Source organism: Vibrio sp. 2-2(8) (genome assembly GCF_963888495.1).
GTDB classification, from domain to species: Bacteria; Pseudomonadota; Gammaproteobacteria; order Enterobacterales; family Vibrionaceae; genus Vibrio; species Vibrio anguillarum.
Genome location: NZ_CAWPJM010000044.1, coordinates 173,015 through 230,685, shown reverse-complemented (window position 1 = coordinate 230,685; position 57,671 = coordinate 173,015). Strand labels below are relative to the sequence as shown.

Here is a 57,671-nt window from a genome sequence, read left to right as displayed (position 1 = left end):
GCACATTTCTAAATCGAAGCAGACAACTCGGTTATAGTTCATTGTTCAGGCGTATCCTTTAAATATAAGTAGTCAAAGAACGTTATCTTACTCGACTCCTCTCAAAAACTCGACTCTCGCCCTTTCGTTCGGACAGTTATTGGGCGATTGAAACTCGGTTGCGACCATTTTCTTTACTTTCGTATAACTTACTGTCTGCCAAATGTAATAAAGACTCTTGATCATAAGTATGATTGATCGCCGCCCCAATACTGAGCGTGCAATACAGCACCTCATCCATGAACTCATATCCGGTTGATTCAACAGCCGCTCGTAACGTTTCTAGATAACACTGCAAAGGTTGAAGTTCTGACAATTCACAAATAATGCAAAATTCGTCCCCACCTAACCGAGCTAAAACATCATTATTTCCCATATGACGTGAAATAACCGTTGCGATATGTATTAGCATCTCATCGCCTGCAATGTGGCTATGGTTGTCATTAATCAGTTTAAAATCATCGACATCAAACATTACCAACGAAAAAGCTTTTTTCTGTAAGACGTTCTCTTGCAGTAAACGTCCGAATGCACGTCGGTTATACAACCCAGTCAAACTATCGTGGTCCGCTAAAAAGCGCAGTTCTTCAGTACGTTCTTCTAGCATCTCGCTAAGATGAAGTTTTTCTCTCATCAACAAATAGACAACATAACCTAACAAGATCGAAATAATTAAACCACCGACGCTGAGCGCCACTAAAATCCACTGTATGTTGCTCGCTATTGGTTCTGAGAACTTAAAATCAATTTTCCAATCACGGTTAGGCAGAGATAAGCGTTTCTCTATTTCTATGCCTTTGATTGAATCCCAATCTGGGCTTTGGAATAGAATCGGATCATCTTCGGCATCAAATCCGAGATCGGTTACTTTCATATACAATCGATGATCGGATGCCGTGCGGCTCACCAATCCATCAAAATAAGTAGAGAGTCGAATAACACCCACTACCACACCAATCATTTCCTGTTTGTTGTAGTTGAAAACGGGATGATATACCAATAGTCCATCCTTTTTGTGGTGTGCTTCTATGCCATCTTGCAATAGGCGGACCTTATCGGATATAGCAGGTAGCCCCGTACTCTCAATATGTGCAGCAATTCTTTGAAAGCGAGGGCGTAGCGAATAGAAACCGAGCAATTCAAGGTTACTTTTGGTTTGAGGATAAATATCACTCAGAACATAAACGGGTTGTTCATTATCTTCAGAAAATCCAATCACCTTTTGAGCCGCTTTAGGTACTGTAAATAACTCAAATTGAGGCAAACGATCCCTCATTAATGTTACAAATTCGTCAGCATCATCTTTTGTTACTTTCGCTAACCATTGCAAACCGATAAGGCTGTAGGATGTTGACATAACCCCATGGGCAAAAACGTCAAATCCTTGCACACTCCCCCCCTCGGTAGCATGCAAAAAATTGGCAGCCGAACCAATAAAACTGACATCATTTGCAACCAACGTGTCTAATATGCTTGCTTGATGCTCGGCGTGGCTATCAAACAACATGACAATATGATTCTTTTGATTAATGTAGAGTAATGAGATGACTGACGCTGTCATCATTAAGGTAATAATTGAAATACATAAAGGATAGATCACCTTTTTGTCGCTCTCGAACATAACAGCCTCTCCGTGGCTCAGGACTCAGGACTCAGGACTCAGGACTCAGGACTCAGGACTCAAATTACTCTTATAAAAGTAGGTAAATCAATAGCCAGTCACCAATTTATTAACCAATTAATCTTAAAGTTGAACCAGAATAGAGAATTAATGATTGATACTGCTCAAAACGCAAGCAATCACTTTAGCTTAAACGTGATGATGCGGACTTTCTATCCTGTATTCGCCTTGAATATGGTAAGCTGCGCCCCTATTTTTAAGTCTATTCACCGTAGGCTCACGAGAATTCCCACGCCTACTTCATTGTGTAAAGAGAATTGTGATGAACTTCGATTTAAATATGATCCCTACCACCTTTGATATGCTGCATGCTGGGCTCAGTGCATCAAGCCTTTTGCTACTTCTCATTGTGGTATCACGCAAATCAAAAGTCGTTGAGAAAGTTGTTGAAAAACCTGTCGAGAAAATTGTCGAAGTCGAAAAGCCGGTTGAAACGATTGTTGAAGTCGAAAAAATCGTAGAAGTAGAAAAAGTGATTGAGCGCGTAGTTGAAGTCGAATCTAAATTAGCGACAGCGCCAACCGATTCCGCCCTACAACTTTTGTCGTTAATGCAGCAAGAAGCTCGTCTGATTGACTTCTTAAATGAAGATGTCACCGCCTTTTCAGATGAGGAAGTTGGAGCCGCGGCGCGCGTGATCCACGCCGGTGGTAAAAAAGTTCTACAAGATTACATTCAGCTCACGCCCATTCGCGGCGAAGATGAAGAGAGTCGAATTACCATTGAAGCTGGTTTCAACCCGCAAGAAGTTCGCTTAACGGGTAATGTGACAGGTTCAGCACCCTTTAATGGCACCTTAGTCCATAAAGGCTGGAAAGCAACAGCTATCACTTTGCCTAAATTGGCTGAACAGTATGATGCTTCAATCATCGCCCCTGCCGAGGTTGAATTGTAATGGAACAGACAGCGCCAAAATTTAGTATTGGTATTGACTTAGGCACAACACATTGCGTGCTCTCTTATGTTGATACACAGGATGAAAACGCTCGCGTTTCAGTAATGAGCATCCCTCAACTTACCGCGCCCGGTACGGTTGAAAGCCGTCATCAATTAGGCTCGTTTTTATACCAGCCTCATGAACATGAGATGAGCCCTGCCGCACGCGTTTTGCCTTGGTCGGCCGAGCCAAAAGCCTTAGTCGGAGCCATTGCGCGCAACCTTGGCAGTAAGACACCGATTCGTTTAGTCGCCAGTGCCAAATCATGGCTATGTCATGGTGGCGTCAATCGACGTGATGCATTTTTACCCGTGGGTAGCAGCGATGAAGTGGAAAAGATCTCGCCATTAAAAGCCACTGAGTGCTATCTAGAGCATTTAAAAAGCGCTTGGGATCACGCTCACCCTGACTTCCCCTTAGCTACACAAGATGTCACGTTAACAGTACCCGCTTCATTTGATCCAGCCGCCCGAGATTTAACCGCTGAAGCAGCACGCAACGTTGGTTTTGAGCAATTAACGCTGCTTGAAGAGCCACAAGCGGCTTTATACAGTTGGATAGATAATAGCCACGATGCGTGGCGCGATGAAGTCAAGGTGGGTGACATTGTTCTCGTGGTTGATATTGGTGGGGGAACCACTGATTTATCCTTAGTGGAAGTGACTGAAGACGCTGGTAACTTAACGCTCAATCGGATTGCGGTTGGTGAGCACATCTTACTTGGCGGCGACAACATGGACCTTGCCCTTGCTTACCGTTTAAAAATGAAATTGGCGCAAGAAGGTAAAGAATTAGCCCCTTGGCAAGTACAAGCGATGACGCACGCTTGCCGAGATGCCAAAGAGGCGCTTCTGAATGACAGTGCCCTACATTCCGTACCGATTGTGGTACCAAGTCGCGGTTCAAAACTACTCGGTACAACGCTTAAAACCGAATTGACTCAACAAGAAGTGCAACAAACCTTGGTCGATGGTTTTTTCCCACAAGTGAATATCACTGATCATCCCGTACAAAAAGCACGTGGCGCATTAACGCAAATGGGCCTTCCCTACGCTCAAGACGCTGGAATTACCCGCCATATCGCCGCGTTCTTGGCAAAACAAGCCCATGCAATGGGTGGCGACATATCCGCTCTAGAAACATCCGCTCTGAATGATAACCCATTTGCTGGCATGCCCGGTATGGGCGAAGCTCCGGAAATGGATTTTATCAAACCGACCGCCATCTTACTAAACGGTGGCGTGTTAAAATCCGATTTATTAGCAAACCGTCTTCTCAGCACTATTAATGCTTGGTTGAGCACTGTGGGAGCACCACAGATGAAGCGCTTAACAGGCTTAGACCTTGATTTAGCCGTCGCATGTGGCGCAGCGTATTACGGCGCAGTTCGTCGTGGACAAGGTGTGCGTATTCGCGGTGGTATTGCCTCGAGTTATTACGTCGGTATTGAAAGTGCTATGCCTGCCATTCCGGGGATCACACCGCCGATGGAAGCCTTGTGCGTCGCTCCATTTGGCATGGAAGAAGGAAGCAGTGTCCGCGTACCAAGCCAAGAGTTTGGATTGGTCATTGGTGAGCCTGTACATTTTCAATTCTTTGGTTCAACAATACGCCGCGATGACGAAGCTGGCATGCACTTAGATTATTGGGCTCCAGAAGAACTTGTAGAGCTGCCCGAGATCCACGTCACCTTGCCTGTTTCTGAAGGACGTCGACAAGGCGAAGTCGTTCCGGTTCACTTAGCCTCAACGATCACAGAGCTCGGGACACTTCACTTAGAAGCCATTGCGACAGACAACGGCCAAACATGGCACGTTGAGTTCGATGTGCGTGAAGATCCTCAAGTCACTCAATAATCCCCACACGGCATCTTCGGATGCCGTTTTTGAAATTCAGGAGCCTCCATGTCTTCTCCTCGCTTTCTCGTCGGTATCGATTTAGGCACCACCAATACTGTGGTGGCATTTTGTGAAATCACCGAATCGTTAGAAGACTCACCCGTGCATCTTTTTGAGGTCGACCAATTGATTGGCCCCGGTGAAGTGGTTCGAAAACCACTCCTTCCGTCATTTCGTTATCACCCAGCCGACGGGCAGATCGCACCTGATGCCCTATCGCTCCCTTGGCAAATTGAACCGGTTATGGGCGATAGCAAAGAAGTAATTATTGGCCAATGGGCAAGAGATTTAGGTGCAAAAGTAGAAGGGCGACAAGTATCCAGCGCGAAAAGTTGGCTCTCCCATCAAGGGGTTGATCGCAAGCAAGCCATCTTACCGTGGGCAGGCGCTCACGATGTGGCGAAAGTTTCCCCTGTCATTGCCAGCGCCAGTTATCTCAATCACATCCGGCAAGCATGGAACTACCGTCATCCAAGTCATCGACTTGAAGATCAAAATGTCATTATCACCGTACCGGCATCATTTGATGAAACGGCTCGTAAGCTCACCATCGAAGCTGCAACGCTGGCGGGGTTAAGCTCAATTGTACTACTTGAAGAGCCACAAGCCGTTTGCTATGACTGGTACGCACGTCACCGCCATTGTGCCTCACAGCAACTGCAATCACTCCCTTTGATCTTGGTTTGTGATGTGGGCGGAGGTACGACAGACCTCAGTTTAATTGAAGCAAAACACAGCGCAGACAACCAACTTTCTCTTGACCGAATTGGCGTGGGCGAGCACTTAATGCTCGGAGGTGACAACCTTGATTTAGCATTAGCTCATCTAGCTGAGCAACGCTTTGACGGTTCGAAAAAATTAACCGCCGCCAGTTTGAGCAAACTAATTCAGCAAACTCGCCAAGTCAAAGAGCAACTCTTATCAAACCAAGCCCCAGAGCAGCTAAAAATTACGCTCCTTGGCAGTGGTTCAAAGCTATTAGGCGCAGCAAAAAGCATTTCCCTGACGAAACAAGAGGTGCATGAGATTGCACTGGAAGGCTTTTTCCCACTTTGCTCGGTACAAGAACGTCCAAATAAACGCCGCAGTGCAGTGGTGGAATTCGGTTTGCCCTACGCAGCCGACCCTGCCGTGAGTAAACATATCGCTGAATTTTTAGCTGAACACCAAGCCGTTTCTCGCCTTGCGCTCAAGCAAGAGTCAAACGCAACGGCCATTCCAGTTGGATTACTACTTAATGGCGGCGTATTTAATAGTGAGCTTATCACAAAGCGCATCACTCAATTATTGACCGATTGGCGAGGTTCGCCGATCACCCTGCTTGATAATCCTCACCCTGATTGGGCAGTCGCACTCGGTGCTGTTGCCTATGGTAAAGCTCGCCAAGGTGCACAGCTTAAAATTGGCGGCGGATCGGCACGCTCTTATTTTTTACACCTGCCTGAAAAAAACAGTGCGGGACATGCTCTGTGTGTCTTGGCTAAAGGCACCGAAGAAGGACAAGAGATACGCTTAACCAGCCGTCGATTTTCACTGACGTTAGGTGAACCAGTACGCTTCAACATCCTGACCTCGACTCACGATATGTTTGCTGATCGCCGCGTTCAAAATGGTCTGTTATTGGCTGTTGAACATGAGCTTTTTACACCACTGCCTCCTTATATAACGGCGTTAAAAGGAAATGATGATGCTCTATTGCATGCTAACCAAAAGCAACGGGTGGAAGTTCAACTGGCTTGTCAATTAACTGAAGTCGGCACGCTCAAGATTGAATGTGTCAGTGTTGAGGACGAAAAAAACCGATGGCAACTTGAGTTTGAAGTTCGCAAGCACAGTGAGTCAGACAGTGAAATCCAACGTCATCCTCGCTTGTCAGAGGCGATTTCGCTCATCACACACCTTTATAGTGGCAATAAAAAAGCCTCTGATAACCAAGCCATAAAAACGCTTGGCAAAGATTTAGATAAGCTTTTAGGGCCACGTGATGAATGGGATTTCACCACGCTACGACCGCTCTTTGATGCATTTTCTCAAGGCCGTAAACGTCGACGTCGCTCAGAGCAACACGAGAAAAACTGGTTGCGTCTGGCTGGGTTTGCCCTGCGACCAGGATTTGGCGACCCAACTGATCCTTGGCGTATGGAACAGATGTGGAATCTGTATCAACAAGGTATTCAATTCCAAAATCATCAAGGCTGGAGCGATTGGTGGGTATTTTGGCGGCGTGTGGCTGGCGGACTGAGTCAAGAGCAACAAGAAACGATTCTAGCGGATATCGCTAAGTATCTTCACCCTAGCGCAATCAAAAATCCAAAATCAGCTCAAGAAGCGCACGACAAAGGGTACGAAGCCATGGTACGGCTTGCCGCTTCGCTGGAACATCTAGAAGTGGAAGATAAAGTATTACTTGCAACGTGGTTTTTGAACAAAGCGATTAATCAAACTCAATGTGAACAAGCACACTGGTGGGCCGTTGGGCGGTTAACCTCTCGGACGCTACTGTATGGTAGTCAACATTCAGTCATCCCAAGAGCGCAAGTGGAACAATGGTTACCGAAGTTGCTTGATCAAAACTGGCAAAAAGAACCGATGATTGCCTTTGCCGCGGTAATGATGTGCCGCAAGACAGGAGATCGTCTTTTTGATATTAGCAATGATGTTCGTCAGCTCGTTTTAGCCAAGATAAAGCAAAGTAAGGTTCCAGAAACTTGGTTTACTTTGGTGAATGAAGTGCATGACCTGTCTGACACAGAATCCAAACGTGTCTTCGGTGATACTCTGCCAAGTGGGTTGATACTGCTTAAAAAATGAATCGACCTAATTTGACCACTCTCGTTGCTATGATGACGAGAGCGGTCAAAGATAACGCTGAATGTAGATTACAATTTCCTAAAAATCGCTTCGCAATCCGTTTGCTGCATGTATTTTGGCGCAGGATAATTCCAAAACGCTTCACGAAAAGCTTGTTTGGCCAATTCTGGAATATGCTCTGGCATGAGCCCCTGTAACTGTGTAGGTATATGCAGTGTGTGATTGAGCTCTTTCACATACCCAATGAAGGCGTCCGCTTTCATTGAATCGGTCAAATGTGGATCGGTTATTTTGAGTACGTCGGCCAGTTTAGCCAGCTTATCTTTCGCCGCCTCTTTGGAGTATTCCAATACATGTGGCAACACAACCGCATTCGCTAAGCCATGCGGGAAATGGTATTTCGCCCCAACCGCATGGGCGATGGCATGTGTATACCCTAAACTGGCTTTGGTAAAAGCAAGTCCAGCGTAATAAGAGGCCAGTGCCATGTTTTGTCTCGCCGTCAAATTTTGGCCAAAGAACGCCGCTTTTTCCAAGTTATCGTGGATCAGTTTAACCGCAGCGATAGCATAGCGATCAGTCTCTGGCGTGGCATTACGTGATATAAAGGCTTCCACTGCATGCGTGAGTGCATCCAACCCCGTTTGCGCAGTAATATGAGTAGGCAGGGCCATCATCAGCATCGGATCTAACGCTGCAATAAGTGGCACAAGTTTCGGGTCAGTAATCGGTGTTTTTTGCTGAGTTTGAGGGTCAGAAACCACCGCAATGACGGTCACTTCAGAGCCCGTACCTGCCGTGGTTGGGATCACAAACAGCGGCGCAGGTGTTTTCCATACTTTTAACAACCCCACTAAACGTTTGATCGACTTGCGGTTAGTAGCACAAGCGGCGATCACTTTTGCACAATCGATTGAAGAGCCGCCACCAATAGCGACAACGCCTTGGCACTTCTCCAATCGATACTGATGGAGGCCGGCTTCAACTTGATCATAAGTAGGATCAGGCAATACATGGTTAAACACCACACAACTGACACCAACGCGCTCAAATTCAAAGGTCAGTTTTTTTACATAACCAAGCTTTTCAATGCCTTGGTCTGTTACGACAAGCACGCGTTCAATACCCATCAAAGAAACCGAATAACAGAGTTGCTTGAGCGATTCTTTACCAATAAACAAGGTTGGCTTGGAGATGGGCAGAATCGCTGCGGCCAATTTGAGCACTTTCATGTATAGCTTATGCTGCCACTGCTGGTACTTGATCTCCATGATTGGTCTCGAGTTGTGAAGTTCTATTAACTAGACTAGGCAATACAACGAGTTATCTCTACCTAGAAAGTCAAATTTTGTAAGATAAGGCAAATAATCGCTGTTCATTATTAGATTTAACGCCAACTTAAGCTCGCATTTTAATGCAAACCTTGTAAAATCCACCTCGCTCACTTTTTATACTTATAATTGAAATCATTAGCTGAGTACTCTGCACATAATTTTATGTGTCATAAAATAATCGACACGTCGTTTGGCTTTCGTCTTTGAGGTACATTCCCTGCACTCAAATGGCATTCAAAAATTGTATTTTATTCAACCAATTACTGTAGAAGTCATGAACGAAGATAAGTTTACCAATGTCTATCGCTTGCCTGGTTCATTGCAAATTCGCATAGCCACATGGCAGCAAACCTTTAAAGGCACTTCTGATTTAGTGCTTCATCAAGTATTAACCGCTAGAAATAATCAGTATAAACAGGCTGACTTTTGGCCTAAGGGCTGGTGTGTGAATCTGTTTGATGAGAGCGATATTTCCATTACGCAGCACGGTACCTACATTCAAACCAGTATGCGAACGATGATTGATCGCAAAATCTCGTATAAGCGCGTTTATCTCTCTCGACTACCTTTAGAAAAAGCCGAGCCCGCCTTGCTTCGCTTTAAGAAAGAGTGGATCCGGAACTACAATAATGTCGCCCAAGAGTATAACAAGAGGAAAAAGAAAGAGTTTATGGCCTTTGCCAGAGAAGAGGTCGAAACACTTTATCCTGCCATTCCTAAAGAACCTTTTGATAAAGCGCTATGGAACCGTTTAGTGGTTTCGATTGTTGGTCACGCTAATAAATTCAACAATCCTTACTTTGTTAAACATGCTGATTTTTAACGTAATAAAATTTAGCGTAATAAAAAAGCCTGAGTGGTTTCACTCAGGCTTTTTTGTCAGACATCGCAAATGCAAAGCACTGGCTGAATAACGTAGAATAGAAGAGCAATTAAGCGTAATTGGCATCCACTAATTCACCAGCAACAACTTTGCTTACTTCAGCACGATTTTCTAACCATTTTACAACCAACGCTTTATCTTCTTCTGTTGCTGAACGGTAGCGATCGGCTGCGCATACAAAGCCGTCAAAGATCTCTAATCCACCACCACCGAAACAAAGGCCGATGCTATCAACGTAATCAATAAACTCATCAACGAAGAGATCGTATTGTTCAAAGTCTTTGATAGACGTTGTACAGCTAACTTCAAAACCGAGGATCGCAAATTCACCTAAAAACAGTTTCTTACGGATACGGCGGTTTTTATTTTCTAGCTTGTCGATTTTCATCATATTTTCTCTCTCTGTTTGAATGCGGCATTTATACACCTTTCAGCACCATTTCCAAAATGATTCTTTATATAAACCGCCACAAGCGGACACTTTCACAACAAATTGTTTCAAGATGTGCCAATGCAAAACAGGTTAAAAAAAGCCGCTCGTCAAGCTTAGTGACGTCAAATTAAAGTCAAGAAAATCATAATTATTGACTGCTTCGCAACTTAATCTAAAAACTTCGCACAACTTTTGAGCCTGCCACCCATGCACATTTTTATTTCATAGTGCATGGTTAAATCAGCTCATTTAGCCCTTGTAAATCGTATTTTTTGAGGTGGATTTATGTTTGATTTAAACGGTGAATGGCGATTGAGCTCACCCGAGTATCCCGATATCCAAATCGCGATGACACTGCCCGGTGACCAGTATCATGCATTACTGCAAGCGGGTTTGATCCCTCATCCCTATTATGCATCCAATGAGTCTCAGGTTCAGTGGGCTGGTTTATGTCATTGGGTATTAACAAAAGCGATCACTTTAAATGCGGCAGACCTTCAGTGCCCAAACCACTTACTGGAGCTGAATAAGGTCGATACGTTTGCTGATCTATGGATCAACGGACAGAAGGTTTTACAGTGCCATAATGCTTTTCAAACCTATACTGTTAATATTCGCCCTTATCTGCAAATTGGTGTAAATCATTTTGAATGGCGATTTGAACCTGCCGCTTCGGTAGCCAAGCAAAGAGCCGATGAGCTGCCCTTTCCCATTCCGTGGGCGCAAGGGAATAATCAACTTCCTCACATGAACACAGTGCGAAAACCTCAATGCCACAGTGGTTGGGATTGGGGTATATGCCTTGCTGTTTGTGGTATTTTTGCACCAATGCAATTAAAAACGGTACAAGAATATTCACTGCTGGGTGTAGATATTGAACAAGTTTGGCATGCTTTAACACACGTTACGCTGCACGTGAGAATACGGCATAGCGAATCGCTCTCCACACCCATCACACTTACTTTTGGCGATCAAACTATTACGATCGATAGTGAGGCATTTTGCAACCAAAGCAGTGTGGATATTGATGTTCACCATCCGCATCTCTGGTGGCCAAACGGTTACGGTGACCCTTATTTATACACACTGTCTATTGCCATGGCACAGCAGCAGATCAATCGCCAAGTTGGCTTAAGACGTCTCACGTTGCGCACTGAGCAAGATTCCATCGGCAGTGAAATGACCTTTATCGTGAATGAGGTCTCGATATCAGTGAAGGGCGCGAATTGGATACCAATGGACGCCATGCCAAGCAAAGTCAATTTTTCCCGTTATCAACAGCTGTTACGAGCCGCACAAGAAGCTCACATGAATATGATTCGTGTGTGGGGAGGGGGTGATTATGAACACGATCATTTCTATCAACTTTGCGACCAACTCGGATTATTAGTCTGGCAAGATCTGATGTTTTCCTGTGCACAATACCCTTCAACACCGAGTTTCTTAGAAGAGGTAAAGCAAGAAGTCACACAACAAATACAACGTTTGAAGCACCATGCTTGTGTTGCCATTTGGTGTGGTGATAATGAGGTGATTGGTTCATTAACTTGGTATCCAGAATCTCGAGAAAACCGTGAAAAATACCTAGTCAATTACGACCGACTCAATCGTTTTTTAGAAATCCTCGTCAATGAACAAGATCCAAGTCGCCGTTTTTGGGCAAGCTCACCTTGCAATGGTGAATTAGATTTTGGTGACGCTTGGCATGATGATAATAAAGGTGACATGCATTTTTGGGATGTGTGGCATTCAGGTAAATCTTTTGACGCTTACCATTCAATATCCCCACGATTTTGTTCAGAATTCGGTTATCAGTCTTGGCCTTCATTTAGTGAAGTGAAGCAGATTATCCCAGAAAGCGACTGGAATATCAGTGCGCCTCATTTTGAACATCACCAAAAGAATGCTCGTGGTAATAGCATCATCACCGAAATGTTTACTCGCTATTTCCGTTTCCCGAATGGCTTCCAGCAGATGCTTTATTTGAGCCAAGTTCAGCAAGCCATGGCGATTAAAACGGCTGTCGAAGCGTGGCGGGCAACCTCACCGATTTGTCGTGGCATATTATATTGGCAACTCAATGACAACTGGCCCGTCGCGTCTTGGTCAAGCATTGAGTATTCTGGACGCTGGAAGCAATTACATTATCACGCCAAACGGTTTTATAACCCGCTTTTGGCCTGTTTTTCTGAAGATGAGAAACACCTATCACTGAGAGCCATTAATGATGCGCCCGGTGAGCAATACCTTGTAGGTGACATATATTGGTTTGGATGGGAAGGAGAATTGCGAAAGCATTGGTCAATCAATGAACGACTGCCCCAAGAGAGTAACCAAATCGTGTGGCAACACACAATAAAAGATTTCACACCAGAAAAAGGCGCGATCTACTTTGTCAGTACAGATGGCCAGCGGGATAATTTTTGGCTGCCGGATATACCCAAACGTTTGCCCTTAAAATCGGCTCGCATATTGTGTGAATATCGTGCGGGCAGTCTCTGTTTGACCACTGACCGACCTGCACTTTACGTTCACCTAGAACATGACAACGTACTACAATTTTCTGACTCCAGCTTCTTTTTGCTCCCCAACCAAATGCGGACAATCGCCTTGAGATCAGACGATAAATCTCACTTAAACTGTACTATTTATCAACTGGCTGAATGAACTGAGTCGAATAAAGACAAACGCTCAGCCTTAAGGAAGGAAACGAAAAAGAGCTGCGCATCAAGCAGCTCTTTGCAAGCTAAACCATTTTTACTAATGCATGTTCAACATTGGCTCATGTCAAACACTGACTAATGTTGAACACCAGATGGATTTTCACCAAATTCAGTCTGTTGATAAATATCTGCAAGGGTTTTTGCACGTTTTGCTGCCTTGCGTCGTTTCGTTGGTTCAAAGTATTGCTCGACCTGCTTCAATGTCTCTTCATGGTCTTGCGCGGATTGGACAAAGTCTGGGTTGGCTAACGCTTCTTGGCGAAGGCGGTTAACTCGTTCTAGCGTTTCCCACAACATATTTCACCTCCAACTTCACTGTGCATACATACAGCTTAGTAAAGAGTGACATAATGTCAAGCGATTAACTGTGGATTTATACAGTTAATTAAAATAAATGCTCATTATTTCAATGAGTCATTAATCTGCGAGGCCTCTTAAGGTGCGCACGTTGATTCTCGAAGCACTAGCTTACCTAGATAGCGATGTATCTTGGCATCATCCGAGCCCTTCCCTTCAGCCAATTGTAGGGCTAAGGCTACTGCGTCCTTCGTCAGTTGCTCAATGGGAAGCGATATTGTTGAGAGATTGGGCACCGAATACGCAGCCGCAGGCTCATCATCAATCCCCATCACAGAGACCTGATTAGGTACCAAAATGGCATGTTCGTAAAGTGCGCGCATTGCTCCTAGTGCCATATCATCGTTACAGGCAAAAATAGCGCTGAACTCACTCTGTTGTTCTAATAACCGTTGAACCGCGACATAACCCGCCAGCATAGAATTATCACCTTCAACAACGAGCGTGTGATTGAGCTTAATACCAGTCTGCTGCAAGCCTGACTGGTAAGCAGCAAATCGCTGTTGTCCTGTATCACTGTCCAAAGGGCTAGTGATGCAAGCAATGCGGCGATGGCCAAGTTCAAGCAAGTGATTAATCGCTAAAGAAGCGGCTTGATGCTGCTCAAAACCAAAACTATGTAAACCGACTTCTTCCAAGGTTCGATTGAGTACTATCAGTGGCACTGAAACATCAGATTGCAATGATGCCAGCTCATGATTCGACAAATGGCGGCTGTAAAGCATGATGGCGTCACAACGCTGAGTGAGCAATGAGCGCACTGCTGCTAATTCGCCTGCCGCGTTATCGTGACTGTCCATGACAAGTAAGGTCTTACGTGCTTGCTCGGCACCTTGTGCTGCTTGATGCAATAAGCTGCCAAAATAACTCCCTTGAAACTGAGGAAGTATCAGCCCAATCGCATTTGCACTGTTTGTGGCTAATGCTTGCGCCAACACATTAGGTTGATAACCCAAGGTGGACATGGCTTGTAAAACGGCTTCTCGCGTACTTGCTTTTACTTGGCCAGTTTGATTGAGTACGCGCGATACGGTGGCTTTAGACACGCCCGCTGCTTTACAAACGTCATTGATTGTCGCCATGGTGACTCCTAATAAAAACCCCCGACTCTTGGAAGCCGAGGGAGTTTACCTAATTTCCTAAGCTGGATGAACGCTCTCAATCAACAATTATTATTGTCATTCCACGTTTATAATTGTTCGCCATTGGTTTTGATCACGGACTGATACCAGTAAAAGCTTTTCTTTTTACTGCGAGCCATTGAACCAGAACCATCATCGTGTTTGTCTACATAAATGAAACCGTAACGTTTTTTATATTCACCAGTGGTGAACGACACACAATCGATGCAGCCCCAAGGGGTGTAGCCCATGACATCAACGCCGTCTATAGCAATGGCCTTCTTCACTTCTCGTATATGTGCTTGTAAATACTCAATCCGATAATCGTCTTGCACTTGGCCTTGCTCATCGACTTCATCGATCGCCCCAAAACCATTTTCGACAATAAAAATCGGTTTCTGGTAGCGTTCATACAATTCAGAAAGCGCGTAGCGAAGCCCTACCGGGTCAATTTGCCATCCCCAATCAGACGCTGTGAGATAAGGGTTTAAGCGACTTTGTTTAAATAAACTGGTTGTTTCACCTTCAGCGTTGCGATCATCCGAGACAATATTCGTCATGTAATAGCTGATCGCAAGGTAGTCGGCACAACCCTTACGCAGTATCGCTTCATCGCCATCGAGCATATCAACGGTTATCGATTTTCGCTCCCATTCACGCCAAATATAGCTTGGATAATAACCACGAACTTGCACATCGCTGAACAAGTATTTCTCTCTCATCATTTCTTGAGAGCGGATCATATCTTCTGGACGACACGACGCGGGATAAAGCGGCATCATATGAATCATGCTACCCATTTGAAATTGAGGGTTGATCTTATGACCGAGATCGACCACTAAAGCACTGGCAATAAATTGGTGATGCATGACTTGGTACATCACCTGCTCTGGGTTGTCATGTTCAGTGAAGATCACCCCTGAGTTACAGTAGCCAAACAGTGGGAATTCCCAATTTCGCTGGTTATTGATCTCATTGAAGGTAATCCAGTATTTCACTTTCTGTTTATAACGCTCCATCACCACTTGGCTAAAGTTAACGAAGAAATCCACAAGCTTGCGATTTGCCCATCCCCCGTATTGTTGTACAAGGTGGAATGGCATCTCAAAATGCGAAAGCGTAATAACTGGCTCAATGCCGTATTTCAGCAATTCATCAAAAAGATCATCATAAAATTGTAGCCCTGCTTCATTGGGCGAGACTTCGTCACCTTGTGGAAAAATACGAGTCCAAGCAATTGAGGTTCTAAAACATTTAAAACCCATCTCAGCAAAAAGTGCAATGTCACCTTTGTAATGACTATAAAAATCAACGGCTTCATGATTAGGATAGAAATAATTTGCATCCACACCGGAGGTCATCACCCTAGGTACTTCATGCGCTCCTTTTGAGAGCACATCGACAATGCTGACTCCTTTTCCACCTTGGTTCCATCCACCTTCAACTTGATGTGCTGCTACAGCCCCACCCCATAAAAAATCTTTTGGAAAACCATTCGTTGCCATCGTCATCTACCTCGTCTTTATTTGCTGACTCAATGTACCCTTATGTCGATCTAATATGCTATTTCACGCCATGTGGACACGTTGTATAGAAATACATCATCGCTTTGCTACTTTGCGTGACATCATAAACGATTATCGTAAAAATGTAACCGGTTTCGGAAACCGGTTACATTGAAATTAATAATTCTAATGTTCTCGGAAGAAAATACGCACTATTTGTTACTGACAAGTGGCAAACAGAGACATTCCGTAGCACTTTTGCTGTGACTACTGTATGCTTGCGCCTTTCCGCAACGTGATGCGGATCACTTCCTTATTTACATATCGAGACATTTTAATGAGTTTTGCCTCTCTGGGTTTATCCCATGCCATCCTGAAAGCCGTTGCTTCTCAAGGTTACGAAACACCATCGCCAATTCAGGCGCAAGCTATTCCAGCCGTTCTTGAAGGCAAAGATGTGATGGCAGCGGCCCAGACAGGTACCGGGAAAACAGCAGGATTTACCCTGCCCATTTTGGATCTATTAGTTAAAGGCCCAAAAGTAGGCCCCAACCAAGTGCGTGCATTAATTCTGACGCCGACACGTGAATTAGCGGCGCAAGTTGCCGACAACGTGGCAACTTACGGACAAAACCTTCCACTACGCTCTGAAGTTATTTTCGGCGGTGTGAAAGTTAACCCACAGATGATGAAAATGCGTCGTGGAGTAGATATTTTGGTCGCGACACCGGGTCGACTGCTGGATTTATACAACCAAAATGCGATTAAATTTAACCAATTAGAAATTTTGGTCTTAGACGAAGCGGATCGCATGTTAGACATGGGCTTCATTCGTGACATTAAAAAGATCCTTGCACTGCTGCCAGCAAAACGTCAAAACCTACTCTTTTCGGCCACTTTCTCTGATGAAATTCGCCAACTTGCGAAAGGGTTAGTTAACAACCCAGTCGAGATTTCGGTTACGCCACGCAATAGTACCGCCAAAACCGTCAAACAGTGGGTGCATCCTGTAGATAAAGCGAAAAAACCAGCGCTATTGATTCAACTAATCAAAGAAAATAATTGGCAACAAGCGTTGGTATTTACACGAACTAAACACGGCGCTAATCGCTTAACCGCACAACTTGAAGGCAGTGGCATCAGCGCCGCCGCTATTCATGGCAACAAAAGTCAAGGCGCACGTACTAAGGCATTGGCCAATTTTAAAAGTGGTGAGATCCGCATTTTAGTAGCAACGGATATTGCCGCTCGCGGCATTGATATTGACCAATTACCACAAGTGGTAAACTTTGAATTGCCTAACGTCCCTGAAGATTATGTTCACCGAATTGGCCGTACAGGCCGCGCAGGCGCTGAAGGCAATGCGATCTCTTTGGTCTGCGCCGATGAAGCAAAAGACATGTTTGCCATTGAGCGCCTTACCCAAAATTTACTAGAACGAATTGAGGTTGAAGGCTTTGCGCCAGTGAACAAATTACCGGCATCTCCTTCGCTACAACCGATTAAAGCGAAAAAGCCGAAAAAGAACAAACCAGAACATAATGACGGACAGCGCTCTGGTGATGTAGCAAAAGGTCACAGCATAAGCGCGAATACCAAAACTAATGACAGAAAGCCGAAAGCGGCCAATTCCACTCGTTCAAACAGCAACAAACCAAGTGCAAACCAACCCACGAGAAGCGGATCGGCTGGACAAAATAGACCTCGTAGAACAAACAAAATCGCGGCGAGCTGATATTACTCACTGACTACGACTCTCTGATTAAAAAGTAAAGGCCACTCTCATCTAGTGGCCTTTTTGCTTTTACGCGCCTTTGGGCGGTGTGAATGCGGTTAGAGGAAGTGGCTCTCCTGTATATTTCTCTATTTTCACAATTGAAGAGTTACCAGCACAGCCATTGGCTAACCTTGAAGTAGGTATGTCAGCGGTCAGTACGTTGCATCCTCCGTTTTTACATAAACCATGAGGTTTATCAAAATCAGGCCATGCCCCTTCATGAATACAGACCGAACCTTGCTTAATTCCATCCGTGATCAGCGCGCCAACTAAGACTTGGCCACGTTGATTATAAGCACGAACAAGATCGCCATCTTTAATCCCTCGAACTTTTGCATCTTCTGGATGAATCCAGATCGGTTCACGGTTTGCTATCGCATATTGCTCGCGTAGTGCCGCGTAGTTTAACTGGCTATGGAGACGATGAGCCGCATGCGATGTCATCAATTGCAGTTCATCGGCTTGAGCATTCCCTACCCACTCCGTTGGCGGCATCCACATAGGATGTGGCGGGCAATCGCTATATTTGAAGCCTTCGATGGTTTTGGAGAAGATCTCAATCTTGCCACTTGGTGTACCAAGAGGGTTCAGGATAGGATCCTCTCTGAAAGAGGAATAACGAACAAACTTCGCGTTCGCTTCGTTCCATTTCATCTCAATGAGCTGATTTTGTTTCCAAAAATAGCTGAAGTTAGGCATTGCAATCCGATTCTGGCGACCGATAGCTTGAGCTCCTTTATAGAAACCAGCCAACCATTCCATTTCGGATTTATTTTCCGTATACACTGCACGTCCGCCCGGTTTTAACAGCTCCGCCATATCAGCAAATACATCAAAATCATTTCGCGCTTCAAATTGAGGCTCAATTGCTTGTTTCATCGGCACTAAATGTTGATTGCTATAATCCCCTGTCATGGTGAGATCATTACGCTCAAATGACGTCGTGATGGGCAGTACAATATCAGCGTGTTTTGCGGCCGCAGTCCAATAAGGCTCAGAGATAACGATGAGTTCCGGCTTTTGCCACGCTTTAATCAAACGGTTGGTATCTTGGTGATGAGTAAAGTTTGCACCGCCCGCCCACCAGATCATTTTGATGTTAGGAAACGTTTTCTCATGCCCGTTGTGTTGATATTGACCGGATGGGTTTTCCAACGCTTCTACAATACGAGCCACAGGAAAACTATTTACTGCTCCAGAAACGGCCCAATCATTACCCGCAGATGAACCACCATCAATGGCCGCTGATATAGCAGGTAAAACACCCGCAGTCCGCGTAGGGTTACCACCATTGGAATAGTGATATGAAAAACCAAACCCACCACCGGGTAAACCGATCTGCCCTAGCATTGCAGCCAGAGTGACAAGCATCCAGTGTTTTTGTTCACCATATTGCTGACGTTGGATTCCCCAACCAGCCATGATCATAGTTCTATTTTTGCTAAAAATATCAGCCAATAGCTCTAGTTGTTTGGCAGGAACGCCACAAATTGCCTCAGCCCATTGTGCTGTCTTTGGCGTGCCATCAGAATGACCTAGCAGATAAGCTTCAAACTTGTCGTAACCAGCGGTGTATTTATTCAAAAATTCGAGGTTATGTTGGCCCTTTTCAACTAATGAGTGGGCGATCCCCAACATCATCGCAACGTCAGTACCAGGATGCGGTGCAATCCACTGAGCGTTTTCACCAAAAAATTCGATGGTTTCCGAACGCATAGGATCGATAGCGATAATGGTTTTTTTAGAATGTTTGAGTTGATTAAAAAACTCAAGCCCCGCGCCGTCGGTACTGCTCCATGCTATTTTCAGTGTATTAATAGGGTTAAGCCCCCAAAGCACCACAACATCACTACTTTCAAGTACAACAGGGTAAGTTGTTTGTTGTTCATACACTTCTATTGAGCCTACAACGTAAGGCATGATGACTTGCGCAGCACCCGTAGAATAATCACCTAAATGACCCGAATAACCTCCCGCCATACTCATATAGCGTTGCAGTAGGGTTTGGGCTTTATGTAAAATCCCACTGGATCGCCAGCCGTAAGAGCCCGCAAAAATTGACTCGGCTCCATAAGCAGTGCGAATACGGGCATGCTGTTGGTGGATTAATTGCAGCGCTTTTTCCCAACTAACGCGGACGAACTCATCGTCTCCTCGTTTACCATCTGGCATATGGGGATTGGCTAGAAAACCTTTACGCACCATCGGGTATTTGACCCGAGCTTGAGTATGCACTTGATCTGGCGCTGAGGTTTGTAGACTATTGGGTACGGTTTGCGGCAATGCATTCTTGGAGGAAATAATTTTCCCATCCTTAACTTCAACCAGCATAGCGCCCCAACGCCCAGCAGTCAGTACACCAGCTCCTCGCGGTGCGGAAGCGAGAACTGGCATGGGTTTAACCGAAAAAATAGCGACCGCACCTGCAGTTGCACCAGCGCTTTTTAGAAAACTTCGACGTGTGAGAGTAGTCATCACTGAATCCTTATTTCATTTTTTATTGGGCAACAACATCTTTCGCATTGTATTGGAAATATTTCGTGAGGATTTCTAGATCCTCTGCGGAAATAGAGGTACGGTCCCCCATACTTTTTGCCACAGAAGGCCACGCGTTAACCGTAAAATGGTTACTCGGAATTTTGGCATGACATGTTGAACAGTAAACATTGTCCAATTGCTCAGCGTATGCCCAAAGCGAATCCATTTTACCCAACACTGGCGTGTCGATGTCCCCGGCAAGTGTTACTTGACGCCACTGATTTCCGTAGGCATCTTCGTTATACTCTTTTACGCTCAATGCTTTTTGCCCTGCTTCAGTTAACATAGCAATCACAGCACGCTTACCTTCACCCATATACAAGACTTGTTCTGCACCTTGCATCTGATAACCACTCAATTCAACGGTGCGTTTGCCATCGCTTTCATTCAATACTTTCAGCGGCGTCGCTGGATTGATCGTTCCGAAATCAGAAATGGGCGTAGATTGCATCGCATAAACAATAGAAGTGCCCACAGGGGTTAACTTAGCCTCTTCGACTAAATGGGCTAATGCTTGGCTGTCCATTTTGACTTCAGGAAGCATGTGCGCCACACCTTTATGGCAATCAATACAGGTTTGATTATTGTCGATACCGTACTGATGCATTTTTTGTGCTTGCACCGTTTGGTCGTAAATCTCCATCGCATCTTCACTGTGACATGAACGACAGGTCGCAGAATCGTTCGCTTTTAATTGCGCCCAGACAGTTTCAGCCATCTCGGCTCGATGCGCTTCATACTTTTCAGGTGTGCTGATCTTCTTGGTAATGAACTCATGATAGATATCTTTGGACGCCCTGATTTTAGTGACTAAATAATCCATAGTATCAGTGGGGATATGGCAATCAGCGCATTCTGCACGGATGCCTTTGGCATTGCTAAAGTGTACCGAGCCTTGATACTCCTGAAAGGGTGCTTGCATAGTATGACAAGAGAGACAAAATTCCGTACTCGACGTTTTTTCTAAGATGACATGAGTCCCTCCAAGGCTTAACCAACCGAGCAGCACCCCAATAGCAAGAACTCCCACTATCATTCTTTTTTTAATATTCATTATTCCTCACAAATCTCAACGGATGTGGTTTTGACAGAACACGTTGCATTTATGTGATGCGCATCGTATTCCATAAGGAAATCATACCCCCAAAGAGGGATGTCAACTTGACAGTAGTCAATTTAGACAAGGAACAGGCGTGACCTATGTCACCTTTCCTATAAATTGATAAAATAGAAAATAAATAGCCACACAAATTATAGAAATTAAAAACACATGAAACATAACTGATTGATATTAAAAACAAAAGACAAAAACCCCAAAGATAGGCAGAGCCTTATCACTGATAATGTTGACTAAAAATGGTTTGAAAAGTAACAAAAAACACGAATAACCTGCTCAGATTCCTAATGCTCAATTATTTTAAAATAAATGCTTTACTTTGATTGAGGACCATGCGATTATGTGTCCGCTCTGTTGAACAGGGTTATTAATGTAACAAGTAAGCCAAAGTTCCCTTTCAGATTCAATTCAAAGTGTCCTCTAGTTTCATGGTCTCATTTAAATAATTCGTCTCAAAGCAACACCTGTATTTTAAAATTTTTTATTTTTATAAGGGACATAACATGTCTAACACTACTACTGGCACTGTAAAATGGTTCAACGAAACTAAAGGTTTTGGTTTCATTTCTCAAAGCAACGGCGGTCCAGATGTATTCGTACACTTCCGCGCTATCGCTTCTGAAGGTTTCAAAACTTTAGCAGAAGGCCAAAAAGTATCTTTTGTTGTAGAACAAGGTGCTAAAGGTCCTCAAGCTGCTAACGTACGTGCTGAATAATTTCGCATGAATGTGTGAGCGTTGGCACCACGCCAGCGCTCTTATTTTTACCTAGATTATAAATTATAGTTATCAACGTTATCGCTCAAACTTCTGCTCCGTTCCCTCTGCTTATCCCGTTCGAACATTCAGCCATTTTTGCATAAACCGTTTTGACAATCCTATTTCTATCTATGTAATATTTTCATTTTTACAAAGGAGATCTACTATGTCTCGTACAACTGGTAGAAAGCGTTTTTGGTTTGCTAAATCTAAAGCAACACAAAAATTACGCTCACTATGAATATTCATTTTAATATTAAACATTGCTCTTGGAATGCGACTATTCATCAACTTAATAGTGACATATTGACACGTCATATATTAAGTCAGATAAATTGCAATTTAGACACTCTTCATCTCAATTTTATTTATGATGAAGAATCTTCTCAAGGACAAATATTGAATGCTGATGACAAGCTTATTGGCCATTTTAATATCATCGATTAATACCCAAACACTTTAATAGCCGCCGTTAAAGTTATTTGGGCATTATTCACTTATCTCAGTTTTGCTAGCACTATTTTCTGATCTAGTTCGTTGTGATAGTCTTTATAATCTAAGCCTACTTCAAAGATGAATTCTGTTACTAAAGTGCGAACACAATCTACCAGCTCTTTTGCATTCCACGGTTTCTCAAAATACCTATTTATACCTGCAGTGTTAATCGCATTGATCGTATCTGTGTGTGTTGCTTGCCCTGTTAACAGAATTTTCTTTGTTTTCTTAAATCTGGAATCTGCTGCGACCTCGGTTAATAATTCGACTCCTGTCTTTCCTGGCATCACATGATCTGACATCAGCAGCGCAATATGCTCACCTTGTTCGTCAAACTCATCCATTAGATCCAATACTTCATAAGCCGATTCACAATCTTCAATATTCAACCAAGAAGTGAGTGGTTGAAGATCTTGCAGTATCGCACTTAATACTTCCCTTTGATCATCGACACAAATGATATTAAGCTTCTCCATAATCGCTCTCCGTGGGTAATTTAATTCTAAATATTGTTCTTTCATTGTCACTTTTGAGTACGACATTTCCACCATACCCAGAAACAATGCGTTTCACTATTGATAACCCTAGTCCCAAACCAAACGACAACCCTCCTTTTTTGGTGGTGAAGCTTGGTTGGAATATTTTCCGTCTAGTGGCTTCGTTAATTTCAGGACCGTTATTAGCAATGATTACCAATATACGTTGTTTACTTAATTTGGTTTGTATCTCTATCATTGGCTCTGCTATGTTAGCCATCGCATCACAGGCATTTTTGATGATGTTTACCCAAATTTGTACCAGCTCTGTCTGAGATCCTTTAAATAAGGGTAACGCAGCAGGCCTAATACGAACACTGACACGTCGTAAATCACTCTGTAATAGCGCCAATGCTCGATTGATCGTATCGTTAATATCGAACTCTTCATCTTGATTAATTTCAGTTCGGCCCAGTTGTTTTACTGATTTAACAATGCCAACAGTATGTTTAGAGGCCAAACGTAAATCATGCAAGTCACGGCCCATTTGCCAATAACGGATAGCTAAATGTGGATTTTTCAGCCAGTGCGAAGATAAGTAGTCTTCTGGAACCGCTTTTGCTAAATCTCTTGCCACATTTTTAGGCAGGGCGTATTGCTTTTCGAAAAGAGCACCTCGCCTTCTAGCTTCGTTTGACGATACTTTCTGACCATACATCAAGCCAAAATCGAAAAAGAGGCTCGCTTCAGGATGAACCTCTTCGAGTAGCTCCATAAACAGTACTTCTAATCGCTCAGATTTGCTACTCACTACCCCGATGGCATTGTTCAATTCATGGGCAATGCCCGCCGCTAACTGGCCCAAGGTCGTCATTTGCTCAGCCGAATATAACCTTTCTAATGCTTTTTCTTTTGCCACTGATTCTTGAGTTGCGCGTCGTTGACGGCGGGATAATTCATTCACAATAACGGGGGTAAACTGGGCGGTTAAAGGTCCATATTGATCTTCTTCTAAAACAGCCGTAGTTCGGTCGATCCAGGCAAGCTCTACCGTAGATTCAGCCACCACTGTTGAAGAAGCTATCCATTCACCAGAAAAAAAACTGTGCACGCCAATAAAAGCACCAGCACCGGCTGAAAAAACTTTTATCGGTTTATCGCCTTTTTCATTGTAATAGCCACTCAATTCTCCCGACCATACGAAATAGAGTCGATCATTATAACCTTCTTGCTCAATGACAATACTTCCCGAAGGCAGTTTCACCATCCGTTCAGGATGGCGAAAATAACGATCAATGAGTGCAACAAGTCTTTTATCCGACATAATGCTACCTAACCGATATGACCAACCGCATGAAGTAACCAAACCATAACAAAACTGAGCAGCACCCCAATCACACCGAGGACAACCCCTACTTTAGCCATTTGGTTACTTTGAACCTGCCCGGTAGCATGCGCCAACGCATTAGGTGGTGTACTGATAGGTAATGACATACCAAGAGATGCAGCAAAGGTAACCACGAGAATCAACGTGATTTCTCCACCTAATGGAGTAAGCGAAGTCATTGAAGCACCAAGCGCGGCCATAATCGGCATTAATAAGTTCGCGGTGGCGGTATGTGACATAAAATTGGCCATAATGAGACACAAAAATGCCGCACCAAATAAAACAACGTAAGGTGAATACTGTGCAAAAGGAATGCTGTTCACCACTAGTTGCGCTAACCCCGTTTTGTCTAATGCAAGTCCTAGCGCAATACCACCAGACACTAACCACAACACATCCCAAGAAATTTTCTTTAGATCTTCTTTGTTGATGATGCCAGTAAGAGAAAAGACAGCCACAGGTATCAGTGCAACAGTATAAGAGTTCATACCATGGGTTGAGCCCATCAACCAAAGAAGAATGGTTAGAGCAAAGGTGACATACACAATGATGGCTTTTGGTGTTTTTAAAAATTTACCTTTAATGGTCAATTCAATTTTTTGTTGCTCTGCTTTAAACATGGCGCTAATCAATACCCACGCGAGTGCCATCATTATGATCACAAACGGCACCCCAAAGGCCATCCATTCACCAAAGGTAATTAAATTTTCACCGACCAGATATTTCAATGCGATCGCATTGGGAGGAGTACCTATTGGCGTACCTATACCGCCAATATTAGCGGCGACCGGAATACACAAAGCAAAAGCAATTCGCCCTGGATCTTTTGGGCCAAACACTGCGATGACTGGCGTTAAGATGGAAAGCATCATCGCTGTTGTTGCGGTATTGGACATAAACATCGAGAAGATGCCAGTAATTAACATCAAGCCTAACATGACATACTTGGGATTCTGGCCAAATGGTTTGAGCAGCACTCGTGCAAGGTTGACATCCAAGCGATACTTAGTGGCGGCCATGGCTAAGAAAAAGCCACCCAAAAACAACATAATAATTGGGCTGGCAAACGTCGCCATGATATCAGTATGTTTTAGCAAGCCACCAAAATGAGCTTCTCCCTCAGCAAGCCTCATAAACCAGATACCTTTATCCGATACCATTAGGAGCTCTAGCACGATCACGACTACCGATGTGGCATAGATTGGGATCGGTTCAAATACCCAACAAAGAGCGGCAAGCAAAAAGATGGCAATCACTCGCTGCTGTATTACGGTCATCCCTTCAAAAGGGAAAGCGGTCATAGGCAACAATAAAATAAGTAATGGAACTAAAATAGGGATGATAAATTTTAAGTAAGGACGCACCATATAAACTCTTCCTGAGTACTCATAGAAACGATAATTAGAGGTGTACTTGAATCTCGAACAACGTTGCCATTATGTTACAGTTACTCAGCAAAAAGTTTGGTGTTAGATCAATGAACAACGATTACCACTAAGGCAAATACTCAGAATGAGGGGTCGCTTGCAAATCCTCTCACCACTCTTAGGTGTTAAACCAATAATCAACCACCCTCACATCATTAAAATTAATCGTTTTATCTTTGCACAATCAAACATCTGCTACTTTAATAGTATAGGTATCGTCAATTTATAGATAACATGATAATATCCGCGACCAATTAGGATGTAGATCACATTGTCGGTAAATGGATGTTGTTCGCTCAAGCGACTTTTGACAAAAACAATCAAAGGTAACTCATTCATGTTTTTAAAAAATCTATCCATCAGACAGAAAATTGCAGGCTCATTTAGCCTCATCGCTTTAATCAACATCCTCTTCGCTTGGTTTTTATATAGCGAACTCCAAGAAGTCAAAAGTCAGTTGGTGAATTTTGCCGACGATACACTGCCTGCACTACAACACGTAGATTCTATGGGAGATAAACTTTCCTATTGGCGTCGTACGCAGTTTGCTTCCTTGCTCACCGATGATATAAACGAAGTGAAACAACGCCTAGTGACTAGCCGTCAATTACAACAAGAGGTTGATGCAGGTTTAAAACAGTATGGTAAAAGTGTTTGGCCAGGCGAAGAAGAGCAGACATTTAGAAAACTGATGAGTAACTGGGATAGTTATATAAACATTGTGACTCAGTTTAATCAGGCTTTAGAAAGCAATAATAAAAGCGATGCCCACAAACTACTGAATCAATCGCTTGAAACTTTCACGAAAATTGAAGCCGACATAAAAACGCTGATTGGCATCTTGCAAAAAGCAATGGATGGCAACAAAAGCTATATTCTTAAAGCAGTTGACACACTGAACACTTCATCAAGTATCAGTAATGTTTCGATTATCGTCGTCATGGTCATTATCACCCTCTTCTTGACTCGCATAATTTGTGGACCTTTACGATTAGTTGTTGACCAAGCAAACGCGATTGCAGAAGGTAACTTAGCAAAACAGATCGATCGTAATGCTATTGGCAATGACGAATTAGGTGAACTTGCCGATGCCTCACAAAAGATGCAGAACAATTTACGTCAACTGATCGAAGAGATCATCTCCGCTGTAACACAACTGAGTAGTGCTGTGGAAGAGATGAGTCAAATCTCCAATATCTCAGCTCAAGGTATGAAAGAGCAGCAATATCAGATCACACAAGTCGCAACAGCGATGACGCAAATGAAAGCCGCAGTGGCCGATGTAGCACGCAACACGGAAGACTCAGCATCACAAGCAAGTAGTGCCAACACTAAAGCCAAAGAGGGTGCGACAGACAATGCCGCGATGGTGAGCTCCATTCAACAAGTGGCTACAATTATTGGTCAGGCTGGCGAAACCGTTGCAAATTTAGAACAACAATCCACACAAATTAACGTGGTACTTGACGTTATTCGTAACATCGCTGAGCAAACAAACCTATTGGCACTGAACGCTGCGATTGAAGCAGCCCGCGCTGGTGAATCTGGCCGAGGCTTTGCTGTTGTTGCCGATGAAGTGCGCACCCTTGCGGGAAGAACTCAAGCTTCAACTGGCGAAATCACAACCATTATTGAAAAATTACAAACCATGGCAGGCGAAGCAAAAGAAGCAACCGAACGTTCGCGCGTCAGCATTGACTCTTGCGTCGTTCAAGGAACCCACTCGCAGCAATTGATGGTTTCAATTGAAAACTCAGTAGCTCAAATTGCGGATATGGGAACACAAATCGCCAGCGCTTGTAGTGAACAAGATTCAGTTGCCGATGAACTAAGCCGCAACATTGAAAATATTCATACGGCGTCACAAGAAGTCGCGCAGGGTTCAGAACAAACGGCGCAAGCTTGCCACGAACTCAGTCAATTATCGGTCACATTGCAAGACGCAATGGGGCGTTTCAAACTTAACTAAAATAGAGTCAGCCCCTAACGGGGCTTTCTTGTTTTTACTTACCTAGGAGATAGAATGAATTTCAAAGCCTCTTTTCTTACACTGTCAATTGCCATGGCTTTACCCTCTTTTTCAGCGACTTCTGCACCTTTAAGCCTTAACGTCAGTGAGCCTTCTATACAAGAAATTCAGCAATCCAATACTTGGCTTGAGATCGATCTTGGCCAATTCAAACAAAATATTGAGCAGTTTAAGAGCCACATCAACAGCCAAACTAAAATTTGCGCCGTGATGAAGGCTGATGCTTACGGCAACGGTATTCGCGGTTTAATGCCAACTATTCTCGCGCAAGGGATCCCTTGTATCGCAATTACCAGTAATGCAGAGGCTAGAGCCGTACGTGAGAGCGGGTTTAAAGGCCAGTTGATGCGTGTTCGCTCTGCGAGCATTGATGAAATCGCACAAAGTGTCGAGTTAGATATCGAAGAGCTAATCGGTAGTAAAATACAAGCTGAGCAACTCGCTCAGCTAAGCCAGCAAAAAGGTAAAACGATAAGAGTACATTTGGCATTAAATGATGGCGGTATGGGACGCAATGGTATCGATATGTCAACCGATGCAGGAAAACAAGAATCGATTGCGATTGCTACTCAAAGTGACATACAAATTGTTGGGATAATGACTCATTTCCCCAATTACAATCCAGACGAAATCCGCAGCAAGTTGGCCAGTTTTAATACCAATTCAGCTTGGTTGATTCAGCAAGCAAACCTAAAACGCGATGAACTGATTTTGCATGTTGCCAACTCCTACACTGCTCTCAATGTACCGGAAGCACAACTCGATATGGTACGTCCTGGCGGCGTCCTGTATGGCGACTTACCAACTAACCCGGAATATCCGTCAATCGTCTCATTCAAAACACGTATTGCGTCATTGCATCATCTTCCTAAAGGAAGCACTGTTGGCTATGACAGTACATACCGCGTAACCAAAGAGAGTGTTTTGGCAAATCTGCCTGTTGGCTATTCAGATGGTTACCCAAGAAAAATGGGCAATCGCGGTGACGTATTGATTAACGGTCAACGAGCAAAGGTGGTTGGAGTAACCTCAATGAACACCACATTGGTTGACGTAACCGATGTGAAAGGCGTCCTTCCTAATCAGGAAGTCACCTTGTTTGGCGCGCAAAAGCAAGGCCGAATCACTGTCAGTGAGCTGGAAGAAAATGCAGAGCTCATATTCCCTGAACTGTATACGATTTGGGGAACGGCAAACCCACGTTTCTACATCCACTAAGCCAAGCCCACTTATTTATCTTTTGGTCCGTGAGTGTTTTGCACTCACGGTATCCCCTTTTAATTCACCGCTCGTTGTTCCTATTAACCCCTTTATTTTTCAGGCATAATCGGCCCGTTCCTTTTATTTCATATGGATGCGCATGCGACCGATTAAATCCCCTATATTCTTGGCTGTGTTAACTCTACTCTTGGCCATGACCACCATTCAATCTGGCGCGTCACTAGCCAAGCAGCTATTTCCTATTGTTGGCCCAGGTGGAACAATTGCACTGCGCGTTGGTCTCTCTGCATTAATACTGTTAATGATTTTTCGCCCATGGCAGTTACGACTTTCTCTTTCACAATGGCGCTCAATGATCATTTACGGAGCAAGCCTAGGTGGCATGCAACTGATGTTCTATTTTGCTATTGAACGAATTCCTCTTGGTATTGGGGTTGCGTTGGAGTTTTCTGGGCCATTACTCATTGCATTTCTCTCATCTAAACGCAAAAAAGATCTGATTTGGGTTGCGCTTGCTATTTTGGGTATTGTTTTTTTATTGCCCGATCTAACGGGTGTCGATGCACTTGATCCGATTGGCGTTGCACTGGCTTTAGCGGCCGGCGGATGCTGGGCAGCCTACATATGGTTTGGTCAAAGGGCGGGGAGTGTCGGTTCTGGAGGCGCAACCGTTGCGATAGGGATGACGATTGCGGCCCTGTTTGCGTTTCCAATCGGCGTTGTATTATCAGAGGCGTCTATTTTTACGTGGTCAATACTGCCTATGGCGTTATCTGTCGCGATTCTTTCAAGCGCGGTACCTTATTGCCTAGAAATGTCGGCTTTAAAGCGTTTGTCTACACAACACTTTAGTGTGTTAATGAGCTTAGAGCCCGCCATCGCCGCATTAGCTGGATTAATTATTCTTCAAGAACAATTAAGCTTAACGCAATGGATCGCCATTACGATGATCATCACTGCCTCAATGGGTAGCACGCTATCGGCGAAGAAATAAGGTGAACCGTTCAAAATAGTTCGGCACTACTGTCCCCCTCTTCGTTTTCAATGAATACACCGCTACGCAACAAGTCTTCATAACATTGTACTTGATTGCGGCCGTGGTTTTTGGCGAAGTAGAGTGCTTTGTCTGCTCTATCTAGAATCGTTGAGAGATATTCTCTTGGCGAGATAGAGCAGATACCAATGCTAAGCGTGATATGTTGAACCTGAGGAAAACGAAACTGCTCTATGTGCTGTCTAAACCTCTCGGTTCTGTTTAGCACGACCTCATACTCACTGGCAGGAAAAATAATGACGAACTCTTCTCCTCCAAACCGAAACAGTTGTTCTTGATTAAGAAAAAAATTCTGCATTTGCTGAGCCACCAAGAGCAAAACTTCATCGCCAATCAGATGGCCAAAATTATCATTGATCCGTTTAAAATGGTCGAGATCAATGATGGCAACCCAAGGCATCACTGAGCCTACTGTCGCCGTTTCAGGAAGCACATCAAAGCTAAGACGCAACCTATCCTCTAACGTCCTTCGATTCAACAACCCTGTCAGCTTGTCACGCTCATTTTCATGCAATAATAAAACGTAATTTTGGTAAATTTTAACAAAGCCTTCAATGAGCATTCGATATTGTTTGGGCGGAACTTTTAGAATCAGAGACAACCTAGCAGAAAAACTATCGTTGATCGCAATAGGGTAAATGCAATGGTATCCGTTTGTACCTAAATCTTCTATTTTGGGCTCGATATCAGAATGGTTATGTCCATAGCTTGGAACCGTCTCGCCCTCATATTCCCAGTTAATTTCAAATTTTCCAGGTATACGGCTACAGATAGTAGCTTTTGCAATGACATAGGAATGAGGTCCAATGTAATGTTCTAAGCAGGCCGATTTCAGAGGCAACATCTCGACTAGAGCGCTGATGACACAATAACCCAATGACACCGCATTTTTCTGCCCCGTAATTTCAACAACAGATTGGAGAATTTTATCGTCCATGCGCCCTCCCGAACATCTCTTATGATCAGTATAGGAAAGAATGGGTAGCGCGATATTACAAAGTTTGTATCAATTAAATAACTTTCGAGTACTGTAGAACGAATAAAAAGCAGCCTAGGCTGCTTTTTATTCGTTTATTCGTTACTTTCTATTACCCAATTTGACTTTGCCATTTGAACCAAACCATAACGCTTGAGCGCGGCGACGCCCCAATAAGATTGGTCCATCATCGTAAAATAAGAAATTTTTCCAGTATTTTTTAAATACCGACCATTGGGTTTCGATAATATTGTACTTTTCATAACAAAAATAAACGGTCACGTCATTTTGCCAATCAATATGGGCCAAAATATCAACGGGTAATGATTCATCGTCACTTTCCCATTCTTTCATCCAACTGATTTCATTGATCCAACTGCCTGCTTTACGAGGCCAATCTTGAGAACTTAACCTCTCTGAATCTGGGCTTTGAGCACTGATATTTTCCAGCCAAAACTGAGCCGCTCTGGCTTGAGACATGGGTTTAATATGCACCAGATCTTGCTCAGGAACTGGCATTGATTGGTGAGTGAAAATCCATTTTCTTTGGTATTGATCCAAAGGCAAATACGACATTGAATTTCCTTAATGTTTTAGCTGGCTTGCGAATATAGCCGCTTTACTTTTAAAACGATAAGCCATTAGCTTGGGCGCCAATCAGCATTAACCAATGCTGTTAGGTTGTGATCTTCCCATTGGCCATCAATGAGCAAATAATTTTTAGCGTGACCTTCGGCCTGAAAGCCCATTTTCATCAACACCGCTTCACTGCGTTTGTTGATTGGCATATAACCAGCCATGATACGGTGTAGGTTTTGTACCTTAAACATGTAGTGGCACGCCATTTTTAATGCACGGCCCATGATGCCTTTACCTTGTGCATTCTTCGCTAACGAATAGCCGAGATTACAAGCATAAAATGGAAAGCGCGAGAGGTTACTAAACGAAATGGTGCCAAGCATGTCACCACTGTTAATATCGATGATGAGCAAATAATAGCCTAATTGCATTTTATGCAGCTCACCGAGTTTAATCAGCCGCTGTGCCCACCCGTGAGCCTCAAAAAACGCCGCTTCTCGCTTAGGTTCCCAAGGCCGTAAATGTTCACGATTACTCGTAAAATAGGCGGCGATCATCTCCGCATCTTCAAGTTTTGCGGTTCGCACTAAAATATCATTGTCCACTTCATATACTTGGGACAAGGTGCTGCATGACTGCATCAATTTTTCCTAATTCCGTAGTCGCGTAGCTTATTGGCGATAGAGGTGTGTGATACGTTTAAACGCTTAGCCAACTTACGGCTTGAAGGGAAAGACTGATATAAACGTTCCAAAATTTGAGATTCATACTCTTTCATGATGTCATCTAATGAGCCATCAAGATTGACATGGGTATTGCCAGTATGAACGGTTTCAAGCTGCGGCAGATGGAAGAGGTCCACTGTTAACTGATTATCAGACATCTCCGTTAGCGCCCTGAGCACCATGTTGTCCAACTGTCGTACGTTGCCTGGCCATTGGTAATGAGAGAGCTGATCCGCCAAATCTTCCGCTAGTAGTGGTTTGACCATACCCATTTTCTTAATGTGTTTCGCCACGAACAGTTCAAGCAATGGCTGAATGTCGTTAGACCGCTCACGCAAAGTAGGAATACGGAGAGTTAACACATTCAGACGATAAAAAAGATCTTCACGAAATGCGCCTGATTCGGCTAAATCTGCCAACTTGTGACGCGTCGAGGCAATCACACGAACATTAACATGAACTTCATGCTCCTCACCAACGCGGCGGAATGTACCATCTTGCAAGAAGCGCAGTAGTTTAATTTGTAAATGAGGGCTCATCTCCCCGATTTCATCGAGAAAAACGGTGCCGCCATTCGCCTGTTCAAAAATACCTTTATGGCCTTGTTGATGATTAAATGACCCTGGTGCATGACCAAACAACTCCGTTTCCGCAACATCATCCGGCATTGAAGCACAACTCAGAACTAAGAAAGGAAAGGAGGCACGGTGAGAGCGATTATGACAAGCCTTGGCCAACATCTCTTTACCCGTTCCGGTTTCGCCTTCTATAAGCAAAGGTTGATCAAGCATTGACAGCTTCTTAGCTTGGCTAATGAGCGCTTTATGGCGGTTAGAAACTCCGACAAAATGTTCAAAACCAAGGTTATTGTGTAAGGGCAAAGCATCATCGACGACGCCGCTAGAGCTTTTAGAACGAATCATCATCATGGTACTCGCCAAGGTGGATTCTTTCGACTCACCCGTAATATAAACAGGCATCATCTCCATCAGATAATCGAGACCATCGTGCACGATCTCCTCACGTTGTCGTGCTTTGTTGCCTTCAAGCCAGCGTGATAGGTTAAAGAAAGGTAATAATGCAGAAATCGGCTGCCCTATCACCTCTTTCTCTGTTTTGTTAAACAGCGATAACGCTGAATAGTTTGCCATATCAACAAACCCTTTCAGATCAATCGCCAGCACCGCATCAGGCACGTTGTTGAGTAATGAAATTAACTCGGTGTTATGCCGCTCCATGGGCATGAATTGAATTTTCCGAACATCTTTTACGCCAGAAATTCGGCGAATTTCAGCCATCAATTCACTGAATGTTTCAAAATCAATGTCAGGGCAGTTGAGGTAAATAATGCCGATGACATCGATTTCAATCCCACGCAAATCAATGTTTCTCGATGCAAGAATATCGAGCAGTTCTCGGGTTAGGCCGAGTCTATCTTCACAAGAGACTTCAAGACGCACTTAAAAATCCTAATAAAAAGTGTCAGGAAAAGTTGACAGTAGTTTCTATCAAGCCTTGTATGGCGTCAAGTTATCTCATGTTTTGAGGTTCACATTCGGGCATATTATTTGATAAATGTTGCTTATTTCACCGTAAGCGCGGCGATTCTTGCGACGATCTGTTTGCGAATCGCCCCTAATTTTACTTTTCTGTCTGGCTGCCATGCCATCGGCCTGAGCAGTGCCATGGTTTTCAAACCAAGACGAGCGGTCAATATTCCCACTCCTAAACCTTGCCCTGCCCGCGCGGATACCTTTCCGGCTAAATCCATAGAAAGGAGATCCATGCTGGCGTCGATGGCGAGTTCGCTGGCACCTGCCGCAGCCATATTAATCAATACGGACTTAAATAAAGAGAGACGAGACCAGTAACCCAATGGCACTCCATACAGTTTTGCCAGTTGATCAATCATAGTGAAATTACGCCATGCCACTAACAACATATCTGCGATGGCTAAAGGGCTAATTGCCACTAGTGCTGCCGCTTCTGTTGAATATTGTGAGACGATTTTGGTTGCTTGTTTATCTTGTTCACTCACCACCATAGCATCGTACATATCGAGTATTTCAGCATCGCTGTGTGAAGCATTGACGCTGTTTAACCATCGATCATAGGCTGGGCTTTCGGTTTTTATGCCACTTTGTTTAGCTAGAGCTTGGCAGAACGCGAGCCCATGACCAACGCTGTCGGTTTGCATAAGCTGTTCGCTTTGCTCTTGAATACTAAAATGATGGCGAAGTGCTCGTAACTTCCACAGCTCTTTGATTAAGGTACTTAAGCCTAACGATGCCAAACCAGCAATAAATCCCGCCCAGCCTAATGCTAACCAGTCCGCTGATTGAATCGCCGTGATAACTGAATCGATAGCTTGCCAACCGATTAAACCTGCAAAGCTTATAACTAATGCCGCAGCTCTCCATCTCCGACCTTGTGGTGGACGAATGATTTGCTCCAACTCTTTTTCCGCAGCACTCTCTTCATTGCTGATCGGCATTGGAATGAAGGCTTCATTATTTTGAAACTGCTGTTGAGCCGTAAGCTCTGGCGTACTCTTCTGTTGTGGTTCTAATTTTTGATTAAAGATTTGCTTGGTTTTTAAATCACTCATTTCAGCTTATCTCCAATTAAATATTCCAACGCTTTATCTAAACGGATATGAGGGCAAGGTTCATCACAGCTAAATGCTCTTGGTTTAAAACTGGTGAATTCAAACCCTTGATGGTGCCAATACTCTTTGTTAGGTAACTTTTTCGGCACATCGCCGGGAAAAATGGTCAAGGTTTCGCCATCGAGAGTCACACCTTGTAAGGCTGGAATGGTGCGCTCACCGCTATCAATAAAACCCGCTTGTGTGGCCTGTATCGATGCCATACTGATGCAACTCATCTCAATATTCTCATAGGCGGCGCTTTGCCAAGCAGGATGAACCATCTGCTGCAGTAACGACACCAGATGCGGGTGTTGTTCAGGGGTGACATGATCCGCTTTGGTTGCGGCAAACAGCACTTTGTCTATCTTGGGTGCAAACAGACGCTTGAGTAAACCATTACGACCATAACGAAAGCTATGCATAATCTGTTCAAGCGCACGACGCATATCCAAAAAGGAGTCGTAGCCGTCATTGAGTGGAGATAAGCAATCGACTAACACAATCTGCCGATCAAACGTGGCAAAATAATTTTTGTAAAAAGCTTTCACAACCTTGTTTTGGTATTCTTCATAGCGTGCTTTTAACATGCTGTAATTACTATTGGGAGCCGGCTTGTCTTCACCGTACGGATTACGGCATGGGAAAAATTGCAGAACAGGCGCACCTTCTAGCTCTCCCGGCAACACAAAACGCCCCGGTTGCACCCAATGCAAACCGGCATTTTTACACGCGTGCAAATACTCCGTAAACAGCATCGACAGTGAAGTAAGCTTTTGCTCATTGGCGTCTTGTGTTACATCAAGTTTAGCTAACCCTTCAAGCCATGGCTCGGCTAATGAGGAACGTAGTTCACTTAGCGCTGAAAACTGCTGTTCTGACCACTGTTCATAGGTCATTTCGAGCAGAGGCAGATCCAACAGCCATTCCCCCGGATAGTCGATGATATCGAGATAAAGTGTGGCCGTGTGACCAAATAATTTTTTACTGCGCTTTTTAGGTTTGTATTTGATCGCTAGGCGAATTTCGCTGACGTCACGAGTGGGCACAGGCCAATGTGGCGGTTCGCTGTGTAACTGTGACATCGCTTCATCGTAAGCAAAGCGTGGAACCATTAAGTTAGTTTGAGGGACACGTTTTGCACCCACAATGCGTCGGTCACGCGTTGCGGAAAATAGCGGTAAATTATCATGGGTAGAGGTGTGCAGTAATTGGTTCACTAAGGAGGTAATAAAAGCCGTTTTCCCCGCTCGCGATAACCCCGTGACAGCAATTCGAACGTGCGAATCTAATCCACGGTTAATTAAATCAGTCATTTCTCGACGAATGTGCTTCATTCACTCACTCCACTTCATTTGATGACGCTATTTTATGTGTATTCATCTTAATCAGAGATGAACAAAAAGCCCCTGACGAGAATCAGAGGCTTAGGCTTTTTTGGCCAAAAAATTCGCTGTTCTGTGTTGAGCCGCTCACATCGGCTCAATCATCTTCTATTAATTTATAAATCACAAACAATGCAGCCTCAAGCATCACCCATAACACGCAGGTGATTGTGACGTACTTATCATCGAAGATGCTGATGCCATGTAGAATAAGGTCATAGCCGAGGAAAACCCCAACCACAATAGCGATAATAATTTGTAATATTTTAATAAAACGAGGCATCTACCCTCCTAGTTTTGCAAATGAGCATTTCAATTATCTACTGATTTATAGACGATAACTGCAGCCTAAGCTGCAGTTATCGTGAGAACGCGATGAGATCAGATTAAGCTTTCTTTTGAGCTTCGGCAATCTTCACTTTCCATGTGTCTGGGCCTATTTGGTGAGCATTCGCGCCACGCGAGTCCACCGCAACCGTGACTGGCATGTCTTCAACTTCGAATTCATAAATGGCTTCCATACCTAAATCTTCGAATGCCACCACGCGTGCTTTCTTAATCGCTTTCGCCACTAAGTAAGCCGCGCCACCCACCGCCATCAAGTAGACCGCTTTGTGGTTTTTGATTGACTCCACCGTCGCAGGTCCACGCTCTGCTTTGCCTATCATCCCCATAATGCCCGTTTCATCAAGCATCATGTCGGTAAATTTGTCCATACGTGTCGATGTGGTCGGGCCTGCTGGACCAACAACTTCATCACCCACCGCATCAACGGGGCCAACGTAGTAGATAAATTTACCTTTAAGATCGACACCTTTAGGCAGCCCTTCGCCATTTTGCAACATTGCTTGGAGTCGTTTATGTGCGGCATCGCGGCCGGTTAAAATCTTACCGGAAAGAAGAAGTGTTTCACCGGTTTTCCACTCTTGAACCTCTTCTTTAGTGACCGCATCAAGGTTGACGCGGCGCGCGCTTGCTCCTGCGTCCCACACAATTTGTGGCCAATCTTCTAGCTTTGGTGGTGTAAGTTCAGCAGGGCCCGTGCCGTCTAGCGTAAAGTGAACATGGCGGGTCGCCGCGCAGTTAGGGATCATACAAACAGGTTTAGACGCGGCGTGAGTCGGCGCTGTTTTGATTTTTACATCCACAACGGTGGTTAAGCCACCAAGCCCTTGCGCACCAATGCCTAAACGGTTCACGCGGTTAAAAATATCTAACCGCAGTTCTTCTTCCGCATTTTGTGGACCACGATCAATCAGTTCTTGAATATCGATATGCTCCATCAGTGATTCTTTAGCAAGCACAGCCGCCTTTTCCGCGGTGCCGCCAATACCAATGCCGAGCATACCCGGAGGACACCAACCCGCCCCCATCAAGGGTACGGTTTTTTCTACCCATTCAGCAATGTCATCGGAAGGATTGAGCATTACCATCTTGGTTTTGTTCTCACTGCCGCCGCCTTTGGCTGCGATTTGGATGTCGACTTTATTTCCTGGCACCATATTGATATGAACGACAGCAGGCGTATTGTCTTTAGTATTAATACGCTTACCAGCAGGATCCATTAATATAGAAGCGCGCAATGGGTTATCTGGATTGGTGTACGCTTGACGAACTCCTTCATCAATCATTTCTTGCACCGTGAGATCAGACTCCCATTGCACATTCATACCAATGTTGACAAAACAGGTTACGATGCCGGTATCTTGGCAAATGGGTCGATGCCCTTCTGCTGACATGCGCGAGTTAATGAGAATTTGTGCGATCGCATCTTTCGCAGCTTGACTCTCTTCTCGATGATAAGCCTTTTCTAGCGCTTGAATGAAATCCAGAGGGTGGTAGTAAGAGATATATTGAAGAGCGTCAGCGACACTGCTGATCACATCCTGCTTGCGAATTACCGTCATTGCGTGCCTCGTTATTGTTATGCTTCCCTTGACTGTTGCGTGTTCCTCATTCAATAAGCGGTAAGCTTCTCAGCAAAAAATCAACTTATTGATGTGATTCAATCAAGTAGCAGCTTTTAATTTGCATTTTATGATACTCTTGCTTTACTCAACACGCCATGCAGTGATCGGTCTCTTTGTCACAAATTACGCAAATGAACAACAACGAATTCAATCATATCCAAGTTAACGCACTGACTTACCATGTCGATCTCGCTCACCAATTGTTTTCTAAAATCGAAGACTGCCCGTGGGCCATGCTGTTGCGCTCCGCCTCTAAGACGCATATAGATAGCCGTTTTGATATTTTAGTCGCTGAACCACTGGTCACCTTAGTGACACAAGGGGATAAAACGACGGTATGCGAACCGCAGTCTCGTTATGACTCTCAGGTAGACCCATTCCAACTGCTCAAACAGTTGCAGCAGCAGTATTTGCCCGATGTTCAAAGCGATATGGACCTTCCTTTCGTGGGCGGTGCACTCGGTTATTTTGCTTATGACTTAGGGCGGCAGATAGAACGAATTCCAACGCTTGCTGAGCACGATCTATCCACACCTGATATGGCGATTGGTCTCTATCAATGGGCTGTGGTCGTTGATCATTTGCACCAAGCCGCCTACGTGGTGGGCAATCATATTGATGAAGCATGGCAATGGCTCAATGCTCAGAACTCCAAAAACAACGGCCATTTTGCATTACGCTCTGATTGGCAATCCAACATGAGTAAAGAGAGCTACCAACGGAAATTTGAGCAAATCCAGCACTATTTGCTCAGTGGTGATTGTTATCAAATCAACCTTGCACAGCGTTTTCAAGCGCATTATGAAGGCAGTGAATGGCAAGCTTATCAAAAACTGGAAGCGTTTAATTGCGCACCATTTTCGGCTTTTATTCGCTTAGAGGAGTCAGCGATTTTGAGTGTCTCTCCCGAACGTTTTATGCAGGTCAAACACAACATCATCGAAACTAAGCCGATAAAAGGCACCCGACCAAGAAGCGATAACCCCAGCATTGACGCCGCTAACGCGGCAGACCTTGCTTGCGCAGAAAAAGATCAAGCAGAAAACTTGATGATCGTTGACCTATTACGAAATGATGTTGGCCGTGTGGCAAAACCGGGGTCTGTACATGTGCCTAAGCTGTTCGATATTGAAAGTTTTCCTGCCGTGCATCACCTTGTGAGTACCATTCGCGCAGAACTTGATTCCGCCTATTGCGCGGCCGATCTATTAAGAGCCAGCTTCCCAGGAGGCTCAATTACTGGCGCACCAAAAGTACGTGCAATGGAAATTATTGAGGAGTTAGAGCCTCACCGCCGTAGCGCTTACTGTGGCAGCATCGGCTATATTAGCCGCCACGGGACAATGGACAGCAGTATTGCTATCCGAACTTTGGTGGCAGAGAAGCAACAACTGCACGTTTGGGCTGGTGGCGGTATTGTTGCCGATAGTCAGTGTGAGCTTGAATATCAAGAGACACTGGATAAACTGAGCCGCATTTTACCTGTGCTTGAACATTCTCGTTAACCTTTCCAAGGTTTATTGAACTAGGCTAAAAAGAGATAGACGCAAAATTCGAGTAGGTAACGAAAATGAAGAGAAACAGCGTACAGACTGCGACCCCCTTGACAAAAGATCGGCTTATCCAGCGCTTTCAGTTGCAACAACCTGTGCCTTATCATGAAGAATCTATCCGTCGTGTGGCACACCTTGCTCCTCAAACCTTACGCAAGGCTTCAGTGTTAATTGGTTTTGTTGAGCGGAAGAATGGTTTAAATGTGGTATTAACCAAGAGAGCTGCGCACCTTAAACATCATCCGGGACAAATCAGTTTTCCTGGCGGGAAATATGAGGAAGTCGATGGCTCGCTGCAGATCACTGCGCTTCGTGAAGTAAGAGAAGAAATTGGAATTTTAGCAAACGACATTACTATTTTTGGGCAACTGCCTGAATTGGTTACCGTCAGTAAATTTGTAGTGACGCCCTTTCTTGCTTTTATCAACCCCAATTACAAGGCCATTATTGATACCAATGAAGTGGACGAAATATTTGAAGTTCCCGCCCACCATCTGTTTGATCGAAACAAACTCTATAGCGAATTATTTCAAGTAAAAAATCAACGACATCGCGTTTTCGCCATCCCTTATCAACATCATTTTATTTGGGGGATGACAGCGCAGATCATCCATGTTTTGCAAAAACAAGTTATTCAACCTCATTAATATTCAAACTATCCAACCATAAGTTTAAATAACACGGATGATTATTTTTCCTTATCCCACCCAAAAGCAAACGTTTGGCATGAATAAATGTTAATCGAAGCATTATATTGATAACTTTTACTAATCCAAATCATTAACATTACTCACATGTAGCACGCCATTTTCGTGATCAAAAATGGGTTTTTGACATATCATTCAATAAGCCAGAACGTTACATGATTTAGATCTAGTTTTCGAATGAGAAAATTATGCAAAATGCGCTCGACTTATTTCCTGTTCCCAAAAATGAGTAATACAATATGAACACAACAACTTCGTCGGCATCTGCCGTACAATCCTCTAGCAAGTGGACTTATAAAGATTTCACTTGGTGTCTTTCACTTTTTGGTACAGCCGTTGGTGCCGGTGTACTTTTCCTTCCAATTAAAGCTGGTGCGGGTGGTTTTTGGCCATTAGTAATGTTAGCCCTAATTGCGGCGCCAATGACTTGGTTCGCACATAAAGGCTTAGCTCGCTTTGTTCTTTCTTCAAAAAATGTTGATTCTGATATTACTGACACAGTAGAAGAGCATTTTGGTAAAACTGGCGCAAACCTTATTACGTTCGCATACTTTTTCGCCATCTACCCTATCGTTCTTATCTACGGCGTTGGTATCACAAACACCGTTGATTCCTTCCTTGTAAACCAAGTTGGCATGGAATCGATTCCTCGTTGGTTACTTTCTGGTGCGCTGATTGTGGCAATGACGGCTGGCGTAGTATTTGGTAAAGAGCTGATGCTAAAAGCAACGTCTGCCATGGTGTATCCATTGGTTTTCATTTTATTAGCACTTTCTTTCTACCTTATTCCAGAGTGGAACACCTCTATGATTGAAGTCGCACCTGATTGGTCTGCGATGCCAACCATCGTTTGGCTTGCAATTCCTATCATTGTGTTTTCATTCAACCACAGCCCAATCATTAGCCAGTTCTCTAAAGAGCAACGCCTACAACATGGTGACAACGCGGTTAAGAAAACCGATATGATCACTGGTGGCTCGGCCATGATGCTGATGGGTTTTGTGATGTTCTTCGTGTTTTCTGTTGTGCTGTCTCTGTCGCCAGAGCAACTCGCGTTAGCAAAAGAGCAAAACATTTCTGTGCTTTCTTACCTAGCAAACATCCATGAATCACCAATCATCTCTTACATGGGTCCTCTTGTTGCCTTTGCAGCGATTACCTCTAGCTACTTTGGTCACTTTTTAGGGGCACATGAAGGCCTAGTTGGTTTGATTAAATCTCGCTCAAATAGCTCAGTAAGCAAGATTGAAAAAATGTCACTGATCTTCATCGTGTTGACAACTTGGATCGTAACGATTGTAAACCCAAGCATCCTAGGCATGATTGAAACCATGGGCGCACCGATGATTGCTGGCATCTTGTTCCTGCTGCCTGTATTTGCAATGCACAAGATCCCTGCAATGGCGAAGTTCAAGACTTCAGCACCAGTACAGATTTTCACAACTATCTGTGGTCTTGCTGCTATTACTTCTGTAATCTACGGCGCTCTTTAATCTGGTGGTTATATCAACCGTCATGAATACTGCATACAGAACATAACTATAATAATGAGCCTCCCTCTTAGCTAGGGGGGCTTACTTTTGAGGTAATCGATATGATTAGTGTATTTGATATCTATAAAATCGGTGTTGGTCCTTCAAGCTCACACACAGTGGGACCGATGAAAGCGGGTAAAGAGTTTATTGATGATTTACGTTCAATGGGAAAATTGCGCGACATCACTAAAATCACCGTGGACGTTTATGGTTCATTATCACTGACAGGGAAAGGTCACCACACAGATATCGCTATCATCATGGGTCTTGCTGGTAATACCCCTGAGAAAGTTGATATCGATGCTATTCCAGGCTTTATCGCACGCGTTGAAGAAACCGAGCGTCTTCCCGTTGGTATGCACTGTCATACCGTATCATTTCCTAAAGAAGGTGGAATGAATTTCCACAAAACGAATTTATCCTTGCACGAAAACGGCATGCAGATCCACGCGTGGATCGATGATGAAGTCGTTTACTCAAAAACCTACTACTCTATCGGCGGTGGTTTTATCGTTGATGAAGAGAACTTTGGTAAAGAAAAAGAGAACCCAATTAAAGTTCCTTATGTCTTCACTAGCGCTGACGAGATGATGAACCAATGCAAAGAGAGTGGTCTTTCCATCAGTACGCTGGTTATGGCTAACGAAAAAGCACTGCATTCTGATGAAGAAGTTCGTACTTACTTTGCCAATATTTGGAAAACCATGCGCGAATGTATGGACCGTGGTATGAATACTGAAGGTATCTTACCAGGGCCTCTTCGTGTTCCACGCCGAGCGGCAGCGCTTCGTCAACAGTTAATGACCTCAGAAAAAACCACCAACGACCCAATGGCGGTCGTTGACTGGGTAAACATGTACGCTTTTGCAGTGAACGAAGAAAATGCCGCGGGTGGGCGTGTGGTGACAGCACCTACTAATGGCGCATGCGGTATTATTCCTGCAGTGTTAGCCTATTACGATAAATTCATTCAGACCGTTACTGAAAAAGACTATATCCGTTACTTTGCCGCCTCTGGAGCTATCGGTGGGCTTTACAAACGTAACGCTTCTATTTCTGGTGCGGAAGTGGGTTGTCAAGGTGAAGTAGGTGTTGCCTGTTCGATGGCAGCCGCGGGCCTTGCAGAACTGATGGGTGGAAGCCCTGAACAAGTTTGCATGGCCGCTGAAATTGCGATGGAACATAACTTGGGCTTAACCTGTGACCCTGTCGCGGGACAAGTACAAGTGCCTTGTATCGAGCGCAATGGTATTGCTGCAGTGAAAGCGATCAACGCAACGCGGATGGCGCTACGCCGCTCATCGGCACCTCGTGTTTCGCTTGATAAAGTGATCGAAACCATGCTTGAGACAGGTAAAGATATGAACGCCAAATATCGTGAAACGTCCCAAGGTGGTTTAGCGATTAAAGTCGTTTGCTAACGAGCACCTACCTATTTAAAAACCTCGTTCATTAAAACTTAACGCCACTCGCTTAACAGCGAGTGGCGCATTTTACGACTTTACCTCACGATCCCGTGAGGAACTTAAAACTGACCGAGATATTCCCAGCTACTGTTGGTTGGATTGGGATCGGTTGGGTAAGGGAAATAACCGTACTTAGTCACTTTCAAGCGGTAATAATGATAGCCGCCACGGAAAGCGTATTGATAAATATCGTTCACTTGACCACGCTGGCCATCACTGCCCCACACACCCATCGCATCTTGTTGATACCACTCCAGTAACGAACGTTCAAAGCTTGCTAAATCACGATTTAATTCCGCAAGATAAGCTTGAATGGTGCTGTCGCTGCCAAGATAAACCCAATCTAGGTTTGACTCTCCAAGCATCGGGAAAGCTTCCCCCTCTCCTGGGCGTTTTTGGATAAAGTAATGGTTTTCACCATCGATTTGCCCAACAAACACCGCATTTTGCGCCTTATCCCAAGTGGTTGAGGTACGCTCATCCCATGTCAATAAGCGAGATACACCAAAATAGCTTTGTACACGCGCTTCAATGCTCACACCAGCCGCTCTATTGAGCTTGATTGGGTTGAAAGCAAAGTTCACATAGCGATCTGCCGAACCGAGGTATTTCCAACCTTGATTACTGGTTTGATCGGCCGGGAACGCGCCAGCATCTACCATACGCATTACAAAGTAATCACGCATGCCCGTTTCTGGGTTCGGGTGGACATACAATGCCCCCGCTCGGCGCTCCGCTTTCGTCACGCCATTGTTTAGAGCGCCACGCCCATAGTGTTCGGCCACAAAAGCATCAAACTCAGCGATCGTTGCAAAATCCGTGTTCAACAGAGTTTCATTCTGTGCGAAGGTTGGTGTCATATCGACCACTTGGCTGTAACCGTACTCTTGGCCAATGATGATTGGGCCTTTGAGCTTATCCAGCGGCGGGTTCTGATCTGGCGTCATTCGAGTCAGTTCTGTTTCACCACCGCGATCCGAACAATGCAAACTCACTTGAGTTGGTACTCCATTCTCCATCGATAAGTTAACGTGGAACTTGTTACTTTCATTGCCAGCGTGGCGAGAAGCACTCAATCGAACTTGTTCGCGGATCCCATCTGCAAATTCAACATCCAACTGACACTGGCCCTGAACCTGGTAAGTAGGACGCAACACTTCATCGCCACGAATGGCATAGCGCCACGTTTGGCCATTTTTATGCATCACACCTGCAACCTGTTCACAGTGATTACCGACGACAAATCCAGCTCCATCGTGATCATTTCCAGACTTATTGAGTGTACATAGGCTCACTTCACCGACATCGACCGTCGGTGTGTAAGTCACCGCTCCGTGGCCATACTTGGAAAGCAATTCATACTCGCCTTGCGCAGAGGTCATGTTCACGTTGATGTTCCATGTCACATCGCGTCCAACAGAACAACGGTCGGTACTGGGTTCAACCCCACCGACAAACTGCGATCTATCGCCATTGGTCGCTTGGAAAGTAAACTTACACAAACGTTGCTGCTCACCATCTATGCGTAATGTTTGCCAAATATCGCTATCGAGCTGTGCCTGAGTCAGGTTCGCCACCGCTTGCCAACCTTCCAACTGATAATCCCCTTGATCTGGCTGTGGCAGCTCAAACACGTTGCCATAATTCGAGTAAATCAGAGGATAGATTTGGCTAGGGTTCTCATTCTGCGGATCGTAAATCCCTAATAAAGTAACTACGGGTACGCCCACTTGCTGCGGTTTCGGTGTATCGGTTTCTACCGCTTCATAACGTTGAGTACTCTGATCCCACTGCACATAACCGCTTGGGCTGTTGCTAGCAAGGTTAAAACCGTTGTTCATCCAACGCTGTGCTTTGCGTGACTGAGCCGGATGCTCCAAGGTAAAGCGGCTGATGGTGCCCACGTACTCTTGTTCACCGCCATTTTGTGCATCACGCAGGAAACGGAACGCATCTTTAAACGGTGGCACAATATCGTCACCTTGCTGTTGGGTGTAGACATCGCCTTTCCAGTGCAGGTTACCGATAAAGCGTTGCTGGAACGCATCCCAACCCCAGCCAGATTCCATATCGTGAATCGACGCCATATATGGGTAGTGGCCAAGCCCATAGTTATGGCCCAGTTCATGGGACCATTCATTGCCGGTAGTATTTTGCAGGGTTACTTTACCGCCACCGCCACTGCCGCCATGAACCACAACTTGAGCTAAATCTGTACCTTCTCTGGTATACACCCCGACGTTGGTGTGTGCGGTAATGTGGTTGTAGCGGCGGTTGTATTGCTGCGAATAACCCGCACTACTCACAATGCCGACGTTGGCGTTGTTAACACCAGTAGAGACCAACGCTTTACCGATCGCTTCACGCATATCGCCGCTGTGCCAACCACCCGTACTCGCGCTCTTATCGGTGTACACCACACCATTTGGCATAGTGACAACAGGAAAATAGGCAGGAGTGTAGTCAGCCATCACCAATTTAGACGCGGGTATTTTTTGGAAATAATCCGCGGCCAAAGTTGGAAGATTTTGAATCATCGTATTGTGGTTACGCGGTTGAGTCAGCATGCCCATGTCGATATTTTGAATCACCAACTCAGGCGCACCACCAAACTGGATGTCTCCTTGGCTGAGCACACCTTCACGGCCTAAGTTGTCGGTCAAGCGCAGTGAGAGCTCCGGCTTCATCCAGTTCCATTGCAGCGGCAGTGACCAAGCGTGATGAGAGAACACCACCTTCATACGACCATTGTCCGGCTGATCCGAGGCTGCTAATGCACTAGGTGGTAGCATCAATGCGCTGTGAACTAATTCGCCATCGAGGAACACTTCGGCGCGAACTTGGTTAATCTCTTCCCCTTGTTGCGCGGTAAACAGCAGCATCGCTTCACGGTTCATGATCACGTCCAAATGACCTTGACCAGTTAACTCATTGCTATTCGGCGCGACTGATGTATGGGTTTGAGTAATGCCCAACCCACCCTCTAAACTGCCTTGCAAATGGTTCGGGGTTGGGATTTCATCGGCAAAACCGACTCGAGCATCTTGAGTAGTAAAGCGCACTACCTTGGGCTCAGCACAATCCACTGGATTACACGAGTTCAACACCATCTCATATGATGTGCCAGGCTTAAGGTCACCGATAAAAAAGCCCGCAGAAACCGAATCATAGCGGCGAACATCCTTCGCATCACTCAAATTGATTAAGGTGAGCTGAGTCTTATCGGCTTCATTTTGCCCAAGCCAGTCAAATGACACACCGACATCAGACAGGCTCGAGACGGTTAACGAGGTAATCTCTGGCTTCACTAACGCACCACAATCAGAGGTTTCGGTACGATAGATGACATCACGTTGCCAAATGTAGCTACCATCGGCGCGCTTAGACCCGTGTGCCGCAGGAATGTATTCCACAAAGCAGCCCTGCTCGTCCGATTCGTAAACACCAAATTCGCGGCTCATCAGATAAAAACCGCCGTCGTACACCATGAATTCCCAGCTCTGATCGACAAAATCGATCACATTGCGATAAGGCGTATCATCGCCACTTTGATAAGGTATAAAGGGGAATTGCAGATCATTTTTGTAACTAAGCCGATAATCGAAGCCTTTATAGTGGATCCAACGCTCACCGTTGCGTTCAAACACCCCTTCTCCACGTTCGGCGGTCGCTTTAATCGATTCTAATCGCTCGACGATTTTTTCCCCGATCTGGATCAAGGTGAGCTCATTTTGCGCCCAAACGGGTGCGCTTCCCAGTAGCCCTGCTACCAGAAGCGTTAATGGTTTCTTATTCATCATTGGATTGCTCATTTTAGTTTATAGTGACGTGCCTGAATTTCAGCAGCAGCAACCCACGAAATCTACGCTGGTTAAGCAACAATCGATTCCGGATATAGACAACTGGGTTACCGATTCATTATTAGTTACCTAATTTCATTTCGATAGAATCACTATGTCCGTAACGAGATAAGGGTTCCAACCCAATGAGGTTGACGTCTTGAAAGTGAGAATTCACGCGAAAAAATGTGCAACAAAAATGCATACAAACAATAAATAATTTTATTAAAATCAATCAGAAACAATGATACTTAAGAATATAACACGCACATGATTACGATTGTTCATGAGCATTGAGAGGATTAAGCGATCAACTTTTTTGGCAATTTTATCGCACAGATATTGACTAAACGGCAGCGTGTCAGTCGCGGTAAGAAAAGAGATTGTATATATGCAGACTGCGTAGGTTTTTATGAACACCTTTTTGCACAGCCTTCTGAACGTGAGATCTCCTGCATAAATAATGAAACATCACATACATAACAAATTAAAATGCGATATAGGTTTAATTTATTGACTGAGCAAATGGTTATCTTAGTTGCGATTTAACTATCCAATGAGAAAATTATGACAACGAAAATTTCATACCTTACCCTACTGGCACTGCTTTGCTCTCCCCTTACCAGTGCGCAGACAGAAAATAGTAACGCTGAGCAACCATCAAGCCATGTGACATGTCGCGCTCACAACCTGACTCTGAATTTAACCACCGATCAATATGCTTCTGAAACAAGTTGGGAAATAAAAAACAGCCTCTCACAGGTTATTTATGCGGGTAATAATTACTCAGACTCCACATCTTATAGCCAAGAAATATGCTTATCGGATGGTGAATATCAATTCACCATCCATGACAGTTATGGTGATGGTATTTGCTGTGGCTCTGGCAATGGCCTTTATTCCTTAGCCAAAGGCTCGGAAATACTGGCCTCTGGTGGAGAATTTCAATACAACCAATCAAACAGCTTATTACTTGGTGAATCAACACCTCCCGCTAACCATGACTATTATCAAGCCGCGATAGGAAAAACAGGTTTTGAACTAAAAACGGCCTTATACAACATCATAAAGAATCATAATAGCCGCGGTTATTCCGCAATTTGGACACTATTACAAAATGCAGACATAGATAACTACTATGAGAATGACGGTTCAATGTTAGATATCTATTCTGAGAAACCTGACAACAACGACAGTGTTAGTTTTACTAAAGTCAGCGATCAGTGTGGTCAGTATCGACGAGAAGGCGATTGTTACAATAGGGAACACTCATTTCCTAAAAGTTGGTTTGGGGGCAGCGTTGAGCCAATGAATTCCGACGGTCACCACTTGTTTGCCACTGATGGTTTTGTTAATGCAAAACGCAGTAACTGGCCATTTGGCGAAGTTGGTCATATCACTTATACCTCAAGTAATGGTTCAAAACTTGGCAGTGCAAGCAATACGCTAGGTTATAATGGCACCGTATTTGAGCCTATTGATGAATTTAAAGGCGATCTAGCGCGCGCCTATTTTTACATAGCAACCCGCTACGAGAACCGTATCGGCAGCTGGCAAGGAAATACTGACAACGCTGATGCCATACTTGATGGTACTAGCACGGTGGTTTTTGAAGCTTGGGCTCTGGCGATGCTAAAGCGTTGGCACCAAGAAGATCCTGTGAGTGCTAAAGAACGCCAGCGCAATGACGCCGTTTATCAATTTCAAGGTAACCGAAATCCCTATATCGATCATCCTGAATATGTAAGCCAAATTTGGGGTTATTAGGCTCTTTATATTGGGTAAGTAGATAGGCGCGGTGATAGTGCCTATCTACTTGTTATTTATTGCTTGTTGTTGGGAATTGTCTGCTGGTATTAGCCTTTATAAATACAACCCGCCGTGCAGGTTTCTTTTATTTCAACTTTGCTGAGCAGTGGTAAGCTTGGCTTTAATTGTTGCCAAATCCATTTCGCAAGCACTTCACTGGTTGGGTTCTCTAACCCTTCAATGTCATTCAAGTAATAGTGATCTAAACGATCATAAATAGGTTTAAATATCGCTTTAATTTCAGAAAAATCAATCACCCAACCAGTATGAGGATCGACCTCACCTTCTACATACAGACGAACTAAAAAAGAGTGCCCATGTAAACGGCCGCACTTATGCCCTGCAGGTACATGAGGTAAACGATGCGCGGCTTCAAACATAAACTCTTTGTATAATTCTGTTTTCATCTTGGTTCTCAAGCTTTTAAAAGAGAGGCAATACTAAGGAATATAGACTCACGAAACAAGTTTCTAGGCAGCTTTGTTTACATTGCAAGACAGATGAAACCGTACAATTTATCACTGTGATACAACGGAAAATCCCACGCCTTTGAGTGATATTTTAAGCATTAATAGGGAATCATGACGTGCCACATCACATTTGTTAAACCTATAGTATGTATAGGGTCACACTCCAAAGACTACAACTTTTGCACTAGTGCATATTAACGCTATATTTACACTGTCACCCTCTCAATAATAATAAAATTATCATGAACTCAACAATTACGTCTAAATTGCTACTTACGCTAATCACCGTTTTTGCTTTTGTATTAACGGTGTCAACGAGCTATCAATATATACAACAACGTGACCTGCTCAATTCGGTGTTGAGCGAGCAGTTACACGATAAAGCGAGTAACTACTTTGATAGCCTCAATATGATGATGTTGACTGGTACCATGGCTCAGAAAGAGACCTTACGCCAAAAGGCACTCGCGCAAGATGGTATTGAACAGGTGCGAGTATTACGTTCAGAGGCGGTCAGTAAACTTTATGGTCCTGGAAAAGAAAATCAACAGCCAATGGACGAGATAGATAAACGCGCACTGGCCGGGGAAACCGTCATTGAACCATTCAATGCTTCCTGGGGGAAAGGATTAGTCGTCGCCTTACCGATGAAATCAAGCCTAGATTACCGAGGCACAAACTGCGTATCTTGTCATATGGCGGAAGAAGGAACCGTTTTAGGAGCTATTCGTCTTGAATATAACCTGAGCCATGTAAACCAAATGATCAGTACTCACACTGTCATTGCCGTTATTATTATGGCTTCCATTGCCTTTATCGGATTTATGATCACGCTTTTTTTGATCCGCAAGATGATTGTTCGCCCTATCCAGCATACGTCACGATTCATGTGTGAAATCAGTAAGAGCAAAGATTTATCAAAACGGCTTATCAGCACCAAAAAAGATGAACTCGGACAACTCGCGGTCTCCATCAACTCTTTAATGGACACGGTTTCGGACAGTTTGGCAAAAGTGCAAGAGACCTCTCATTCGCTTGCCGATTCAGCAAACCAGTTAACCGACGTAGCACAAACAACCAACCAAGCGGCAAAAAATCAGCAGCGTGAAACCTCTGACGTTCAGCTCAATATTGAAGAGATGCAATCTCAACAACAGACGGTTAATCAAGCTACCGTTGATGCATCAAAGCTTATCAAACATACCGCTAATGTCGCTCAACAAAGTGCACAGCAAGCACATACAGCTAGCGCAGATATCAAAGGTTTGGTAAGCGATATCGAGTCCGTGAAAGATAAAATTTCTGAACTTAATAATCAGACAGGGCTGGTTTCCTCCATTCTTGAAACGATTAAAAGTATCGCCGAACAAACTAATTTGCTGGCTTTAAACGCGGCGATTGAAGCAGCACGAGCGGGTGAACAAGGAAGAGGCTTTGCGGTCGTGGCCGATGAAGTGCGAAAACTCGCCTCACGAACAGCAGAAGCGACTGGAAACATTGAGAAAATCATCGCTCAATTCCAACGTGACAGTGAAACATCGCTCGCCTCAGTTGATTTGGTTTGCTCACATGCGCATCAACGTTCAAATGAAGTCGAAGTTTTATCTTCCGCAATGAGTAATGCCGTACAAGAGATGCAGCAGGTGCTTGATCATGCAAACAATATTCAAGATCAAACACGAACGACCACACAAGTCAGCCAAGAAATTCAAGGGAAGATCGAAGTCATTACTCGACATGCTGATGATACGTCTCAATCGGCAACGCAAACCCGAGAAATCAGCGTCAATTTAAAACAGCTATCGCAGCGCTTAGAAACATTGATGAATCAATTTACGCTTTCTGCTAAGAATTCGGCCACGAATCGACAATAAAGGTTGATGCGAACGAATTGACAGGTAATATGTGCCATTGAATTAAAAAGTAATAAGCAACCCAATGTTTCGCTTGTTTTTTGTCCACTTTATATAGTGAGAATACCTTTGAACATTGGGTTGAATTTTTACCTCAATGGAGACTATATCAAACATGACTTACGCGCCTGTAACAGACGTATTGAGCGGTAAGCTGGCCGTTGACAGTGAAGTGACTGTCCGAGGCTGGATTCGTTCTCGTCGTGATTCCAAAGCTGGAATCTCTTTTCTTGCCATTTATGACGGCTCTTGTTTCGACCCGATTCAGGCCGTGGTCCCTAATAATCTGAATAATTACAATGACGAAGTGCTAAAGCTCACTACTGGCTGCTCTGTCGAAGTAACAGGTAAGATTGTTGAGTCCCCTGCTTCTGGTCAAGCATTTGAACTTGCAGCAACTGAGGTGAAGGTTGTTGGCTGGGTTGAAGATGCTGAAACCTACCCAATGGCAAAAACTCGCCATTCAATTGAATATCTTCGTGAAGTGGCGCATCTTCGCCCACGCACCAACGTGATTGGCGCAGTGGCTCGTGTACGCAACTCCCTTTCTCAAGCCATCCACCGCTTTTACCACGAGCAAGGTTATTTCTGGATGTCAGCGCCGCTGATTACCGCTTCTGATGCAGAAGGTGCGGGTGAGATGTTCCGTGTTTCAACGCTGGATTTCGCTAACCTTCCTCGTACTGAGCAAGGCAATGTCGATTTCAATGAAGACTTCTTCGGCAAAGAGACATTTCTTACAGTTTCAGGACAGTTAAATGCCGAAGCGTATGCTTGTGCATTAAGCAAAGTGTACACTTTTGGCCCAACGTTCCGTGCTGAAAATTCAAACACGAGCCGCCACCTTGCAGAATTTTGGATGGTAGAGCCAGAAGTCGCGTTTGCTGATCTAAACGATGTCGCGAAACTGGCTGAAGATATGCTGAAGTACGTCTTCAAAGCCGTTCTTGAAGAACGTCGTGATGACCTTGAGTTTTTTGCTTCGCGTATCGACAAAGAGGCAATTACTCGTCTTGAGCAGTTCGTTAATTCAGATTTTGCGCAAGTAGACTATACCGATGCTGTGAAGATCCTAATCGATTCAGGTCGTAAGTTTGAATTTGATGTTGAATGGGGCATTGATCTTTCTTCTGAACACGAGCGCTTCCTTGCTGAAGAGCACTTCAAAGCGCCTGTGATCGTCAAGAACTACCCTAAAGACATTAAAGCATTTTACATGCGTCTAAACGACGATGGTAAAACTGTCGCTGCAATGGATGTTCTTGCCCCAGGTATTGGTGAAATCATCGGTGGCTCTCAACGTGAAGAACGTTTAGATGTTCTTGATGCGCGTATGATTGAAATGGGCATAGATCCTGAACACATGAGTTGGTATCGCGACTTACGTCGTTACGGTACTGTACCGCACGCGGGTTTCGGCCTTGGCTTTGAGCGCTTAGTATCCTACGTGACTGGTATGGGCAACGTGCGTGATGTGATTCCTTTCCCACGTACACCACGCTCTGCAAACTTCTAAAAATCAAACACGATTTTTGTAAAAACCACCGACGTTAAACTCGGTGGTTTTTTTATTTCCCCAACAATCAGTGCTCACTCTCAATAACAATAGAGTGAATTTCAAATAAACATGAGATCAAAATCACCTCAATTTCATCTTCCTTTGTTACATTTAGTTCAATTACATGATCATGTTCACTCTATTGTGCTATGCAACCGAGTTACATTAACCACGTATTCAGATCGACCCATGGCGAGAACTTATATGAAAAAAAATGATGTAGATAATTTGCAGTACAATGGTGAAACAAACGGTGTTCATGGCTGGATGACCCCTTCTGGTCAACCTTACTACTGGCATCCTGATTGGCTTCATATCGCAGAAGATGCTACTGGCTTAAAGCCTAAACAAGCGTTAGATGTGGCAGAAAATGAGCAAGCAACAAAAAAACATGCCGTGTCGGCTATTTTGAAGCATATCAATCAATGGGCTTCAGAAAAGCTCGCCGAACACCCTGAAATAGAAACCGAAGCCATCGAATCTCAAATTGGCTTAAAAAAGTAACTACTACGACTTGTTGGGAGCGTCTCAACAAGTCGGTTTCAACTAAAAATAAATGAAGATCTGATCTATAAGTGCCTCGATGAAGCTCGTTGCAATATTTCCTGCGCTATTTGATTGAGTGGTAGCACCGAACAAGCACCACCACGTTCGATTGCCTCTTTGGGCATACCAAAAACGATACAGCTTGCTTCATCTTGTGCAACTGTATAGGCACCGCTCTCTTTCAACTCATGCAAACCTCGTGCGCCATCATCTCCCATTCCCGTCAAAATAAAACCGACAGCGTTAGGGCCTACATGCTTTGCCGCTGAGCGAAAAAGTACATCGACTGATGGTTTATGCCTGTTAACTGCGGGGCCATCTTTGATTTCGACTTGATAATGTGCACCACTTCGATTCAGTTGCATGTGACGGCCACCCGGAGCGATCAATGCCAACCCCGGAAGAACTCGGTCGCCATTCTTTGCTTCCCTGACCTCTATTTGACAAAGCCCATTGAGCCGGTCAGCAAACATCGCGGTAAATTTTTCGGGCATATGTTGCACGATAACAATCCCCGGAGAGACTGCTGGCAATGCTGTTAAGATCGCTTCTAAAGCTTGTGTCCCACCTGTAGATGTGCCGATCACGACCACTTTTTGTGTGGTCTTCAATGTTAATGTCGAGTGATTCGGATTCGGCATTGTTTGCTGTACTTTCTTGAGTACATGAGGTTTGGGTTTAACAATATTTTCTAGCTTTGCTTGTGCGGCGGCGCGCACCGCACTTAACATTTCCTGCCGACTTTCTTGTAGAAAATCTTTCAACCCTGCTTTGGGTTTAGTGATAATCGTCAACGCACCCGCTTGCAATGCTTGCATAGTCACTTCCGCACCACGTTCCGTCAGTGTAGAACAAATGATGACAGGCGTCGGATGCTCCGCCATCAGTTGCTTAAGAAACGTAATACCATCCATACGAGGCATTTCTACATCTAAAATAATCACATCTGGCCATTGAACAGCCATTTTTTTTTGAGCGAATATGGGATCAGAAGCGGGAGTCAGCACTTCAATATCAGGTTCATTACTCAACAAAGCGCTGATCACTTGCCGAACAACCGCGGAGTCATCCACGATTAATACTTTTATTTTTTTCATGTAATGCCTCTATAAGTCGACACTCAATGGCTGATTAATAAGCTACCTCTCTTGCAGAAGATCGCCCATATTGAACCCAAACATCACCATTTTGGACATCAAAAAATACTTTACGATAACGCTTTCCACCCACATCATTGCGGCTTACTTGAAAACCGTGCTCTTTCAGTAACTGCATACCCAGTCGCACATTTTGTTGTGCAACATTTATCGAAGCGACTTTGCTGTAGTGACCTGCAAACATAGTGCTACCTCCAAATACTTTAACAACACATTCCTTAGGATTGATTTGATGTCGTCGACACTGAAGGGAAAAGTACGCCACAACATCGCTAGCATAATAGCCTTCAGGTTGTTTGGCCTCTTCACCTAGGGCGGATCGCTGGCTCAACAGATAATGGCACATACCCACTAACTGCGTTTTTGGATGCCATAACGTAATGGCAACGCACGAACCCAGCAGCGTATGAATCCAACCTCTGTGATGACCAAAGAATATCTCGCCAGGCATCAAGTTCAGAGCCTCTGTTTTAGGTAAAAATTCGTTCGCCATTAATCACGAATCCCTCGTTTTTGATAGATAGACGGCTGCAGTAATTGCAAGTCATCGCAGTTGAGTCCGTTTAATGTTTCAGAGTGGCCTATTAATAAAATACCGCCACTTTTTAATCGGTTCGTAACGTTACTGATGACTCTTTGTTTGGTATTTTGATCAAAATAAATCATAACATTACGTAAAAAAATAAGATCAAAGTGACCAAGTTCATCCAACTGATTTTGTAAGTTCGCTAATCCGAATTTTACTTTTTTCCTTAATGAATTAACGATTTTCAATGTGTCATGCTTGGTATCAATGCCTTTTCGGCAATACGTTTTGAGATAGGCTTTCGGTATATGTTCATGGCGTAGCATCGGATAAATACCTTGTGATGCAATTTGCAACACTTGACTATTGATATCGGTACCAACTATTTGCCATTCTCCTTGGTAACGGCTGTCTAATAACATTGCCAGAGAATAAGCCTCTTCACCTGTCGAGCTTGCTGCGCTCCAGCAACGGATCTGTTTTTTACCCCATACAGTGAAGAGATGGTGCTGGATATAAGCAAAATGGGCCTCTTCTCTGAAAAAGTACGTTTCATTGGTGGTCAGCAAATTGATGGCTCGTTGCTGTTCAAGTTTGCGTACTTGCTGATCGCTAAATTTCGTCAAATACTCAAAATACTTCCGATATGAACTTATACCGAGCTCTCTTAAGCGCCCGCTTAAACGCCCAACCACCAACGCTTTCTTACTGGGTGTTAGTGCAATACCTGCAGATTGATATATCCAGCCACGATACAACTCAAAGTCCGCATCACTGATGATGGACATTTGCTCCATGGCTGAATTCCCAAGTTGCTGAGATTTGTGCTTAACTTGCAAGTTCATTCTGCTCTTTGACCTGTTCCATCATGGCCAGCTCTTCAACAGATAGGACTTTATCCTCCGCTAAAATAATGACAAACTCTTCATCGAATTGAGCCATACCACAAATAAATTCGGTCCGGATCTTGGTACCAAAATTAGGGGCAGGTCTCATAAACTTACTTGATATTTCAATGACTTCAGAAACACTGTCAACCATAACACCTAGGTCTTGACGCTGTTCTTCATTCGTCACTTCGATAATGACAACACAAGTCTTTTTATTCACTTCTTGCGGTTTAAGATAAAAACGCCGAGCTAGGTTGACGACAGGTACCACTTCACCACGCAAGTTAATAATGCCTTGAATGTAGTCAGGCATCATTGGCACCTGAGTTACTTTGCCATACTCTAATATTTCCTTAACATGCAAAATCGCAAAGGCGTACATTTCACCATTGAGCTGAAATGTTAAGTACTGTTGATCTTGTGCTAATTCTGTATTGGACTTAGCCAATATCATCGAGTTAGCCTCAACCGGGATAAGATTAGCCACATTCACCTCCAGCCACTAAAAGCGCACATACTCAGGTTCATCGTCCATAGAGACAAACTCAACATCTTTCTTCTGTTTAGGGCGTTGCTGCTCGTGGTGAACTGAAGATTTATTTGCTGCTTCACGGCGATTATTTTCTGTTTTGAAGAAGGTCATTAGTTGCTGGAGCTGCTGTGCTTGGCTACTCATCTCTTCAGAGGTCGACGCAAGCTCTTCTGATGCGGAAGCACTTTGTTGCGTGATACTGTTGAGCTGTTCCATCGCTTGGTTAATTTGTGTTGCTCCGGTTGCTTGTTCCATTGAAGCTGCGTTGATCTCTTGCACTAAATCGGATGTTCTTTGAATAGAAGGCACCATTTCATCCAGCAGTTTTCCGGCTTGTTCCGCTAAACCAACGCTATTTTTAGCGACCTCACCAATTTCTTGAGAAGCAACCTGACTGCGCTCTGCCAATTTTCGGACTTCGGCCGCTACCACTGCAAAACCTTTACCATGCTCGCCAGCTCTAGCAGCTTCGATTGCGGCGTTGAGCGCAAGTAAGTTAGTTTGATAAGCGATATCATCAATAATACCAATTTTCTCAGCTATCGATTTCATCGCTAACACGGTTTTAGCTACCGCTTCTCCACCTTCTTTCGCTTCTTTAGCCGCTTTACCTGCCATGCTATCGGTCACTTTCGCATTTTCAGTGTTTTGCGCGATTGAGGCTGACATCTGCTCTACCGACGAGGTAGTCTGTTCAACACTGGCCGCTTGTTCGCTCGCACCTTGACTTAAGTTCTGAGCGGTAGCTGAAACTTCTTCGGATGCCGAAGCCAATGCATTACTTGAGCTATTCACTTCACCTACGATGTCTGACAACTTGGCCACCATTTTTTGCATGGCTTCAAGCAAGCGACCCAATTCATCGCCTGACGTCGCTTCAATTTTAC

General features: G+C 44.3%; 46 protein-coding genes (2 of these 46 running past the window's edge). 19 read left to right on the top strand and 27 right to left on the bottom strand.

Annotated elements, in window-relative coordinates; all coding sequences use genetic code 11:
• Window positions 1–42 carry the start of a 3'-5' exonuclease gene (locus tag AACV12_RS12175; RefSeq protein WP_047689084.1) on the bottom strand. Its footprint begins 489 nt before the window's first position, so the window shows 42 of its 531 coding nt (coding positions 1–42); its start codon is at window positions 40–42; its stop codon lies off the left edge, out of view.
• Between the two features lie 94 nt (window positions 43–136).
• On the bottom strand, window positions 137–1,660 hold the full coding sequence (locus AACV12_RS12170; RefSeq protein ID WP_170900392.1) for a sensor domain-containing diguanylate cyclase: 1,524 nt from the start codon (window positions 1,658–1,660) through the stop codon (window positions 137–139).
• 322 nt (window positions 1,661–1,982) lie between these two features.
• Here AACV12_RS12170 and AACV12_RS12165 point away from each other — a divergent pair, with 322 nt between their 5' ends.
• The 3 genes from AACV12_RS12165 to AACV12_RS12155 are packed head-to-tail and all read left to right on the top strand — an operon-like array spanning window position 1,983 to window position 7,366.
• Window positions 1,983–2,615 (top strand): DUF2760 domain-containing protein, encoded by a 633-nt coding sequence (locus AACV12_RS12165; RefSeq protein WP_026028849.1) that lies wholly within the window; start codon window positions 1,983–1,985, stop codon window positions 2,613–2,615.
• Window positions 2,615–4,513, top strand: coding sequence for an Hsp70 family protein (locus AACV12_RS12160; protein ID WP_170900391.1), 1,899 nt, complete (start codon window positions 2,615–2,617; stop codon window positions 4,511–4,513). The genes AACV12_RS12165 and AACV12_RS12160 overlap by 1 nt, the downstream gene beginning before the upstream one ends.
• A gap of 48 nt (window positions 4,514–4,561) precedes the next feature.
• The gene (locus AACV12_RS12155; RefSeq protein ID WP_170900390.1) at window positions 4,562–7,366 is read left to right on the top strand and encodes an Hsp70 family protein; all 2,805 of its coding nucleotides are present in this window, start codon (window positions 4,562–4,564) and stop codon (window positions 7,364–7,366) included.
• 68 nt (window positions 7,367–7,434) lie between these two features.
• Here AACV12_RS12155 and AACV12_RS12150 read toward each other — a convergent pair whose 3' ends face one another.
• Window positions 7,435–8,637 carry an iron-containing alcohol dehydrogenase gene (locus AACV12_RS12150; RefSeq protein ID WP_013856800.1) on the bottom strand — a complete coding sequence of 401 codons (1,203 nt, stop codon included), beginning with the start codon at window positions 8,635–8,637 and terminating at the stop codon, window positions 7,435–7,437.
• Window positions 8,638–8,890: 253 nt separating this feature from the next.
• Between AACV12_RS12150 and AACV12_RS12145 the strand changes: the two genes are divergently transcribed.
• Window positions 8,891–9,523: an MSHA operon transcriptional regulator gene (locus AACV12_RS12145; RefSeq protein ID WP_013856799.1), complete on the top strand. Its 633-nt coding sequence runs from the start codon at window positions 8,891–8,893 to the stop codon at window positions 9,521–9,523.
• Window positions 9,524–9,632: 109 nt separating this feature from the next.
• On the opposite strand, the gene AACV12_RS12140 is transcribed toward AACV12_RS12145, so the two are convergent.
• Window positions 9,633–9,971 (bottom strand): YggL 50S ribosome-binding family protein, encoded by a 339-nt coding sequence (locus AACV12_RS12140; RefSeq protein WP_010319363.1) that lies wholly within the window; start codon window positions 9,969–9,971, stop codon window positions 9,633–9,635.
• Between the two features lie 330 nt (window positions 9,972–10,301).
• On the opposite strand from AACV12_RS12140, the gene AACV12_RS12135 reads away from it, so the two are divergent.
• Window positions 10,302–12,683 (top strand): glycoside hydrolase family 2 protein, encoded by a 2,382-nt coding sequence (locus AACV12_RS12135; RefSeq protein ID WP_170900389.1) that lies wholly within the window; start codon window positions 10,302–10,304, stop codon window positions 12,681–12,683.
• A 131-nt stretch (window positions 12,684–12,814) separates the two neighbouring features.
• Here AACV12_RS12135 and AACV12_RS12130 read toward each other — a convergent pair whose 3' ends face one another.
• The 3 genes from AACV12_RS12130 to AACV12_RS12120 form a co-directional block, all read right to left on the bottom strand.
• Entirely contained in the window at window positions 12,815–13,036 is a 222-nt protein-coding gene (locus AACV12_RS12130; protein ID WP_010319365.1) for a hypothetical protein, read from the bottom strand.
• Between the two features lie 137 nt (window positions 13,037–13,173).
• Window positions 13,174–14,178 carry a LacI family DNA-binding transcriptional regulator gene (locus AACV12_RS12125; protein WP_094126929.1) on the bottom strand — a complete coding sequence of 335 codons (1,005 nt, stop codon included), beginning with the start codon at window positions 14,176–14,178 and terminating at the stop codon, window positions 13,174–13,176.
• 107 nt (window positions 14,179–14,285) lie between these two features.
• Window positions 14,286–15,722 (bottom strand): 6-phospho-beta-glucosidase, encoded by a 1,437-nt coding sequence (locus AACV12_RS12120; protein WP_026028850.1) that lies wholly within the window; start codon window positions 15,720–15,722, stop codon window positions 14,286–14,288.
• Window positions 15,723–15,996: 274 nt separating this feature from the next.
• Between AACV12_RS12120 and AACV12_RS12115 the strand changes: the two genes are divergently transcribed.
• Window positions 15,997–17,457: a DEAD/DEAH box helicase gene (locus AACV12_RS12115; protein ID WP_017042471.1), complete on the top strand. Its 1,461-nt coding sequence runs from the start codon at window positions 15,997–15,999 to the stop codon at window positions 17,455–17,457.
• A gap of 69 nt (window positions 17,458–17,526) precedes the next feature.
• Here AACV12_RS12115 and AACV12_RS12110 read toward each other — a convergent pair whose 3' ends face one another.
• A complete protein-coding gene (locus tag AACV12_RS12110) occupies window positions 17,527–19,974 on the bottom strand; it encodes a trimethylamine-N-oxide reductase 2 (RefSeq protein ID WP_017050542.1) in 2,448 nt (815 codons plus the stop codon).
• 22 nt (window positions 19,975–19,996) lie between these two features.
• Window positions 19,997–21,091 carry a NapC/NirT family cytochrome c gene (locus AACV12_RS12105; protein ID WP_017044754.1) on the bottom strand — a complete coding sequence of 365 codons (1,095 nt, stop codon included), beginning with the start codon at window positions 21,089–21,091 and terminating at the stop codon, window positions 19,997–19,999.
• A gap of 566 nt (window positions 21,092–21,657) precedes the next feature.
• On the opposite strand from AACV12_RS12105, the gene cspE reads away from it, so the two are divergent.
• Entirely contained in the window at window positions 21,658–21,870 is a 213-nt protein-coding gene (gene cspE / locus AACV12_RS12100) for a transcription antiterminator/RNA stability regulator CspE (protein WP_010317961.1), read from the top strand.
• Window positions 21,871–22,149: 279 nt separating this feature from the next.
• Window positions 22,150–22,359: a hypothetical protein gene (locus AACV12_RS12095; RefSeq protein WP_013856790.1), complete on the top strand. Its 210-nt coding sequence runs from the start codon at window positions 22,150–22,152 to the stop codon at window positions 22,357–22,359.
• 50 nt (window positions 22,360–22,409) lie between these two features.
• Here the strand turns inward: AACV12_RS12095 and AACV12_RS12090 are convergent, their stop codons facing one another.
• The 3 genes from AACV12_RS12090 to AACV12_RS12080 are packed head-to-tail and all read right to left on the bottom strand — an operon-like array spanning window position 22,410 to window position 25,634.
• Window positions 22,410–22,883: a response regulator gene (locus AACV12_RS12090; RefSeq protein WP_047689104.1), complete on the bottom strand. Its 474-nt coding sequence runs from the start codon at window positions 22,881–22,883 to the stop codon at window positions 22,410–22,412.
• Complete coding sequence (locus AACV12_RS12085; RefSeq protein ID WP_170900388.1) at window positions 22,870–24,207, bottom strand: ATP-binding protein; 1,338 nt, start codon at window positions 24,205–24,207, stop codon at window positions 22,870–22,872. Before AACV12_RS12085 ends, AACV12_RS12090 begins: the two co-directional genes overlap by 14 nt.
• A gap of 8 nt (window positions 24,208–24,215) precedes the next feature.
• Complete coding sequence (locus AACV12_RS12080) at window positions 24,216–25,634, bottom strand: DASS family sodium-coupled anion symporter (protein WP_170900434.1); 1,419 nt, start codon at window positions 25,632–25,634, stop codon at window positions 24,216–24,218.
• Between the two features lie 400 nt (window positions 25,635–26,034).
• On the opposite strand from AACV12_RS12080, the gene AACV12_RS12075 reads away from it, so the two are divergent.
• From AACV12_RS12075 to AACV12_RS12065, 3 genes are all read left to right on the top strand, one after another.
• On the top strand, window positions 26,035–27,666 hold the full coding sequence (locus AACV12_RS12075) for a methyl-accepting chemotaxis protein (protein WP_026027984.1): 1,632 nt from the start codon (window positions 26,035–26,037) through the stop codon (window positions 27,664–27,666).
• A gap of 54 nt (window positions 27,667–27,720) precedes the next feature.
• The gene (gene alr, locus AACV12_RS12070; RefSeq protein WP_170900387.1) at window positions 27,721–28,944 is read left to right on the top strand and encodes an alanine racemase; all 1,224 of its coding nucleotides are present in this window, start codon (window positions 27,721–27,723) and stop codon (window positions 28,942–28,944) included.
• 142 nt (window positions 28,945–29,086) lie between these two features.
• Window positions 29,087–29,941 carry an EamA family transporter gene (locus AACV12_RS12065; RefSeq protein WP_026028721.1) on the top strand — a complete coding sequence of 285 codons (855 nt, stop codon included), beginning with the start codon at window positions 29,087–29,089 and terminating at the stop codon, window positions 29,939–29,941.
• 10 nt (window positions 29,942–29,951) lie between these two features.
• Here the strand turns inward: AACV12_RS12065 and AACV12_RS12060 are convergent, their stop codons facing one another.
• The 8 genes from AACV12_RS12060 to AACV12_RS12025 form a co-directional block, all read right to left on the bottom strand.
• A complete protein-coding gene (locus AACV12_RS12060) occupies window positions 29,952–30,938 on the bottom strand; it encodes a GGDEF domain-containing protein (protein WP_170900386.1) in 987 nt (328 codons plus the stop codon).
• A 141-nt stretch (window positions 30,939–31,079) separates the two neighbouring features.
• Complete coding sequence (locus tag AACV12_RS12055) at window positions 31,080–31,553, bottom strand: DUF2947 domain-containing protein (RefSeq protein WP_010320690.1); 474 nt, start codon at window positions 31,551–31,553, stop codon at window positions 31,080–31,082.
• A gap of 65 nt (window positions 31,554–31,618) precedes the next feature.
• Window positions 31,619–32,200 carry a ribosomal protein S5-alanine N-acetyltransferase gene (gene rimJ, locus AACV12_RS12050; protein WP_017043610.1) on the bottom strand — a complete coding sequence of 194 codons (582 nt, stop codon included), beginning with the start codon at window positions 32,198–32,200 and terminating at the stop codon, window positions 31,619–31,621.
• Complete coding sequence (tyrR, locus tag AACV12_RS12045; protein ID WP_170900385.1) at window positions 32,197–33,741, bottom strand: transcriptional regulator TyrR; 1,545 nt, start codon at window positions 33,739–33,741, stop codon at window positions 32,197–32,199. Before tyrR ends, rimJ begins: the two co-directional genes overlap by 4 nt.
• A gap of 122 nt (window positions 33,742–33,863) precedes the next feature.
• Window positions 33,864–34,889 carry a YcjF family protein gene (locus AACV12_RS12040; protein WP_170900384.1) on the bottom strand — a complete coding sequence of 342 codons (1,026 nt, stop codon included), beginning with the start codon at window positions 34,887–34,889 and terminating at the stop codon, window positions 33,864–33,866.
• A complete protein-coding gene (locus AACV12_RS12035) occupies window positions 34,886–36,265 on the bottom strand; it encodes a YcjX family protein (protein WP_170900383.1) in 1,380 nt (459 codons plus the stop codon). The genes AACV12_RS12040 and AACV12_RS12035 overlap by 4 nt, the downstream gene beginning before the upstream one ends.
• Before the next feature lie 145 nt (window positions 36,266–36,410).
• Window positions 36,411–36,596, bottom strand: a complete 186-nt coding sequence (locus tag AACV12_RS12030; RefSeq protein ID WP_010320694.1) for a hypothetical protein — start codon at window positions 36,594–36,596, stop codon at window positions 36,411–36,413.
• A 103-nt stretch (window positions 36,597–36,699) separates the two neighbouring features.
• Complete coding sequence (locus tag AACV12_RS12025) at window positions 36,700–38,220, bottom strand: fumarate hydratase (RefSeq protein ID WP_010320695.1); 1,521 nt, start codon at window positions 38,218–38,220, stop codon at window positions 36,700–36,702.
• 176 nt (window positions 38,221–38,396) lie between these two features.
• Between AACV12_RS12025 and pabB the strand changes: the two genes are divergently transcribed.
• The 4 genes from pabB to AACV12_RS12005 all read left to right on the top strand — a co-directional run bounded on the left by pabB (window position 38,397) and on the right by AACV12_RS12005 (window position 43,499).
• Window positions 38,397–39,788, top strand: coding sequence for an aminodeoxychorismate synthase component I (pabB, locus tag AACV12_RS12020; RefSeq protein ID WP_170900382.1), 1,392 nt, complete (start codon window positions 38,397–38,399; stop codon window positions 39,786–39,788).
• 65 nt (window positions 39,789–39,853) lie between these two features.
• The gene (locus AACV12_RS12015) at window positions 39,854–40,483 is read left to right on the top strand and encodes a CoA pyrophosphatase (protein ID WP_017044764.1); all 630 of its coding nucleotides are present in this window, start codon (window positions 39,854–39,856) and stop codon (window positions 40,481–40,483) included.
• 299 nt (window positions 40,484–40,782) lie between these two features.
• Window positions 40,783–42,036, top strand: a complete 1,254-nt coding sequence (locus tag AACV12_RS12010; RefSeq protein WP_017047579.1) for an aromatic amino acid transport family protein — start codon at window positions 40,783–40,785, stop codon at window positions 42,034–42,036.
• Between the two features lie 101 nt (window positions 42,037–42,137).
• The gene (locus AACV12_RS12005; protein WP_013856773.1) at window positions 42,138–43,499 is read left to right on the top strand and encodes an L-serine ammonia-lyase; all 1,362 of its coding nucleotides are present in this window, start codon (window positions 42,138–42,140) and stop codon (window positions 43,497–43,499) included.
• 104 nt (window positions 43,500–43,603) lie between these two features.
• On the opposite strand, the gene AACV12_RS12000 is transcribed toward AACV12_RS12005, so the two are convergent.
• The gene (locus AACV12_RS12000; RefSeq protein ID WP_170900432.1) at window positions 43,604–47,341 is read right to left on the bottom strand and encodes a M66 family metalloprotease; all 3,738 of its coding nucleotides are present in this window, start codon (window positions 47,339–47,341) and stop codon (window positions 43,604–43,606) included.
• A gap of 609 nt (window positions 47,342–47,950) precedes the next feature.
• On the opposite strand from AACV12_RS12000, the gene AACV12_RS11995 reads away from it, so the two are divergent.
• On the top strand, window positions 47,951–49,150 hold the full coding sequence (locus tag AACV12_RS11995) for an HNH endonuclease signature motif containing protein (protein ID WP_094125733.1): 1,200 nt from the start codon (window positions 47,951–47,953) through the stop codon (window positions 49,148–49,150).
• 89 nt (window positions 49,151–49,239) lie between these two features.
• Here the strand turns inward: AACV12_RS11995 and queD are convergent, their stop codons facing one another.
• Window positions 49,240–49,599 carry a 6-carboxytetrahydropterin synthase QueD gene (queD, locus tag AACV12_RS11990; RefSeq protein WP_010320709.1) on the bottom strand — a complete coding sequence of 120 codons (360 nt, stop codon included), beginning with the start codon at window positions 49,597–49,599 and terminating at the stop codon, window positions 49,240–49,242.
• Window positions 49,600–49,904: 305 nt separating this feature from the next.
• On the opposite strand from queD, the gene AACV12_RS11985 reads away from it, so the two are divergent.
• The 3 genes from AACV12_RS11985 (at window position 49,905) to AACV12_RS11975 (ending at window position 53,637) form a co-directional block, all read left to right on the top strand.
• On the top strand, window positions 49,905–51,536 hold the full coding sequence (locus AACV12_RS11985; protein WP_017048608.1) for a methyl-accepting chemotaxis protein: 1,632 nt from the start codon (window positions 49,905–49,907) through the stop codon (window positions 51,534–51,536).
• Window positions 51,537–51,690: 154 nt separating this feature from the next.
• Entirely contained in the window at window positions 51,691–53,091 is a 1,401-nt protein-coding gene (asnS, locus tag AACV12_RS11980) for an asparagine--tRNA ligase (protein ID WP_026028293.1), read from the top strand.
• A 246-nt stretch (window positions 53,092–53,337) separates the two neighbouring features.
• Complete coding sequence (locus AACV12_RS11975; RefSeq protein WP_017043621.1) at window positions 53,338–53,637, top strand: hypothetical protein; 300 nt, start codon at window positions 53,338–53,340, stop codon at window positions 53,635–53,637.
• A gap of 65 nt (window positions 53,638–53,702) precedes the next feature.
• On the opposite strand, the gene AACV12_RS11970 is transcribed toward AACV12_RS11975, so the two are convergent.
• The 5 genes in view from AACV12_RS11970 to AACV12_RS11950 are tightly spaced (at most 34 nt apart) and all read right to left on the bottom strand, a layout consistent with a single transcriptional unit that may run on beyond the window.
• The gene (locus AACV12_RS11970; RefSeq protein WP_013856766.1) at window positions 53,703–54,776 is read right to left on the bottom strand and encodes a protein-glutamate methylesterase/protein-glutamine glutaminase; all 1,074 of its coding nucleotides are present in this window, start codon (window positions 54,774–54,776) and stop codon (window positions 53,703–53,705) included.
• Window positions 54,777–54,810: 34 nt separating this feature from the next.
• A complete protein-coding gene (locus AACV12_RS11965) occupies window positions 54,811–55,329 on the bottom strand; it encodes a chemotaxis protein CheD (RefSeq protein WP_013856765.1) in 519 nt (172 codons plus the stop codon).
• Complete coding sequence (locus tag AACV12_RS11960) at window positions 55,329–56,207, bottom strand: CheR family methyltransferase (RefSeq protein WP_170900381.1); 879 nt, start codon at window positions 56,205–56,207, stop codon at window positions 55,329–55,331. Before AACV12_RS11960 ends, AACV12_RS11965 begins: the two co-directional genes overlap by 1 nt.
• Window positions 56,191–56,739, bottom strand: coding sequence for a chemotaxis protein CheW (locus AACV12_RS11955; protein WP_228209078.1), 549 nt, complete (start codon window positions 56,737–56,739; stop codon window positions 56,191–56,193). The genes AACV12_RS11960 and AACV12_RS11955 overlap by 17 nt, the downstream gene beginning before the upstream one ends.
• 15 nt (window positions 56,740–56,754) lie before the next feature.
• Window positions 56,755–57,671, bottom strand: partial view of a methyl-accepting chemotaxis protein gene (locus AACV12_RS11950; protein ID WP_094126904.1) — the 3' portion only. Its footprint extends 703 nt past the window's final position; the window shows 917 of its 1,620 coding nt (coding positions 704–1,620); its start codon lies beyond the right edge, outside the window; the stop codon is at window positions 56,755–56,757.

What these genes read in the sequence shown, in the direction of transcription:
- AACV12_RS12170 (WP_170900392.1), bottom strand. Translation starts at nt 1,660, where the DNA reads ATGTTCGAGAGCGACAAAAAGGTGATCTATCCTTTATGTATTTCAATT.
- AACV12_RS12165 (WP_026028849.1), top strand. Translation starts at nt 1,983, where the DNA reads ATGAACTTCGATTTAAATATGATCCCTACCACCTTTGATATGCTGCAT.
- AACV12_RS12160 (WP_170900391.1), top strand. Translation starts at nt 2,615, where the DNA reads ATGGAACAGACAGCGCCAAAATTTAGTATTGGTATTGACTTAGGCACA.
- AACV12_RS12155 (WP_170900390.1), top strand. Translation starts at nt 4,562, where the DNA reads ATGTCTTCTCCTCGCTTTCTCGTCGGTATCGATTTAGGCACCACCAAT.
- AACV12_RS12150 (WP_013856800.1), bottom strand. Translation starts at nt 8,637, where the DNA reads ATGGAGATCAAGTACCAGCAGTGGCAGCATAAGCTATACATGAAAGTG.
- AACV12_RS12140 (WP_010319363.1), bottom strand. Translation starts at nt 9,971, where the DNA reads ATGAAAATCGACAAGCTAGAAAATAAAAACCGCCGTATCCGTAAGAAA.
- AACV12_RS12135 (WP_170900389.1), top strand. Translation starts at nt 10,302, where the DNA reads ATGTTTGATTTAAACGGTGAATGGCGATTGAGCTCACCCGAGTATCCC.
- AACV12_RS12130 (WP_010319365.1), bottom strand. Translation starts at nt 13,036, where the DNA reads ATGTTGTGGGAAACGCTAGAACGAGTTAACCGCCTTCGCCAAGAAGCG.
- AACV12_RS12125 (WP_094126929.1), bottom strand. Translation starts at nt 14,178, where the DNA reads ATGGCGACAATCAATGACGTTTGTAAAGCAGCGGGCGTGTCTAAAGCC.
- AACV12_RS12120 (WP_026028850.1), bottom strand. Translation starts at nt 15,722, where the DNA reads ATGGCAACGAATGGTTTTCCAAAAGATTTTTTATGGGGTGGGGCTGTA.
- AACV12_RS12115 (WP_017042471.1), top strand. Translation starts at nt 15,997, where the DNA reads ATGCTTGCGCCTTTCCGCAACGTGATGCGGATCACTTCCTTATTTACA.
- AACV12_RS12110 (WP_017050542.1), bottom strand. Translation starts at nt 19,974, where the DNA reads ATGACTACTCTCACACGTCGAAGTTTTCTAAAAAGCGCTGGTGCAACT.
- AACV12_RS12105 (WP_017044754.1), bottom strand. Translation starts at nt 21,091, where the DNA reads ATGAATATTAAAAAAAGAATGATAGTGGGAGTTCTTGCTATTGGGGTG.
- cspE (WP_010317961.1), top strand. Translation starts at nt 21,658, where the DNA reads ATGTCTAACACTACTACTGGCACTGTAAAATGGTTCAACGAAACTAAA.
- AACV12_RS12095 (WP_013856790.1), top strand. Translation starts at nt 22,150, where the DNA reads ATGAATATTCATTTTAATATTAAACATTGCTCTTGGAATGCGACTATT.
- AACV12_RS12090 (WP_047689104.1), bottom strand. Translation starts at nt 22,883, where the DNA reads ATGGAGAAGCTTAATATCATTTGTGTCGATGATCAAAGGGAAGTATTA.
- AACV12_RS12085 (WP_170900388.1), bottom strand. Translation starts at nt 24,207, where the DNA reads ATGTCGGATAAAAGACTTGTTGCACTCATTGATCGTTATTTTCGCCAT.
- AACV12_RS12075 (WP_026027984.1), top strand. Translation starts at nt 26,035, where the DNA reads ATGTTTTTAAAAAATCTATCCATCAGACAGAAAATTGCAGGCTCATTT.
- alr (WP_170900387.1), top strand. Translation starts at nt 27,721, where the DNA reads ATGAATTTCAAAGCCTCTTTTCTTACACTGTCAATTGCCATGGCTTTA.
- AACV12_RS12065 (WP_026028721.1), top strand. Translation starts at nt 29,087, where the DNA reads ATGCGACCGATTAAATCCCCTATATTCTTGGCTGTGTTAACTCTACTC.
- AACV12_RS12060 (WP_170900386.1), bottom strand. Translation starts at nt 30,938, where the DNA reads ATGGACGATAAAATTCTCCAATCTGTTGTTGAAATTACGGGGCAGAAA.
- AACV12_RS12055 (WP_010320690.1), bottom strand. Translation starts at nt 31,553, where the DNA reads ATGTCGTATTTGCCTTTGGATCAATACCAAAGAAAATGGATTTTCACT.
- AACV12_RS12040 (WP_170900384.1), bottom strand. Translation starts at nt 34,889, where the DNA reads ATGAGTGATTTAAAAACCAAGCAAATCTTTAATCAAAAATTAGAACCA.
- AACV12_RS12035 (WP_170900383.1), bottom strand. Translation starts at nt 36,265, where the DNA reads ATGAAGCACATTCGTCGAGAAATGACTGATTTAATTAACCGTGGATTA.
- AACV12_RS12030 (WP_010320694.1), bottom strand. Translation starts at nt 36,596, where the DNA reads ATGCCTCGTTTTATTAAAATATTACAAATTATTATCGCTATTGTGGTT.
- AACV12_RS12025 (WP_010320695.1), bottom strand. Translation starts at nt 38,220, where the DNA reads ATGACGGTAATTCGCAAGCAGGATGTGATCAGCAGTGTCGCTGACGCT.
- AACV12_RS12015 (WP_017044764.1), top strand. Translation starts at nt 39,854, where the DNA reads ATGAAGAGAAACAGCGTACAGACTGCGACCCCCTTGACAAAAGATCGG.
- AACV12_RS12010 (WP_017047579.1), top strand. Translation starts at nt 40,783, where the DNA reads ATGAACACAACAACTTCGTCGGCATCTGCCGTACAATCCTCTAGCAAG.
- AACV12_RS12005 (WP_013856773.1), top strand. Translation starts at nt 42,138, where the DNA reads ATGATTAGTGTATTTGATATCTATAAAATCGGTGTTGGTCCTTCAAGC.
- AACV12_RS12000 (WP_170900432.1), bottom strand. Translation starts at nt 47,341, where the DNA reads ATGAATAAGAAACCATTAACGCTTCTGGTAGCAGGGCTACTGGGAAGC.
- AACV12_RS11995 (WP_094125733.1), top strand. Translation starts at nt 47,951, where the DNA reads ATGACAACGAAAATTTCATACCTTACCCTACTGGCACTGCTTTGCTCT.
- queD (WP_010320709.1), bottom strand. Translation starts at nt 49,599, where the DNA reads ATGAAAACAGAATTATACAAAGAGTTTATGTTTGAAGCCGCGCATCGT.
- AACV12_RS11985 (WP_017048608.1), top strand. Translation starts at nt 49,905, where the DNA reads ATGAACTCAACAATTACGTCTAAATTGCTACTTACGCTAATCACCGTT.
- asnS (WP_026028293.1), top strand. Translation starts at nt 51,691, where the DNA reads ATGACTTACGCGCCTGTAACAGACGTATTGAGCGGTAAGCTGGCCGTT.
- AACV12_RS11975 (WP_017043621.1), top strand. Translation starts at nt 53,338, where the DNA reads ATGAAAAAAAATGATGTAGATAATTTGCAGTACAATGGTGAAACAAAC.
- AACV12_RS11970 (WP_013856766.1), bottom strand. Translation starts at nt 54,776, where the DNA reads ATGAAAAAAATAAAAGTATTAATCGTGGATGACTCCGCGGTTGTTCGG.
- AACV12_RS11965 (WP_013856765.1), bottom strand. Translation starts at nt 55,329, where the DNA reads ATGGCGAACGAATTTTTACCTAAAACAGAGGCTCTGAACTTGATGCCT.
- AACV12_RS11960 (WP_170900381.1), bottom strand. Translation starts at nt 56,207, where the DNA reads ATGAACTTGCAAGTTAAGCACAAATCTCAGCAACTTGGGAATTCAGCC.